Origin of the sequence: Saccharicrinis carchari (assembly GCF_900182605.1) — a bacterium.
Taxonomy (GTDB): domain Bacteria; phylum Bacteroidota; class Bacteroidia; order Bacteroidales; family Marinilabiliaceae; genus Saccharicrinis; species Saccharicrinis carchari.
Window position 1 is genome coordinate 346,029 of sequence record NZ_FXTB01000001.1, and the last position, 57,671, is coordinate 403,699.

General features: G+C 41.9%; 36 protein-coding genes and 1 tRNA gene (1 of these 37 only partly in view). 19 read left to right on the top strand and 18 right to left on the bottom strand.

Annotated features, from left to right (window positions below; genetic code table 11):
• The first annotated feature begins 285 nt into the window (after positions 1-285).
• Positions 286-369: transfer RNA gene (locus FN809_RS01195), tRNA-Leu, on the top strand.
• A 278-nt stretch (positions 370-647) separates the two neighbouring features.
• Here the strand turns inward: FN809_RS01195 and FN809_RS01200 are convergent.
• Positions 648-1,793 carry a hypothetical protein gene (locus FN809_RS01200; protein ID WP_142531652.1) on the bottom strand — a complete coding sequence of 382 codons (1,146 nt, stop codon included), beginning with the start codon at positions 1,791-1,793 and terminating at the stop codon, positions 648-650.
• A gap of 364 nt (positions 1,794-2,157) precedes the next feature.
• Positions 2,158-4,611 carry a phenylalanine--tRNA ligase subunit beta gene (pheT, locus tag FN809_RS01205; RefSeq protein ID WP_142531653.1) on the bottom strand — a complete coding sequence of 818 codons (2,454 nt, stop codon included), beginning with the start codon at positions 4,609-4,611 and terminating at the stop codon, positions 2,158-2,160.
• 245 nt (positions 4,612-4,856) lie between these two features.
• Here pheT and surE point away from each other — a divergent pair, with 245 nt between their 5' ends.
• From surE to gldG, 6 genes are all read left to right on the top strand, one after another.
• Positions 4,857-5,621, top strand: a complete 765-nt coding sequence (surE, locus tag FN809_RS01210) for a 5'/3'-nucleotidase SurE (RefSeq protein WP_142531654.1) — start codon at positions 4,857-4,859, stop codon at positions 5,619-5,621.
• Positions 5,611-5,907 (top strand): hypothetical protein, encoded by a 297-nt coding sequence (locus FN809_RS01215; RefSeq protein ID WP_142531655.1) that lies wholly within the window; start codon positions 5,611-5,613, stop codon positions 5,905-5,907. Before surE ends, FN809_RS01215 begins: the two co-directional genes overlap by 11 nt.
• A gap of 267 nt (positions 5,908-6,174) precedes the next feature.
• Positions 6,175-6,402, top strand: a complete 228-nt coding sequence (locus FN809_RS01220) for a hypothetical protein (protein ID WP_142531656.1) — start codon at positions 6,175-6,177, stop codon at positions 6,400-6,402.
• Between the two features lie 46 nt (positions 6,403-6,448).
• Entirely contained in the window at positions 6,449-7,588 is a 1,140-nt protein-coding gene (lpxB, locus tag FN809_RS01225) for a lipid-A-disaccharide synthase (RefSeq protein WP_142531657.1), read from the top strand.
• Positions 7,589-7,615: 27 nt separating this feature from the next.
• Positions 7,616-8,344: a gliding motility-associated ABC transporter permease subunit GldF gene (gene gldF / locus FN809_RS01230; protein ID WP_142531658.1), complete on the top strand. Its 729-nt coding sequence runs from the start codon at positions 7,616-7,618 to the stop codon at positions 8,342-8,344.
• A 165-nt stretch (positions 8,345-8,509) separates the two neighbouring features.
• On the top strand, positions 8,510-10,207 hold the full coding sequence (gene gldG, locus FN809_RS01235; protein WP_142531659.1) for a gliding motility-associated ABC transporter substrate-binding protein GldG: 1,698 nt from the start codon (positions 8,510-8,512) through the stop codon (positions 10,205-10,207).
• A 333-nt stretch (positions 10,208-10,540) separates the two neighbouring features.
• On the opposite strand, the gene pyk is transcribed toward gldG, so the two are convergent.
• Positions 10,541-11,980, bottom strand: a complete 1,440-nt coding sequence (pyk, locus tag FN809_RS01240) for a pyruvate kinase (protein WP_221929328.1) — start codon at positions 11,978-11,980, stop codon at positions 10,541-10,543.
• A 174-nt stretch (positions 11,981-12,154) separates the two neighbouring features.
• Positions 12,155-13,159 (bottom strand): aldo/keto reductase, encoded by a 1,005-nt coding sequence (locus FN809_RS01245; protein WP_142531660.1) that lies wholly within the window; start codon positions 13,157-13,159, stop codon positions 12,155-12,157.
• Between the two features lie 177 nt (positions 13,160-13,336).
• Here FN809_RS01245 and FN809_RS01250 point away from each other — a divergent pair, with 177 nt between their 5' ends.
• Positions 13,337-14,749: a dicarboxylate/amino acid:cation symporter gene (locus FN809_RS01250; protein ID WP_142531661.1), complete on the top strand. Its 1,413-nt coding sequence runs from the start codon at positions 13,337-13,339 to the stop codon at positions 14,747-14,749.
• Between the two features lie 115 nt (positions 14,750-14,864).
• Here FN809_RS01250 and tpx read toward each other — a convergent pair whose 3' ends face one another.
• The 3 genes from tpx to FN809_RS01265 all read right to left on the bottom strand — a co-directional run bounded on the left by tpx (position 14,865) and on the right by FN809_RS01265 (position 19,336).
• Positions 14,865-15,377, bottom strand: coding sequence for a thiol peroxidase (tpx, locus tag FN809_RS01255; RefSeq protein WP_142531662.1), 513 nt, complete (start codon positions 15,375-15,377; stop codon positions 14,865-14,867).
• Positions 15,378-15,496: 119 nt separating this feature from the next.
• The gene (locus FN809_RS01260; protein WP_185957393.1) at positions 15,497-16,900 is read right to left on the bottom strand and encodes a sensor histidine kinase; all 1,404 of its coding nucleotides are present in this window, start codon (positions 16,898-16,900) and stop codon (positions 15,497-15,499) included.
• Between the two features lie 303 nt (positions 16,901-17,203).
• The gene (locus FN809_RS01265) at positions 17,204-19,336 is read right to left on the bottom strand and encodes an FUSC family membrane protein (RefSeq protein WP_142531664.1); all 2,133 of its coding nucleotides are present in this window, start codon (positions 19,334-19,336) and stop codon (positions 17,204-17,206) included.
• 117 nt (positions 19,337-19,453) lie between these two features.
• On the opposite strand from FN809_RS01265, the gene FN809_RS01270 reads away from it, so the two are divergent.
• On the top strand, positions 19,454-19,663 hold the full coding sequence (locus tag FN809_RS01270) for a hypothetical protein (RefSeq protein ID WP_142531665.1): 210 nt from the start codon (positions 19,454-19,456) through the stop codon (positions 19,661-19,663).
• Between the two features lie 102 nt (positions 19,664-19,765).
• Here the strand turns inward: FN809_RS01270 and FN809_RS01275 are convergent, their stop codons facing one another.
• The gene (locus tag FN809_RS01275; protein WP_142531666.1) at positions 19,766-21,049 is read right to left on the bottom strand and encodes an MFS transporter; all 1,284 of its coding nucleotides are present in this window, start codon (positions 21,047-21,049) and stop codon (positions 19,766-19,768) included.
• Positions 21,050-21,202: 153 nt separating this feature from the next.
• Between FN809_RS01275 and FN809_RS01280 the strand changes: the two genes are divergently transcribed.
• The 3 genes from FN809_RS01280 to FN809_RS01295 all read left to right on the top strand — a co-directional run bounded on the left by FN809_RS01280 (position 21,203) and on the right by FN809_RS01295 (position 25,245).
• Entirely contained in the window at positions 21,203-21,880 is a 678-nt protein-coding gene (locus tag FN809_RS01280; RefSeq protein ID WP_142531667.1) for a rhomboid family intramembrane serine protease, read from the top strand.
• 310 nt (positions 21,881-22,190) lie between these two features.
• On the top strand, positions 22,191-22,994 hold the full coding sequence (locus FN809_RS01285) for a M48 family metallopeptidase (RefSeq protein WP_142531668.1): 804 nt from the start codon (positions 22,191-22,193) through the stop codon (positions 22,992-22,994).
• Positions 22,995-23,829: 835 nt separating this feature from the next.
• A complete protein-coding gene (locus FN809_RS01295) occupies positions 23,830-25,245 on the top strand; it encodes a DNRLRE domain-containing protein (RefSeq protein WP_142531670.1) in 1,416 nt (471 codons plus the stop codon).
• A gap of 372 nt (positions 25,246-25,617) precedes the next feature.
• On the opposite strand, the gene FN809_RS01300 is transcribed toward FN809_RS01295, so the two are convergent.
• From FN809_RS01300 to FN809_RS01330, 7 genes are all read right to left on the bottom strand, one after another.
• Positions 25,618-26,442, bottom strand: coding sequence for a TPM domain-containing protein (locus FN809_RS01300; protein WP_142531671.1), 825 nt, complete (start codon positions 26,440-26,442; stop codon positions 25,618-25,620).
• A 14-nt stretch (positions 26,443-26,456) separates the two neighbouring features.
• Positions 26,457-26,888, bottom strand: a complete 432-nt coding sequence (locus FN809_RS01305; RefSeq protein ID WP_142531672.1) for a TPM domain-containing protein — start codon at positions 26,886-26,888, stop codon at positions 26,457-26,459.
• Positions 26,889-26,900: 12 nt separating this feature from the next.
• A complete protein-coding gene (locus FN809_RS01310; RefSeq protein ID WP_142531673.1) occupies positions 26,901-27,479 on the bottom strand; it encodes a LemA family protein in 579 nt (192 codons plus the stop codon).
• A 178-nt stretch (positions 27,480-27,657) separates the two neighbouring features.
• A complete protein-coding gene (locus FN809_RS01315) occupies positions 27,658-29,757 on the bottom strand; it encodes a fibronectin type III domain-containing protein (protein WP_142531674.1) in 2,100 nt (699 codons plus the stop codon).
• Between the two features lie 203 nt (positions 29,758-29,960).
• A complete protein-coding gene (locus FN809_RS01320; protein WP_142531675.1) occupies positions 29,961-34,730 on the bottom strand; it encodes a hypothetical protein in 4,770 nt (1,589 codons plus the stop codon).
• Positions 34,731-34,818: 88 nt separating this feature from the next.
• Entirely contained in the window at positions 34,819-36,522 is a 1,704-nt protein-coding gene (locus FN809_RS01325; RefSeq protein ID WP_142531676.1) for a hypothetical protein, read from the bottom strand.
• Between the two features lie 523 nt (positions 36,523-37,045).
• Positions 37,046-40,360: a S41 family peptidase gene (locus FN809_RS01330; protein WP_142531677.1), complete on the bottom strand. Its 3,315-nt coding sequence runs from the start codon at positions 40,358-40,360 to the stop codon at positions 37,046-37,048.
• A gap of 971 nt (positions 40,361-41,331) precedes the next feature.
• Between FN809_RS01330 and FN809_RS01335 the strand changes: the two genes are divergently transcribed.
• A complete protein-coding gene (locus FN809_RS01335) occupies positions 41,332-45,474 on the top strand; it encodes a hypothetical protein (RefSeq protein ID WP_142531678.1) in 4,143 nt (1,380 codons plus the stop codon).
• A gap of 378 nt (positions 45,475-45,852) precedes the next feature.
• Here the strand turns inward: FN809_RS01335 and ilvA are convergent, their stop codons facing one another.
• The gene (gene ilvA, locus FN809_RS01340; RefSeq protein WP_142531679.1) at positions 45,853-47,088 is read right to left on the bottom strand and encodes a threonine ammonia-lyase; all 1,236 of its coding nucleotides are present in this window, start codon (positions 47,086-47,088) and stop codon (positions 45,853-45,855) included.
• Between the two features lie 429 nt (positions 47,089-47,517).
• On the opposite strand from ilvA, the gene FN809_RS01345 reads away from it, so the two are divergent.
• Positions 47,518-48,255, top strand: a complete 738-nt coding sequence (locus tag FN809_RS01345) for a hypothetical protein (protein ID WP_142531680.1) — start codon at positions 47,518-47,520, stop codon at positions 48,253-48,255.
• A gap of 37 nt (positions 48,256-48,292) precedes the next feature.
• Here FN809_RS01345 and FN809_RS01350 read toward each other — a convergent pair whose 3' ends face one another.
• Together FN809_RS01350 and FN809_RS01355 are read right to left on the bottom strand one after the other, a co-directional pair.
• Positions 48,293-51,574 carry a UvrD-helicase domain-containing protein gene (locus FN809_RS01350; RefSeq protein ID WP_142531681.1) on the bottom strand — a complete coding sequence of 1,094 codons (3,282 nt, stop codon included), beginning with the start codon at positions 51,572-51,574 and terminating at the stop codon, positions 48,293-48,295.
• A gap of 67 nt (positions 51,575-51,641) precedes the next feature.
• Positions 51,642-52,646, bottom strand: a complete 1,005-nt coding sequence (locus tag FN809_RS01355) for a diacylglycerol/lipid kinase family protein (RefSeq protein WP_142531682.1) — start codon at positions 52,644-52,646, stop codon at positions 51,642-51,644.
• A 116-nt stretch (positions 52,647-52,762) separates the two neighbouring features.
• Here FN809_RS01355 and FN809_RS01360 point away from each other — a divergent pair, with 116 nt between their 5' ends.
• The 5 genes from FN809_RS01360 to FN809_RS01380 form a co-directional block, all read left to right on the top strand.
• Positions 52,763-53,458 carry a phosphatase PAP2 family protein gene (locus FN809_RS01360; protein ID WP_142531683.1) on the top strand — a complete coding sequence of 232 codons (696 nt, stop codon included), beginning with the start codon at positions 52,763-52,765 and terminating at the stop codon, positions 53,456-53,458.
• Positions 53,459-53,569: 111 nt separating this feature from the next.
• Positions 53,570-54,829, top strand: a complete 1,260-nt coding sequence (locus FN809_RS01365; RefSeq protein WP_142531684.1) for a permease — start codon at positions 53,570-53,572, stop codon at positions 54,827-54,829.
• 425 nt (positions 54,830-55,254) lie between these two features.
• Positions 55,255-56,343 carry a CNNM domain-containing protein gene (locus FN809_RS01370; protein ID WP_142531685.1) on the top strand — a complete coding sequence of 363 codons (1,089 nt, stop codon included), beginning with the start codon at positions 55,255-55,257 and terminating at the stop codon, positions 56,341-56,343.
• 204 nt (positions 56,344-56,547) lie between these two features.
• On the top strand, positions 56,548-56,922 hold the full coding sequence (locus FN809_RS01375; protein WP_142531686.1) for an HYC_CC_PP family protein: 375 nt from the start codon (positions 56,548-56,550) through the stop codon (positions 56,920-56,922).
• Between the two features lie 101 nt (positions 56,923-57,023).
• Positions 57,024-57,671: the 5' portion of an efflux RND transporter permease subunit gene (locus tag FN809_RS01380; protein ID WP_142531687.1), read on the top strand. Its footprint extends 3,252 nt past the window's final position; 648 of the gene's 3,900 nt are visible here — the first part of the coding sequence; the start codon lies at positions 57,024-57,026; the stop codon falls past the right edge of the window.

Below are 57,671 nucleotides of genomic sequence, written 5' to 3' on the forward strand. Positions count from 1 at the left end.
TTCGCTCGTAGAGTAAAAAGGGGGCGAGAAGTTTATGCCGTGATTAAAATTTGTTACGAAGGATGAGTTATAAATTTATCCACGGTAAGTCCCGTTTTTCGCTCGTAGAGTAAAAAGGGGGCGAGAAGTTTATGCCGTGATAAAATTTGTTACGAAGGATGAGTTATAAATTTATCCACGGTAAGTCCCGTTTTTCGCTCGTAGAGTAAAAAGGGGCGAGAAGTTTATTTTTGTTCTTTAAAAAAAAATTTAAAGGGTGGTGCAACATATCGCTCTTTTTTTTATGCCCAGGTGCTGAAATTGGTAGACAGGCATGGTTGAGGGCCATGTGTCCGTTAGGGCGTGCGGGTTCAAGTCCCGCTCTGGGCACAAAAAAACTCCCGATTGATTTAGTTCAGTCGGGAGTTTTTAGTTTACTACTTTGTAATTGTTTTAATGCTTTTACCAGCCCATTCTATATTAAAAGGAATCAAAGAATCATCGTTTTTCTGAATCGGGAGTTTTGGTAATTCAAGAATAGCAGGAACCTGTTACATTGATGCTATATTCGTATTGTGCTGGTGTAAAGAAGTAAAACCGATATCCCAATGAAGTGTTGCTGTATACACTATATCAAGTGCAATATTTCACTTTAAGCAAAAGTACTGTTACTCAAAGCCTAATTTTGCAATAAAAAAATTAGGTGTAAATGTTAAACTCAAGCCAAGGGAGTATTCCAGTTGTTCGTGTTCCATATCGTAATAGGTAGCGGCTTGCGCCATAAGCTTTACCTGTTTTAAAATGGTTTTATTAAAAGTAAACTTAGTGGTTACCAAGCTTCTGTTTTTATTGTAAAATTCTTTTTTGTGATCGGATATGGACCAAAAGAGAGGGCTTCCCTTGGGTGCAAAATAGTTTTCCGATCTCCAGTACCCTAACATTATTTCGCCGTGCTTGTAGCTTAACAAACCCGTTGGATATATAGCCCGACCTTTTGTAAAAGGAAGTCCCAGGGATTCGGTAAGCTCGCTAAAGCTTAAAAAATAGGTTTGCAAAGCAATCTTTTTTAAAAAGCCACTGCCCAGGTTTCGCGAAACTTTAAGACCTGCAACAGCATTGAATAAGGAATAGGATTCTGTTTTGTAATCACTAATTTGACCACCCAGATGAAACGCCGTTAGCTGCAACGGTATACTCAAATCCAGTGCAGCATTTTTATTTGTAAGCTTGTAATCCAGGCTAAGCCCTGATGTAAACATTTCGGGGATGCTATCGCCTTTAAATATAAATTGTTCCCAATCTACCCAGGCATCCAACCATACTTTTGGCGAGCTGTGATAAAATTGCACCCCGGATTCGTCTGGTTTTAGGTAGAGCAATTCCGGATTATACATGGGCTCAATCAGCCGGTGTTGTACATTACCGCGTATATTACCCAGTATCATATCCCAACTATCGGCCAGTTTAATGTGGGCTGAAACTACCGGGAATAGTTCAGAAAAATCCTTGTTGCCATTGTATTTTAAAAAATGAGCGCCAATCTTTATACGAACATTTTTACCGGCATAATACATTAAAGATGGCTGAACAGCATAGCCGGGCAGCGTACGTCCCTCTGTATATTCGCCAAAGTACTCGTTGTTTTTAACAAAGTTGTTAATCTCTAACCTGAAATAAAGCTTGCCGGTAGCATTGGTATCAAAATCGGCATAGGCATATTTGTACGACTCGTTGATTTGTGCCCAAGCACTTATGTAAATAAACATAAGTGATGCAGTCAGTATTAAACTCTTGTAAAAAATACGTGCACTCATCGTAATGATTTTTAGCCCTTGCACCAAAAAAGAATTGTTTGGTGCTACAAGTTGAAAAGGTAAAATGAATAGATAATTAACGGCAGGATAGCGATAATTGTTTATCTATGTCATTTGCAATTCATACTTGTTAGAGCACAAAAGGTTACAGATTTTATGCAAAATTTAGAATACATTGTTATCTTTTGTCAGAGACAATATTTACCAGCCAACCTATCCTAAAAGTATCCACGTCTGCTACACCTTTGCAGGATAGCAAAGTATAAGTATCTATGCCCGTGCCCTTACTAAAGAGCAGACGTTTTTTCACAGGGAATCTAATTAAAAAGGTATTGATAGCCTATCGACCAATAAACCTAGCAATCTATCTCAACTGCGCATCCAATTGTTTTTGGAAATTACGGATGAGGTTGTTCATTATTTTGTCGATTTGTTTATCCGTTAGGGTTTTGTTTTCGTCTTGCAAAATAAAGTTAACGGCGTATGATTTTTTATCTGCACCTAATTTTTCGCCCTGGTAAATATCGAATAAAGACACCTTTCGTAAAAGTTTCCTTTCTGTTTTTTCGGCAATTTCTCTAATCTGGCCAAAGGTTATTTTTTTATCTACCAATAAGGCCAGGTCGCGGCTTACTTCGGGGTATTTGGAAATTTCTTTATAAATTAATTTTTGCTTGCCGGCCAGTATTAAAAGCTTATCCCAATTTAGTTCGGCGAAATAAACCGTTTCTTTAAGACCGAAGTTTTTACCTATTGAAGGGTTGACAATACCAAAATCAACAAGTTGGATTTTATTTCGGGAGGCTATGGACAATCCTTCCAGAAAAATATTGTTGTCAACCGGGCTTTCAACAAGCATGCCCTGTGGTATGTTAAGGCGGGTGAGCACCTGCTCCACAACCGCTCTTAGGTCGGCAAAGGAAACCTCACGTTCCGGTGTGTTCCAGTTGGCCGCAATCATATGACCTGTCAGGAATATCCCTAAGCGTTGTTCTTCCGTATATTTATTCAAATCTCCTTTTTGGCCGTTGGGGTTCAGTGCATAGCAATTGCCAAACTCAAAAATTTTCAGGTCGCTGTTTTTGCGATTGATATTATGCACGATGGATTCCAATCCGCCCATGACCAAAGACTGGCGCATACCACCCAAATCGGTACTCAGGGGATTGAATAGTTTAACAACCTTGTCTGTGGGAAACTTCTCCAGGTTATCGTAATACGATGGTTTGGTCAGTGAGTTGCACATTATTTCGTTAAAGCCCTGAGCCACCAGCATGTCGGCAATAATGTTTTTCACCTTGTGGTTGTCCGGTTTGTCAGAATATACCAAGGTGGAGTGCACCTGTGAAGGGATTTCAATATTGTTGTATCCATAAATCCGCAGTATGTCTTCTATCACATCCACCTCGCGCTGTACATCCACCCTGTAAGGAGGCACGGAAAGTAACATCCCGTTTTCGTCCTCTCTTATTATCTTCATTTCCAGGGCAAGTAAAATATCTTTGATGCTTTGCTGCTCCAGTTGCTTGCCAATTAAGCGATGAATATTTTTCCATGTAACGTTAAGCTCAAAGTTTTTAATGGGGGAGGGGTAGATATCCACCACATCGGATGAAATGCTTCCTCCGGCCACTTCCTGAATTAATAGAGCAGCACGTTTCAGCGCAAATACAGTGATGTTGGGATCAACGCCGCGTTCAAAACGGAAGGAAGCATCGGTACTTAAAGTATGTCGTTTGGCTGTTTTGCGTACAAACACAGGATTAAAATAAGCACTCTCCAAAAATATTTTTTTGGTAGATGCTTTTACGCCACTATTAATTCCGCCAAAAACACCGGCAATACACATACCTTCTTCGGCATTGCAAATCATTAAATCCTGGTCGGATAGTTCTCTTTCCACTTCATCCAGGGTGGTGAACTTACTTTTGTTGGGCAGTGTTTTTACAATAACACTGTTTCCTGTAATATCATCACCGTCAAAAGCATGGAGTGGTTGTCCTAATTCGTGCAGCACATAATTGGTGGCATCGACTATATTGTTGATGGGTGACAAGCCTATTGCGCTAAGTTTATTTCTGAGCCAATCGGGAGATTCCTTCACTTCTACACCAGAAATACAAACACCCGCATACCTGGGGCAAGCCTCGGTATTCTCCACTTTTACGTCAACCACAAAATCCCTGTTGTCTACGGCAAAGTTATCTACAGAGGGCGCTGTCAACTTGACCTCTTCGCCATTTGCTTTAAGGTAGGCGGCCAAATCGCGTGCTACGCCATAATGCGAAGCGGCATCGGCACGGTTAGGGGTTAAATCTATTTCAAAAACAATGTCTGTTTCAACTTTAAAATAATCTTTGGCAGGCATTCCAACTTCAGCCTCGGCAGGTAACACCATTATACCCTCGTGGCTGCTTCCCAGGCCAATTTCATCTTCGGCGCATATCATTCCCCACGATTCTTCGCCTCTTATCTTTCCTTTTTTAATGGTAAAGCTTTCGTTGCCATCGTACAAAACAGTACCAACGGTGGCTACAACTACCTTTTGACCCGCAGCTACGTTAGGCGCACCACAAACAATAGATAAAGCATTGGGCTCGCCTATATTAACGGTAGTAAGGCTCAGTTTGTCGGCATTGGGATGCTTTTTGCAGCTCAGCACCTCACCGATTACCAGGCCTTTTAAGCCTCCCTTTACGGATTCAACCTCTTCTATTCCACCTACTTCGAGTCCAATGGCGGTGAGTATCTCCGAAACTTTTTGGGTTTCGATATGTAGATTTAAATATTTTTTTAGCCAGTTATATGAAATTTGCATTTGAAAAGGTTTTTATAAAATGTTTAGGAACGACGTACGTTGTGGCTTTTAGGTACAACTCGGTCTAAAATATTTTTTAAGGCAACAAAAGTAATTATTTTGTGCTCAACTTGCCAATATTGGCATTTAAAACTAGGTACAATTTGCAAGTTTCAATTTTCATTGTAATGAATAATATTTCAATATATGCGTATGTATTGTATCTTTGACAGCTGTATTTTTTTATCGTAAAACAATTTTGCACCGTGATAAACAAACCTTTGATATTAATAACCAACGATGATGGCATCCATGCTAAGGGGATAGCCTGTTTGGTAGAGGCCATGAAGGAATATGGCGACTTGGTGGTGGTGTCGGCCGATGAATCACATTCGGGAATGTCGCATGCCATAACCGTAAAAAAACCGCTTTACCTGAAAGATATGGGCGAAAAAGATGGCGTACGGTATTATATGACCAACGGAACACCGGTAGATTGTGTTAAACTGGCTTTACATACCGTGCTGCACCGTTATCCGGATTATATCGTATCAGGTATCAATCATGGTTCTAACAGTTCCACCAGCGTACATTATTCGGGCACCCTGGGAGCGGCCCGCGAAGGTGCCTTGAACGGCATACCCGCTATTGGTTTTTCCTTGCTTAGCTATGAATCAGATGCCGATTTTACGGAATGCCATAAAATAATTAAGGTAGTGTTTGAAGATGTGTTAAAAAATGGATTGGCGCCCGATGTGTATTTAAATGTTAATATTCCGTATACCGATAAAGTGAAAGGCATTAAATATTGTCGTCAGGGAAAAGGCAAATGGGTGGAAGACTTTATAGAACGCACAGATCCACGGGGGAGGCAGTATTTTTGGTTAACCGGACACTTTGAGAATCTGGAACCGGAGGCCACGGATACCGATGAGTATTATTTGGATAATGATTATGCAAGTGTGGTACCATGCTCCATAGACGCAACAGATAGCGTATCGCTAAAAGAAAATAAAAATTATGAATTGTAAATGTAATAAGCTGTATATTGGTTTATTAATAGGGCTTTTATTGCCCATTATTACCTCGTACACCATATTTTACTTTCGGTTTGGAGATACCTTATCGATAAAGGAATTTGTAAACGGACTGTTACGGCTGCAGGGCTTTACCAAGTTGCTCAGCTTAAGTGTAATACCCAATCTTTTGTTTTTTTTAATGGCCATTAAGCTCGAACGGTTGCTGGCAGCCAGGGGCATTGTTACTGCTACTTTATTGTATGCCATTGTAGTGGTTGTTTTTAAGTTTATCTTGTAATAAGTTAATGTAAGGTATTCACTACTTAGCCATCAGCAACGTAATATTAATTTTAACATAAAACCGACATACTCTGCTCCGACCGAGAGCCGGAGTAAATAGTTAGGTTGCGCAGGAAGTTATTATTAATAGTAGTGATTATCACAGCTTTGTTGAGTTTTAATCAGATTAAACGTGCATATGAATTCCATTTGTTTCGGTTACGCAAAGGCGCATAATTAGTTTTTTTGGGCTTTACATATGGCGGATGGAAGAAAACTTTATCAAATGAAACAAGCCCCCGAATGGTCGGGGCAGGCTCCCGATGAGAGATTGGGACAGGTTATGAGAGTAGCCTCTCACATTACTTGTTCCGCTGTAGCGGAAACCTGTCCCGCACAAGCCGGAGGGAAAACATTATCGGCGAGTTCTCCCGATGCATCGGGACCACATAAATCAATAATTATAATGAGATCGAAACGAGCCATGAGAGTTTTCTCTCACAAAGGGGAATGATTGTAATGGTGAGTTCCATATGGCAAATGAAATCAATTATAAACATATGAAATACTATATCATAGCGGGTGAGCCATCGGGCGATTTGCACGCATCTAATTTAATGAAACAGCTTAAGGTTGAGGATCCTGACTATGAATTCAGGTTTTGGGGAGGTGATTTAATGGAAGAGGTGGGGGGGCATCTGGTACGCCACTACTCCCATACGGCATTTATGGGGCTCAAAGCAGTTTTATTAAACCTGGGTAAGATAAAAGCCAATTTTAAGCTGTGTAAAAGCGATTTGCTGTATTACAAGCCCGACGTTCTTATATTGGTGGATTATCCGGGTTTTAATTTGCGAATGGCCCAATTTGCCAAAAAAAAAGGAATCAAGGTATTTTATTATATCTCGCCAAAAATATGGGCATGGAATACCGGAAGGGTAAAGAAAATTAAAGCCTACGTGGATAAGATGTTTACCATACTTCCCTTCGAAACAAAATTTTATGAGCAATATGGAATTCCGGTTGATTATGTGGGCAATCCGGTACTGGATGCCATAGCAGATAGAAACAATAAAAATAAAGACGTAAATACCTTTAAGGCCGAAAACGGATTGGATACCCGTCCTATTGTGGCACTTTTGGCGGGTTCCAGAAGACAAGAGTTAAATTATGTGCTGCCCGATATGCTGAAGATGACTGATCAGTTTCCCGCTTTCCAGTTTGTTTTGGCAGGTGCTCCTTCGTTTACGCCTGCCGATTATGCGCCTTTTGTGCAAGGAAAAGATGTTAAGGTAGTTTTTAAGCATACCTATGCGCTATTGGAACATGCACAAGGGGCACTGGTCACCTCCGGAACAGCCACGCTGGAAGCTGCGCTGTTAGATTGCCCACAGATTGTTTGTTATAAAATGGGAGGGGGGAAATATTTTTATAAGATTATAAAAAAATTTGTGCTTAAGGTGGAGCATATATCACTTGTAAATTTAATATTAAATAAGGCCGGTGTTAAAGAGTTGATTCAGGACGAGTTTAATTTTACCAACTTAAAGCTGGAGCTGAATAAGTTGCTCAAGAATCAGGATTATAGGATAAACGTGTTTAACAATTACAACAAGCTGCACAAAATAATGGGGCAGCCCGGTACCAGTTCACGTGCGGCAAAATTAATGGTGAAAGCATTAACTAATCCCAGGCATTAGCATGGGGCAATATTAAACCATACATTCATGTGGAGTTTATATCGTAAAGAAATAGCATCCTTTTTTAGTTCGGTTACCGGTTACCTGGTGGCAGGTGTATTTTTGGTGCTTACAGGTTTATTTTTATGGGTAATACCGGGTCAAATGAATATCTTGTTTGGCGGTTATGCCAGTTTGGATTCCTTATTTTATCTGGCACCCTGGCTTTACCTTTTTTTGGTGCCGGCTGTTACCATGCGTTTGTTTGCCGATGAAAAACGTACCGGCACCATGGAATTGTTATACACCCGTCCCTTGAGCGAGTGGCATATCGTAGTGGCCAAGTATGTGGCAGGCGTAACTTTGGTTGTTATCAGCTTGTTGCCCACTTTAATCTATTTTTACACTGTTGTTCAGCTGGGTAACCCTGTGGGTAATATCGACTTTGGCGGAACCTGGGGTTCTTTTATCGGATTGCTTTTTTTGTCGGGGATTTATGTTGCTATCGGGGTTTTTTGTTCCTCGCTCACCGATAACCAAATTGTATCTTTTATCATGGCGGTATTGCTCAGTTTTGTGTTTTATTATGGCTTTGAAGCCCTCTCGCAAATGGTATCGGGCAGCAGCCAATCCTTCATTGTTTTTATGGGAATCGATGAGCATTATCAGTCGATGAGCCGGGGCGTATTGGATTCAAGAGATGTGCTTTATTTTTTAAGTATGATATGGCTGTTTATGTACCTTACGCGCACAGTTTTAAGAAGTAAAAAATGGTGATGATTATAAGTTTTGATATCCTGTTAAGGCAATACAGGTGGTATCTTAATACTTATTTTAACGTATGAAACGTGCATTACAGTTCAATCATTTAATTTACATATAGGGGAATGATGTGATTTTTCGTGGGTGTAACATATGACCGATGAAAGAAAATATAATCGTATGAAAAAAGTCAATAAAATAAAAGATATACGAAACCTGGTTGTTTTGGTTCTTGCCATGGTGCTCCTTAACCTATTGGGGGGCGCGTGGTTCTTCCGTTTGGACTTAACCACTGAGAAGCGCTATTCGCTGTCGGACAATACAAAGGAGCTGTTGGCGGGTTTAGATAATCCTATTGATATAAAGGTTTATTTAAAAGGTGATTTAAATGTTGATTTTTCGAAGTTTGCCCGATCGATTGGCGAATTGATGAACGAATTTAGCATTTATGGCGGACGAAATATCCAATACCAATTTATAAACCCTAACGACGGTACCCAAAAAGAAAAGAAAAAAATGCGCGAAGAGCTGTCGGAGATGGGCTTAAGCCCGCAACCCGTATTTGAGCAGTCGGAAGATGGACGCAATACCACTACCCATGTATATCCTTTTGCCGTGTTAACGCTCGATGATATACGCTTACCCATTAATTTGTTGGATAATATAAAAGGCTTTTCGGGTGCCGAAAACCTAAACAAGTCGATAGAAGGACTGGAGTTTAAGTTTACTGATGCCATACGCAGGATAACACTCGATGATAAGCCCAGGATTGCCTTTTTGGAGGGCCACGGCGAATTGGACGAGCTGGACGTAATGGACATTACGGATCACCTGTCGCAGTATTATCAGGTGGAAAGAGGAGCTATTGCCAACGATCCCACTATCCTGGATCCGTACAAAGCCATTATCATTGCCAAACCCCAAAGCCAATTTTCTGAAAGCGATAAGTTTGCCATCGATCAATATATGATGAATGGAGGCCGCGTGCTGTGGTTGGTAGATGCCGTTAACATCACCCTGGATAGTCTGCGTAGCGCCTCTGAAACAATTGGCATGATGGCCGATTTGAATATAGAGGATCAACTGTTTAAATATGGTGTACGTATCAACCCTGTACTTATTCAGGATATCCAGGCCGCCATGATACCCATAACGGTTAGTGGTGCGGGCGGCGAACCCAAAATTGTACCCGCTCCCTGGCTTTACAGTCCTCTGCTAATTCCTCAGCCCGATCATCCTATTTCGCGTAATATGAATGTGGTGCGGGGCGAGTTTGTGAGTTCCATCGATACAGTAAATAGTCAATTGGATATTACGCGTACTGTATTACTGCGTACCTCGCGCTATACTAAAGTTGATCAGGTTCCTGTTTTTGTAAGTCTGGGCTTTGTGAATGAAAAACCCGACCGCAGGGCTTTCACCCAATCTTTTATGCCCGTTTCTATTATTCAGGAGGGTATTTTTCCATCGGTGTTCGAAAACAGGATGGTGCCTCAAAATATGTCGGCCAATGCCGGGCCGGTTAAAAATAGGAGTGTGCCCACAAAAATGATGGTGGTAGCAGATGGCGACCTGATTAAAAATGAAGTGCGCTTTAAAAATTCAAATCCTAAAATTATGCCTTTGGGTTTCGACCAGCTCAGTGGACAAACCTTTGGCAACAAAGATTTTATTTTAAATGCTGTAAATTACTTGTGCGACGACTCCGGATGGATGGATTTAAGAGCCCGGAGTTACACCTTGCGCCTTTTGGATAAAAATAAAGTAGCCAACGAATCTCTTTATTGGAAGGTAGTTAATATGGTACTGCCTCTTTTGTCCATTCTGATACTGGCGCTTGTGTTTACCTTTTACAGGAGGTATAGGTACAGAAGGTAGTCCCTGCGGCTTAAATAATGAACTGGCATTGATGGATGACGAAGTGGGCCTGATGCGCTTTGCCAAGTGTAGGGGGATGGAACGCGGATTATTAAAAATATCTATCATCAGCGTGCTATAAAAAGAAATCCAATAGCGGGGTAAAACCCAACGGTATATAGCTTGCAACCTGCATGGTGTAATGATTACCGACGATTTTTGGGATGGCAGGCTTTTGTTCCTTTTTCTGCGTTAGCTATCCTATAACAGCGAAGTAACGGCTAAAAAGGAATTAGCCAGAGATTATCCGGAAGTGGATGATTATTGTTGTATTAAACAAATCTGCATCGCTTCTTACACATAGCCTACCTTCAGCATATTTGTACTGCCATGTTGTATCAGCGGAGTGGTACCAACATAAACCACACAATCCCCTTTGGAGAGTAGTTTTTTATCCTTCAAAATATGCACCGATTCAAAAATTGCCCGATCAATATCAATGTAGGTATCTGAAAAAAATGGTTTTATGCCCCAGGCCAGTGAAATTTTACACAAAATATTTTTATTGTTGGTGAAAGCAAAAATTTGTGACTTGGGTCGGTGGCTGGATATTCGGATGGCGGTATATCCTGAATGGGTAAAGACTACTATTGCCTTGGCATCCACCTGCTTAGCCAGTTTAGTTGCATTAAAACAGATGGCATCGGCCAAAAAAGTAGCATTTTCTTTTGATGGCTCGTGAAGTTTGTCAAACGGGTTTCCGTGTGCTTCGGTATAAGTAATAATCTGCTGCATGTTTTGGATGGTTTCAACCGGATATTGGCCTATGGAGGTTTCGCCGCTTAACATTAAGGTGTCCGCGCCATCCAAGACTGCGTTGGCCACATCGTTTGCTTCGGCGCGGGTAGGTCTGAAGTTGGTAATCATGCTTTCCATCATCTGGGTGGCAATAATTACAGGTTTCGACTGTAGTATACATTCTTCAACAATACGCTTTTGAAACAAAGGAACCTGGTCAAAGGGAACTTCTACCCCCAGATCGCCACGAGCAACCATAATACCATCACTTACATCAATAATTTGATTAATTTCGAGCAGGGCTTCCGGCTTTTCAATTTTGGCTATAACTCCGGCATAGCCTTTACAACTGCTGATTAACTCTTTTAATTCGATAAGGTCCGCAGCCTTGCGGACAAACGACAGCGCAATCCAATCAACACCATGTTGCAACGCAAAAACGGCGTTCGAAATATCTTCGGCGGTCATACAGGGTAAGGAAACATTGGTGTTGGGCAGGTTTACTCCTTTGTTTGAGGAAAGTACACCTCCATAAATAACTCTTGCCCTAACGGTATCTTTATTATTGGTTTCAGTTACTTTCAGCTTTATTGTACCATCGTCAATTAAAATCGCTTCTCCCACATTAACATCCATCGGAAATTCCTGATAGCTCATGTAAATATGGTCTTTTTGCCCAATACATTTTTTTGTAACAAAGGTTACTATTTCGCCTTCAATCAGATCCATCCGATTGTTTTCAATTTCGCCTACTCTAAGCTTAGGCCCTTGCAAATCAGCTAAAATAGCTGCATGCGTTCCGAACTCCTTATTCAATTCTTTAATCAAAGTGATTGCACTTAAATAATCTTCTTTTGAGGAGTGTGAAAAGTTGAGCCGGAATACATTAACGCCTGACCTGATTAGTTGTGCAATGATATTTTTAGAGGAAGATACCGGACCTAATGTTGCAATTATTTTGGTTTGTGAATTAATGGGTATCATAGTTATCATCATATTTTTTTAGCGCGAAGGTACTTACTTGAAAAATGCAAGCCTTTTTCACTTTCCGCTATCATAGCCGGAAAGCCGCTTAAGTTGAAGTAAATTTTATTGAGGGTCAGTCCACTATTTTGCCAATGCAAAATAAGCCTTTGGTGCCCTTTTCACCAAATTCATGAAAAGCTTAGGTTAAACTTTTTTATAGTATTCTATTTTCCCGCCTGCTTTTTCATGCACACGGGTCATTAAATTCATCCTGTCCGACTGCGTAAACTTCACGAATCGATTGGCCAGCTCAATTTTCTCCTGCAGCATCAACTTATTTTCGGCACCTGTAATAAGAACGCTTACGGGCAAGGACCATACAAAAAACAATGCTTCTTCCACCGAAATGTGATTAGGTATCAACGGATCGTCGGATGACCATATTAATTTTTCGTTTATTTTTTTCTCGGCAAAAAATCGCCCGTCGGCAAGTGTCTTCATAGCCAATACGCCTAAATTACGTTCCAGGGACAGGGGTAGCACATGTTCGATAAAACTATGAAAATAAGCATCGAGTACATTGATGGGCATTTGCACTGTTTCAAAAATATCTTTGCTTGCCGTTTTTTCCAACATTCGTTGGTGCGCAAATGGATTTTGGTGACCGGTAAACCCTATGTGTTTTGCTTTACCCTGTGATTTGGCCTTTTCAAACACCTCTAGTATTTCGTTGTTAACTCGTTCATCCACATCCTCCGGCGTTGATAAAGAATGCACTTGCCATAAATCAACATAGTCGCAGCCCATTCGTTGTAGGGAACCTTCAAGATGTTCCAGAGCCAGTTGGCCGTTTTTAGCGGTTGACTTGCTCATGATAAACACCTCATCCCGATACTTAGGTACCAGGTATTTTCCATAGCGCCTTTCACTTCCTCCTTTGTCGTACGATTCTGCGGTGTCAAAAAAACGTATTCCTCCGGCCATAGCGGTTTCTATCACCTCCCGGGCATCTTTCTCGCTTGTCCATCCAATGTGATACCCACCCAAACCAAGCATGGTCACCTTCTGATCTGTTTTGCCTAACTTTCGTAATGGAAGTATCTCTCCCCACTTATCGGTTCTAGTTGCTCCAATGCCTGGTGCAGGTACCATAATTGCCCCTGTTGCCAATGCCAGGTGTTTTAAAAATGTACGTCGCGAATTACCCATGATGCTTTTGTTTTAGTAATGAATACCTTAAAGTTAATACTTTTGCCAGCAACCCCAATAAGCTGGTTTGCTATTTAGGGTGAGAAATATTTTATAAACAAGCTACTGGAATGGCAAAGCATACAAGGCTGTAGCTCGGATTTTTATTAACTTTGGCCAAATTCAAAAATCCTGTTTATGAAAAACATTCCCCTATACATAAAAATAATCATAGGAATATTATTGGGTGCGGCGTGGGCTGTAGTGTCGGGTTGGTTGGGCTGGCAAGAGTTTACCCGAGACTGGATTGACCCTTTTGGCAAGATATTTATCAACTTGCTAAAACTTATTGCTATTCCGCTAATTATTTTTTCCGTTATAAGTGGGATTGTGAGCTTGGGGAGTCCCAAGGATTTAGGCAAGATGGGGGCCCGAACGTTGTTGATGTATCTGGTGACTACGGTGTTGTCTGTTTCGGTGGGGCTGATTTTAGTTAACACCATCGAACCCGGGAAAAAACTTTCTGACGAGATAAGGCTCGTTAACCGTATTTCTTACGAGTTATGGGCCATACAGGAGCAGATAGAAATAAAAGACGGCTTGCGCTACGCTCAAAAACCCGAGAATCAGCATATTGTCAGGGAAAAGCGCGCCCAAAAAATGCTGACGGACGAAGCAGAAATTATACAATCACTGAAACCCAAGGTTAAACAAGGCCCATTGCAGGCTTTGGTAGATATGGTACCGGCCAATATATTTCATGCCCTGGCAGGCAATGGCTCCATGCTGCAAATAATTTTTTTCGCCATCTTTTTTGGAATTGCTCTCTTGTATGTGCCCGGCGAAAAAACTAAGGTAATTGTTCTGTTTATGCAGGGTAGCTCTGATATTTTTATTAAGATGGTAGACATTATTATGCGGGCAGCTCCATTTTTTGTATTTGCACTAATGGCCGGCGTGGTGAATGATATCGCCGGTAACGACCCGGGCAAAATAATCGAGATATTTAAAGGTCTTACCTGGTACTCGGTCACGGTGCTGGCAGGGCTTGTGCTTATGGCCTTTGCATTTTATCCCGGTCTGCTCAAATTACTGGTGCCTGCACAAAAGGTACTCGGTTTTTTAAGAGGGATTAGTCCGGCACAGGCTTTGGCTTTTTCTACCAGCAGCAGCGCAGCCACCTTACCTGTTACTTTTGAATGTGTTGAGGAAAACCTGGGTGTAGATAAAAAAACAGCCGGTTTTGTGTTGCCTATTGGCGCCACCATCAATATGGACGGCACCAGCTTATACCAGGCTGTGGCCGTATTGTTCCTGGCGCAAATGCACATGATAGAGCTAAGCTTATGGCAACAGCTTACCGTGGTGCTCACCGCCACTTTAGCCAGCATAGGATCCGCTGCTATACCCAGTGCAGGTATTGTAATGCTGATGGTAGTGCTGAACTCCGTGGGTCTGAACCCCGCCTGGATAGCCATCATTTTGCCGGTGGATCGAGTATTGGACATGGTGAGAACTACTGTAAATGTTACCGGCGATGCGGCAGTATGTCTGGTTATGGATAGATATGTGGAAGGAGGAGAAGATATAGAGAAAGAATTAGATAATTAAGCTTCAATTTTAATGTTTAATGCACTTACTTTCTTAATAAAAAAAGCCAGCTTGTACATCCTGTACGTGCTGGCTTTTTGTTATTCTATAAGTTATATCTGAATTACTGGCCGGTCTATGCCAACCCTTTGGCCACCTCTAGTGCCTTGTCGTAATTGGGTTCATCCGTAATTTCAGGTACGTACTCTACGTACTTTACTGTTCCCTTTTTGTCAATAATAACGGTGCCTCGCGTTAGTAGTCTTAACTCTTCAATCACAAAGCCGTATTTGGCACCAAAGTCAAGGTCTTTGTGATCGGAAAGGGTAAGGATATTATCCAGTCCCTCCGCTCCACAAAAGCGTTTTTGGGCAAAGGGCAGGTCGCAGGAGATGGAGAGTACAACGGTATCTTTTAGATTGCTGGCTTCCTGGTTAAAGAGGCGGTTTTGCTTTGCACACACCCCGGTGTCAATAGATGGATAAACCACTATTATCTTCACTTTGCCCTCAAATTCGGAGAGCTTTACGGGCTTTAAATCGCTGTTTAATGCCGTGAATTCAGGAGCTTTATCACCCTCTTTTATTTTGTTGCCTACTATGGTAACCGGGCCACCCGCAAATGTTACTTTTAAATCTGTCTTTTCCATTTTGTTTAGTTTTATGTGTTGTGGTTAAAACAAAACGATCATCAAAAGGTTTAAAAGCGAACGGTATATTTTGCTGTTTGCGGCGAGTCGCTAATAAAAAGCTTACCGCTTATCAATTTCTAATTAATATCTGCATATACGGCGTTTCGAACGCATGAGTTGCCTTTATGCAGTAGCTTGGCACTTGTACCCATATTTTTGCCGGACTCTTTACCGTTGCTTTTGTGCGAAAATAGTATCACATAAAAAGCACTCCCTGTTTTTCCGTCAGACTCTAATTCAATGGTTCCGTTTATTTTTTGCGCTAATTCGTTACTGATGGATAAACCCAGGCCTACACCCCCCTCTTTATCTTTAATATTAAAGTGGCCTTGATTAAAGCGCTGGAAAATGGCTGCCTGGCTTTTTTGGGAAATCCCTTTTCCCGAGTCGATTACGTAAAACCGAAGCCATTCGGGATGGGTGGTGGCGGAGGCTTCCATACCAAATTTTACGTAACCTTTATCTGTAAATTTGATGGCATTCGTTATCAGGTTGGATAGTATTTGATGCAGCAATAAGGCATCGGTAAAAAAAGTTATATTTTCTAACTGTCTCGGTACCTGACAGATCAACTCCACTTGTTTGTCAGATGGAATTTGTGGGAGGTGGGAGTTGTACAACCTTTCGAGCATAGGTTTTATAGCGGTGTTGCTGTTATTAACCTCAATAAGTCCTGATTCGAGCTTTGAGGCATCCATTATATTGTTTATTATTTGCAACAGTACATTTCCGTTGTCTTTGATAATATTAACGTATTGTTTTTTGGTGTCTTCGTCCAGTTCAGGTTCGCCCAAAAGTTCCGAAAAACCTATGATGGCATTCATGGGTGTTCTAATTTCATGACTCATATTGGCCAGGAATGCACTTTTTACTTTTTCTGAGTTGATTGCCTGCAAACTTTGAGCAATAAACTGTTTTTGTATAAAATAGAGCAGTGGTATTTCTACAATAAAAAATAAAAATGTAATTACCAGCGTATCAAACAATCGTACGCCCGGATTCGGGTAGGCTCTTATTAGCTGAGGAAAAAAATATTCAAGCGCAAATAAGACATGAACGTTTACAAAAAGCAAAAAAACAATCAGCAGCTTTCTTTTTAATTCGGTAAAAAAAATAAACATCGGAATAAATGCCTGAAAAATAAGCAAAGTGGGACCATAGCTGCCGCCGTTAGTTAACCAAAGCACATTCAGAATGAGAAACTGCGAAGCCACAAAAATTTTTACCGAAGTGGGATAATAACCTTTATAATGGGAAAAGAAGTATAAGAGGGAGAAAAAAAGAGTTATGAACAAAGTAGCCATAATCAACGCGTTTCCCAGATTCAGTATAATATTACCCACCGTTGCTGACGCTGCCAGAAATATACAGAGTTTTAATATCTGCTCAAATATTTCCTGCGAATTGAGTTTGCCAATTTTAGAGTCGATCCATCGTTCAATAGAAAATCCGAATATGGCCCTGGTCTTTTTACCTTGCATAGCTAATATATTGAGTATTTGCAGTACTAAAGTAAAATTTTTAATTAACATTTTGCATAAATCAAAATAACAAATGCTCCTTAAACACAATAAGCCCGATGTACGGATTGAAATTACGTATGATTTATGTGGCACCTTTTTTTTCTGCGCCAGGCATATGCTTGAGACCCGTGCGCATGCTACCCATATTTTACTCCTGAAATACAAGTCCAGATCAAAAAAGAGGCATCAGTTTTTTCAATAGGAAATAACTGCTGTACTTTTGTTTTATAAGAGATGCAATGCAAACTTATTCGGGTAAGGTTAACCCGGCTGTGGGGTTCTTATTCCTTTCGATTCCCGTAACAGCTTGTTACTCACAGCTGCAATATTGTAAATCAAGCGCATATGCTGCCTTTTTTGGTTCGGGGGGCTTCGGTCGATCCTGTTTTTAAGTTCTATTAAAACAGGTTTCAAAGTATTTTTAGAAAGTGCGTTGGGGTTTTCACGCAGGTTTAGGGCAGTTTCGTTCAAAGTGTTTTCAATATTATTGTTGATGGTGTGGGTAAGCTTAAAGTAGCTCTGGTCGCGGTGGAGGGCACCAAGGGCGGAGAGGTGCGATAAAAGGGCATGGTTAAGATAGGTGACCGTAAAGGCCTGCTGCATCTGCGGTTTATTTTTTTTAGGTTCTACCTGCATGCTTTGCCAGGCCAGCGTAAGGGCATTGTCCGATTTGTGGGCCATCCGGCGAGCCAAACGGTATTCGTAATCATCGTCCGTATCGCTATTGGCGCCACGCACTATCTGACTAAAATAAGCGGCATTGCTTTGCAAAGCAGCGGCAAGCAGTTGTGGTATCCGTTTATGTTGCCAGTTGGGCCATAAAAAACGGATGGCCAAAAAGGAAAGCAGAGCTCCCACAAGGGTGTCCAGGATGCGTGGTAAAAAAACATTACCATAGGGTATGGATATCAGCTGGTTTCCGGCCAGTACGAATATACTGATAAAAACAACGGCATAGGAATAGTTGGAAACACGCCAATAAAAGAAACTGTAGCCACTTATCAGCAGCAGCGCCAATTGTCCGGCTTGCGTGGGAAGAAGATGTAGCGCTAAAATACCCAGGCTAACTCCGGCAAGGGTTCCTGCGATACGCTGCAGCAATTTCACTCTGGTTTCCCTGTAAGTGGGCTGACTCACAAATAAGGAGGTGAGGAGTATCCATTCGCCATTTTCTAAGTTAAAATATTGTATCAGGAGGTAGCCCACCAAAAAACAAGCACTCAGCCGTATGGCATATCTTAACCTGGGATGACTCCAGTTTAATTGATCCTTAAGGCGTTGCCAGGTACTGCGTTCGTCCTGCTGCAGCCGTGGTATCGAAGTGCTGTTTTCGGGCGCATTAAGATGGTTAAGTGACTGGTGCGAACGTGTAAGGTTGTGCAATAACAGTTCTATTAATTGACGATCGTGATCCGGTATTTTTTCTAATTCAAACTCCAAGGCATTTATTATCCAACCTATGGCAACCGGATGTTGATAAGGTTCGCCGCTGAGCATGTTATCGGCCAGTAATTTAGTGGCGTGCGACAATTGATGAAATAACTCAGCAAAACCGTTTAAAAGTGCCTCGTATTCCTTTTTTTCTCCCAGAGTATCGTACTGTTCGTGCCCGGAGGCTGCCCTTTCGTGTAAACTCTGCAACAACATAAAACGTTGAAGATAGGGGATAAGTTCTTCCTGGGCTTTTACTTCCTGGCCATAAACATTAATCACCTCCTTACATTTTTCTAATGCCGTTACCACTTGTATATTTAATATGCTTTGCTTATTGGATTGCTTTGGACTGCATTGCGAAAAGTCCTTGCCTTTTTCTTCCAGGTATTCCGACAAGGCCATAAAACCCGATGCCAACTGCTCTTCTAACAAACGCCAGGGTTTTCGATACAATAAAAACAGGGATAGAAGGCCATAAAAGAGTGCGCCGGAGCATAAAAAAAGAACCTGGTTATACCAGGCGTAATCTACGCGATAGGTTAACATAGCATAAATACCAATCAATATGGCACCAAAAGTGATACCCCGATAGCGTTCGCTGATTCCACCCAGCAGAACAAAAACTATAGTGGAAGCGATAAAGCCAATACCGAAAATAAGGGGGTAGGGCTTTAGTACAAAAACCGAAGCTGTGGTAATAGAAAAGCTGATTATGGTAATAATTAAAGACTTCATTCGTCCACGAGGGTGGTCATCTGTTTCTGCCAGGGCAGCAGCTACGGTTCCTAATGATAAGGTAACAACCAAATAAGGGTTACCTAAAATGATAAAAGGCAAAGCCTGCAGAGCCATGGCAATAGCTACTTTGGTGGCTGTTAGTCTGTTGGGGTTTTGCCAGAACTTACTAATTAAATAGCGGTACCAAGCTTTGTGTTTTATGTTTATGATGCTTTTTGACATTGCGTTATAACGTTTGTGCAAAGTAATTGTTTATTATCATCATCGCCTTGCGTTTTATATTAAAATAAAACAACTTTGGAAGGATAGAGCTTGCCGCTCACTAATTTTTGTTATTAAATGGGCTATATTAAAATTAACCAAAGCCAATGGGATAAAAAAACAGCTAATCGTTATAAATCTGTGTTTTATGATGTAGTGATGTTTATAAAAGAAAATTCCATATCCTGGAATTATGGACTTTGGGAAGTTCTGCATGCTTTGATAAAGAGTGGTTTAACGCTAACCGACGTGCAGGAATACGATTATTCTCCCTGCAATTATTTTTAAAACGTGGTTGAGGTGGAGTACGGGAAATTTCAGATCAGAGGAGTAGAAGATAAGTTACTCCTGTTGTATTCCATCGTAACTAAAAAATGAAAGCTCTTTGCATCAATCCGTTTTTATTGGATATCTCCTTTCCGAGTATATCATCAGTGCTATAGCAAGTGCCAACAGCCCCATACTAACTCCGTAGGTGATGCCAAAGCCAAACATCTCGTACAGCTTTATACCTATTATGGGAGCAAACAAAGCCCTGACACCCGTTAAAAATAAATGTACAGACTGGTAGTCGGCCGCCTCGTTCGGTTCGCAGAAATAGCTACTGCCAATGCCCCACAAAATAGGCATGCTGCCCATAAAAATACCATTAAACAGTACGCCTATCATCAGCATGTAATACAGCTTTAGCCCCCAAACTTCATGATAATTACCGTAGTGTTCGCTTAATCCGGTAAATGCTATAAACAGCATTAGGGCACCAAAAGTGATGATACCAAACCGGCGCGGGTCGTTGTTGCTTATTAACTTACCAAACAACGGCAGCAGAGCAATAGCCACCAAATTGTAGGCATTGTTGTAAAGCGATACCGATGAGTAGTTGAGGTCTAATACCTCTTTGTAAAAAATGGTAATAACGGCATAAGTGCTCATCCAGGCAAAACCATACAGCATAAAACCCAGTTCCAAATGACGAAAGGGTGTGTTGTTTCTTAAGATAAGGAAAACACGTTTGAACGAATGTCCCAATGCCTGGCTTAGGGGTTGATTACCTGGATCCATGTCCTGCTTAAAATCTATTTTGGTAAGCTGAAATATAGATATTATGCCTAATATTCCCACCATGGGATAGAATATACGATACGAGTTTGGATCGTAATCCAGCAGCAGCCCAACTACCAAAGTCGAAACCATAATAAGCACTTTATTAATGGTGGTTGCGTAACTGAATAAGGTTCCAAAATTTTTATGGCGGTAATTGCCTTTCAAATACTGGTTTATGGAGGGAATTACCGCAATACGTGAAGTGTAAAACAGTAGGAACACCCCTAAAAACATATAATGAAAACGGGGCGGCAAGCCCGAATACGTTACAACCGGAAATGCGGCGAACGCAACCAATGGGAGCTGGGTAATAATGCCAACCGTACGTAGTAAAACTTTTCGGTTGGGATAGCGGCGCATTATTTCGTTGGTGAGCATAGCAAACAAAAAGACCACCATGCTAAACTGAAATAAAAATGCCAATTGTACATTGGAACCTTTGAGCGATTTGATAAAGATAAATTGGTTTAAAATGAGTGCACCCCGGGCTATGCCATCGATACTACTGTAAAAAAGGTGCAGTTTAAAAGCTCTTTTTTCGGTACTGTTTAGTTGTTTTAGTATTAGCATAAATATGAAGTGGAAGGCAAAAGTAAAGATAAAATGAACACTACATGAAGTGCCCGCTTTATTTTATATTTATTTTAGAGGATAATGTTATTTTTGGGGAAATGAAATCTCGATAATCAAATACATTAAACCTAAAATACAAAACTATTAAATTTGAAAGGCTTAGGCTCACATATCCCCATTGAGAGAAGACGTTTTTTGCACAGTCTTATCTTCCCATCTTTTTTTTTGGTGCTTATTTTTACCGTTAAGCTAATTGAAACATTAGAGGGCGTTTCGTTTGCCGGGTATGGTGTAAGGCCATTAACTAAAGAAGGCTTGTGGGGAATATTGTTTTCGCCATTGATACATGGCGACTGGCAGCACTTATATTCTAACTCCATATCAATGTTTGTATTAGGGGTTACCTTATTTTATTTTTATAACAAAATAGCCTACAAGGTGTTTTTTTTAATATACTTGTTAAGTGGGATAGGACTTTGGCTGGCTGCCCGCGATTCGTGGCATATAGGTGCTAGCGGGCTAATTTATGGCCTCACCGGCTTTTTGGCCGTCAGTGGTATTATACGCAGACACATTCGGCTGATAGCGATATCCTTTCTGATTATATTTTTTTATGGAAGCCTGGTGTGGGGTGCCTTCCCCTTGAAAATTAATATGGAATACTCCTGGGAGGGTCACTTTTGGGGAGGACTGTCAGGTATATTATTGGCCGTACTCTTTAAAAATGAAGGTCCACAGCGACCAAAATCACCATTGGAAGATGAAGAGGAGGAAGATGAGGATACGGAAGAAGATCCTTATTGGATGAAAACGACCGTTGAATCTTAAAATTATATTTATAGCATTTTACCAAACGCTTCAAATTACTGATGAACCCACGCTGTGTGATTAAATTTTGTTTTATAAATTACTACTATTTGCAATATTGAATATTCATATTTGTGGCTTACAGGATTCAAACATCATTATATTTTTTATTTTTGTCAGATGGGATTTCAAAAGCACTCCTCAGTTAAAGCTTGTCGGACATGCAAGTGAAGAGTAGTGGTCGGGCGTTCATCTAATTTCCCGGATGGAGCAAGGTGACATTCCATCATCTTAAAAATAATTGGACGATAACTCAAAAACAATAAAGAGGATGAAAAATTATTGGAAACATTTATGCGCGATGGTAATATTGGCTGCTGTAGCCGTAGCATGCTCAACGGTGCCCATTACCGGGCGTTCGCAATTAAACCTGTTCCCCGAATCGCAAATGGCCGAGATGGGACTGACCAATTACAGCCAATTTTTAAAGGAAGCTAAGCTCTCTACCAGTCAGGAACAATCGGCCATGGTTAAAAGAGTGGGGCATAAAATAGCCGCTGCGGTAGAGGATTACATGAACAACAATGGACTGAGCAGTCATGTGGCCAATTTTAACTGGGAGTTTAACCTGGTGGAAGACGACACCCCAAATGCCTGGTGCATGCCCGGGGGAAAGGTGGTTTTTTATACCGGAATATTACCCTTTACCAAAGACGAAAACGGCCTGGCAGTAGTAATGGGACACGAAATAGCCCATGCAGTAGCACGTCACGGTAATGAGCGAATGAGCCAGCAAATGGGTATGCAGGCGGTGGCAACCGGACTGCAAGTAGCCTTACAGGAAAAGCCGGAAGAAACGCAACAAATATACATGGCGGCCTTTGGTTTGGGTGCCCAATTTGGTGTAGCGCTACCCTATTCCAGAAAACATGAAACCGAAGCCGACAAGATGGGTCTGGTATTTATGGCTATGGCAGGCTACGACCCCGCACATGCCGTATCCTTTTGGTCGCGCATGGCCGAGAGCGGTGGACAAAAACCACCAGAGTTTATGAGCACCCACCCGGCCGACGATACGCGTATAAAAGATATCAAAGCCTATTTACCGCAAGCTTATAAATATATGAAAAAGTAGCAATTGGCGGACAGCCCGCTACGTATGGTAATTGGCAGGTAGCATTATGGCTTTTAACAGATAAATAGGGTGGTGAGCAATCGAGTCCCTTAGGAGCTGTTTTTATATAAACAAAGTTGGCTGAATAGGTAGAAAATAGTGGAATTGCTATGTTATTATATCGAGCGATTTGTGTTTCTGTTTGCCAGCTTGCCAATAGTGGAATGGAAAACGGTACAGTTGCATAGCGATCTCCTGTAGTATCTTCCTCATATCATTCAGCGCTGCTTCCATTGCATGCTGAAGCTTCAATTTCAGCGCCGGCTGCTCCGCTCCGGAGAATCCACTATGTTAATTGTTCTCCTTCTTATGATAGATAGTACCATTAAAAGGATCTTCGATACGGTACGTCCCAATACTTAATTCACTATTTTCATTTTGTGCAAATGTATGATGGCTTTTAATAAGTTTCGTGATCGTTTCAGGCGTTTACCGCTCCATCACAAACATTTTTAGCTCATCATCGCCTTCTTTATAAACACCCATAGACCCTTCCCAATAGTTCGCGCCCCATAAATGTATTAGAAATATATTGCTGTGTGTGGGGCACCATTCCTGCTTTTTTTGCAAAGAAAAACAGACATAAAACCTTTTCGTTAAATGCAGAGAAGATTGATAAGCAGACAAAGCGCTCACAGTTAGGTAACGAAGTAGGGGAATGCGCGAGAATTGCCACCGGTACGGTATTTTCGGACTCATCAATCATGATTTTATTTGGGAATACACTCACTTGACATTTCATACACATCTCCATAACTTTAAGGTATGCTTTAATAGTCATTAACATTTAATTGCTATGAAAAAAAAGATAAGATTTACGGCTGGAACATTATTAATGATTGCCATAATAATGTGTGCGTTCTCATCTTGCGAAAAGCAGGAGGAACCCGGAAATGATCTGGGACAACTGGAATTTAATTTTACGGCCGACGACCTTCAGGATAATCTTAAATCGACGTTCAATGATGATGACAGTATTGTCTCCATGCCATACCAACTGCTTATTTCGGTGGAAGACAAAGATGGTACACTGGTTTTGGACAAGGAACCTGTTCCGATTTACAAGTTTTCGAACGGCTTTATCAGTAACAAAGTTGAATTAAGGAAGGGTACTTATTCTTTGACTGAATTATTAGTGGTTAATAGGAAGGGCGAAGTATCATATGCTACCCCGATGGAAGGCTCCCCCTTGGCCTATCTGGTGGAAAAGCCCTTGCCGGTTCAATTTAATATATCGGCCAATGCCGTAACAGGACTTCGGATCCAAGTAATACCGGTGGGCGAACATCCGCCCGAAGATTTCGGGTATGTAAGTTTTGGTATCAGTATCGTTAAGCCCTTAACATTTTACACTGCCGCCTATATCAACAATCCGCGCATAATGGCTCCGAGCAGGTTTGTAAAAGCTAAATTGAAGATATATGATCCCGCAGGAAAAGACTACGAATTTATGTTAGCGGCTAAAGTAAATGAGCTGGTTGTACGGGCACTCAGGGGTAAATATATTTTTGTTGTAAAAACGGATGCTTACGAAAAGAAATTCATGTTTGGTCCGGAAGACTTGAAGATGACATCTCCAGAAAACCCCTTGTTGTTGCCTTTAGGCGACCATCACGGCATTTACGAAATGGAAATAAGGGCTACGCCTGACAAAACAGCCGATGTGCTGATCACGAATTTGGATACGAATGAAAATTTTGGTGAGCATCCCATGTTTGCTGCCTCGTTTAAAACAGAACCGGTACTTACCGTCATGCGCTTAACCCGCAGTTTAATGCACGTGGATATAAACAGTCATCTGCCCAAATCGGCTACCATTGTAAAAGTTGAACTTACCTTAACGGTAACCGGTAATATTTACACGATGCAGGCCAGCTCTGTAAGCGATAGCACCAGGCCAAAGTACATGGGAGTTTTGAGGCAGGTAACTGGGGAATGGAAAGAAGAAGGGGTGACCTGGAACAAGCAACCCGAGACCACCGAAGCCAATCAGGTTTTTATCCATTACAATCCCTGGATCGATTTTAACAAAAGAACCTACGATGTAACCCGTTTATTTGTGCCCATTGATAAAGTCAACCTGCCTAACCATGGTTTTATGTTAATGCACCATCCTGAAGATATGTCTGGCGGTGTTGAATTTGGATCGAGCGATACAAAAATGAAAGACGAGAGGCCTTTGTTTAGGGTGTACTATACACTGCCGCACTGAGCTAATCCAGACCATCATTTATAAACCAGGGCAAATGGGAATTAAGCCATTTGCCCTGTGTAATGATGTATGCTATAGTTGGTTAGTGATATGCGCCCTGTTTATTTTAAAGTGATATTTATTAGCGGCCACCCGGAGTACCTGCTGTATGCCATCCCGGTGATTGGTAGGCAAATTATTCACTTTATATATTATTCACCCGATAAACATGGTATTCGTAAATTAATTGACCCCGGTGGTTTAGCGCGCTTGAAAAAGAACATTATAAAAAGTTTTGACAACTATTCTGCGATATTTAAGGATTATATCATCAATTTGATATTGCCAGGCTTTTTAATTAATAAGGGTATTTTATAAAAAAAAATGCGAGTTTTACCAACTGCCCCCGGCGCCGCCACCGCCAAAGCTGCCACCACCAAAGCCACCAAAACTACCGCCTCCACCGAAGCTTCCTCCACCTGAGTTAAAGTTACCCCATTGGCCAGAATGACGTCGAGAACCGGAACCGAGCATTGATAACAGCATCCAAAAGGGAAGATCCCGACCTATCGATGCGTTATTTGTTTTTTTTGCGCTTCGCCCGATGGTAAACAGGATAATAATGAAAATAAAAACTACAATAAATAAAGAAAGCCGTGCATTTCCCGATGTTTTTTGCACATAATCATCGGCCGTATATTCTCCACGCGTTAATTCCATGATTACATGAACAGCGGCATTCACTCCACCGTAATAATTATTGGCTTTAAAATGTGGTATCATCTCATTTTCTACAATACGACGTGCTATGGCATCGGGTACTGCTCCTTCTAAACCGTATCCGGTAGCAATAAATGCCTGCCCACGAGAATCTTGTGTTTTAGGCTTTATCAGGATGAGAATTCCGTTGTTTTTTCCCTTTTGCCCTACGCCCCACTTTTCTGCCAGTCGAAAACTGTAATCTCCTGCATCGTAACCTTTCAGGTCGGGCAAGGTAACTACGGCCACCTGCGTACTGGTTTCGTTGCTGAACTGAACCAAAGTACGCTCCATCACCTCTGCCTGCCGCGGACCGAATACGCCGGCCATATCATTTACCATGCGCGGTGGTGTGGGGCGATTTAGGATGTTATCGGCATTAGATGAAAAGCTGATCAATAATATGGCGACAGCTAGTCCAATCTTAACGCGATGTGATTTTATTTTTCGTAAATTCATTAACTTCATTTTTTTTACTTTCCAAAAGAAATTTCATCCGACAATTCATTCACATCATCCGATTGATAGGGAAAATGTGATTGTAACTGCTCACCTGCCATCAGTACACCTGTTTCAATGGCGCCAATGGGATCGTCATTTTTAAACAGCGTAGTCATCTCCGCCTTTATATTGTCCCAAAAACCCTCAGGAACTTTACTGTTGATTCCGGCATCGCCCAAAACAGCAAATACCCTATCCTTCATAGCCAAATAGAAGAGTACACCATTCCGTAGTTCGGTTTTATGCATTTTAAGTTTTTCAAACAAAAAAGCTGCCCTGTCCATCAACTCTTCAGGACAGGTATTTTCAATATGTATACGGATTTCTCCCGAAGTGTTCTTTTCGGCTTTCTGGATGGCCGCTACCAAACGCTGGCGATCGCTTTTATCAATGATATCTGACATAGTTTTCTACTTTTAGAATTCGACTTTGGGTACTTCAGCTGCTCCCGCAGCCGCTTCAAAGTATGGTTTCTTATCAAATGAGAACATCTTGGCAATAAGGTTTTTCGGAAACTTGGCAATATAGGTATTGTAACCACGGGTTGTTTCGTTAAACTTCATCCGTTCCACTGTAATACGGTTTTCTGTTCCCTCCAATTGCGATTGAAGCTCCAGAAAATTTTGGTTGGCCTTTAAATCGGGGTAGCGCTCTACTACCACCATAAGTCGCGATAGGGCAGAGGAGAGGCCTTGTTGGGCTTGTTGAAATTGCTTCATGGAAGCCTCGGTCATATTATCGGCATTTATATTTACACCGGTGGCTTTGCTGCGCGCTTCGATAACGCCTTCCAACGTCTCTTGTTCGTGAGAGGCGTATCCCTTAACTGTATTCACCAGGTTGGGGATAAGATCGGCACGACGCTGATAAACGTTTTCTACCTGTGCCCATTGCGCATCTACAGCCTCCCGCTTCTCAACCATGGTATTGTAGCCGCAACTGCTAAAAAAAGGAATAGCCAAAAGAGCTATTAAAATAAATCTTATTGTCTTCATAGTAAAATCGTTGTTAAATAATTGGTGCAAAAGTACAAATTTTAGAGGACAGCCGATATTTAATCAGGTATTAAAGTTTAATAAGAAGAGTGAAATGGATTTTTGATATGATTAAACGATTACGGGCTGCTTCATAAGAGGCAGCCCGTATCATATTGATGATAAATGCCGATAGTTTTTATGGTTCAAAAGAAACCGTTTCGCTCAGCTTCGATTGCCCACCGTCGTTCGTGTGTGTTCTTATGGCGTAGGTAACGGATTCCTCATTACCAATGCGGTCGGAAAAGCTTAGTTCATTTGTTCGTTTATAACCACGCAATCTCCCTTTTTCACCCGCCTTAAACACCACAAAAAAAGTATCGTCGTCAAGATTTGCGTAATCCCAAGTTAATGTAATGTTTCCGTCTTCCTCACTCAGCGTCAGGTTCGTTACCGTATCCCGAACGCCATCGTCATAAGCCTTGCCAAAAACGGGGTGGGCATAATCAGAATAAAGGCCGCTATTGTCTAACGCTCGCAGGGAGTAGTAATAAGTAACCCCTTGTTCAGCTTCTCGATCGATAAAAGTTTTTTGTGTCGTTTCCAGGTTGGCATAAACCACCCATGGCGCATCCATCGACTCTTTTCGGTATAGCTGATGTGCTGCCACATCTTTACTGGCGCTCAAAGCAAAATGCAGTTCTATTTGATTTGTACTATTAACCAATCGTTTAAAAACCGGCGTAGTGGGGGGGATGGTATCCGGACGCTCCACCTTCATAATGTCGGAAAAGTCGGATTGATTATAATTAAAGTCAAGTGCTTTCACCCTGTAAAAAATGGATGGTGTCAATGAATTTAAGGTAACTGTGTCGGTATAAATAAGCTGCACCGGGTTATCCATTGAATCCACTTCCAGAAAACCCTCGCTAATAACAGAGAATTCATGTTCAGGATCGTTGGCCCTGAATAAGCGATAGCCCATTAAATCCTTTTCGGGATTTTGTGTCATGTTTAGTGTTACCACGCCCAGTGAATCAATGAGAGCGGATTCTATGATAGGTTGAATGGGCGGTACCGTATCGATTAAAGTAACGGCTACCGGCAGAGAAGAGCTTACATTAAAGGCGGTATCAACGGCTTGAACCACATAATAATTCCGGGCGCCCACCACAAACGAAGTATCGACAAAGGAACGGGTGGAGGCTGGCAACAGCTCGTTTTGTAGCAGGGTGAAATTTCCTTCGGGCTTATCCGAACGACCTACGGCAAAGCCCATTAGGTCGGGGGCAACATCATTCATCTGCCATTTAACTTCCACCTCGCGGGGAGCAGTGTGTTCAGGTTTCTCCAAAAAAGGCTGTCCCGGCGGGGTTCTGTCGCGCGGCATGGCTTCCACTTCCGCTACCAGTAATTTTTCGCCATACAAGTTGTTTGCATAAAAACGGTACGCGTAAAGCTGATAATTCGTTAAACTATCATCCTGATAACTTCCCCTTACCATGTCGTCGCTCACTTTATCGCTTATATTGTAAAGGGGTGCCTCATTTAAAGGTGTAAAACTATTTTCGCCCGGAGCTTTTCGTTCAACAAAATAGCCGGTTAAATCTTCGGTTTCTTCCCATACAAAATTAAGCTCCGTGTCGCCTTCATATACATACACCTCATTTTTATAAGCTTTATCGTTGGCAATGGCTTTAAGGGTGTAGGGTTCGGGTATTACAGAATAAAGCGGGTGTGAGCCTATTGTTTTAACACGGTAGGTGTACGTTTCGCCTTTGCTTATATCCGAATCTATAAAGCTGAGCGCCAAGGCCTCTGCAACCTTGGCCTCGCGAATGGCAGATAACACAAAAACGGCATATTCAAAATCTTCGTTTGCCCGCTGCGTGCGCATGTCGCTTATTCCTGAGCTAAAATTAAATGAGCCGCCCGAAGGGGTAGTTGCCGACTTTAAGAAATTCCAGGCCAAATCTAGATAGTCCTGTGTTTCAGGATTTCCTTCGGCGGCATCAATGGCATTTTCCCACTGTTCATCTGTGAAAGGTTGCAAACGTGCAATCTCTATGAAATTATTGTTGTTACCGTCCGCTCTTTCTATTATAAACCCGGTTTTTAGTCCTGTGTTAAGTATAGCACGTCTATCCGGGAAAAATCTTAGCTCTATGCCTTTGTCTTCAACGAATCGTCCCCTGGTTTTTATGGTAGAGGTAAACTCATCGTTTTGGGCCATTGCTTGAGGGGAGAAGACGAACAAAGCGACAAGAACGGATGTGAGATATATTATTTTATTTTTCATAAGTTTAAAAATTAGCAAAACCTTGATAACCAGTGCAATTTATAATCATCCTCCTGTGTGGCCTAATTATTTGCTCCGGCCATGCCGGTTTCATAGGTATAAATTTTATTTTTTGTTCCCGACCCATCGGTAGAAATTACTACCCGGATGGGTCGGATATTTCTGGTGTTTCTTTACAAATCTATGTATTTAATACCACGGCATTACATACTGAACATAACGGGAGCTGCACTTACCGCTTCCATTTCACCGGTACGGAAGTTTTTCTGTATAGTTTCCGTTACAGGTGTTAAGTCCCTTTTTAGTGCATTAGTCCAGCTTCCATTTTTATACTCTTTAAGCGTTGCGGTAACAACAAATTTATAATCTTTATCTTCCTCTAAATCATTCAGCGGCGGAGGAGATGTGGGTGGCAGATCGCCATACGACGGGGGTGGGCTAACCACGGGATACGGAAGTTGCATTTGAAAATTTGGAGATAGAGCTTGGCCTGTGTTGGCTCCGGTACTGTTGCCGTTATTTTTACCTGCCCCTGCAATTCCCATATTCATCCCCGGCATGGTCATGCTTTGAAACACCATTCCGTTGCTCGCAGGAGGAGTCCCTCCTGAATTGCTTCCGGATAACGGTGTGTTTGGCGCAAAATTCATTGCCGACTGCGAATGTTCTGTTATGTTATATTTGATGTAGAGGTATTCACCCAAATTGTTTTGAACGTTTGAAACCTGCAAGGTATTCCAATTTCCGTTTTCATCCTTAACTTGCAACGAACGTTCGACTGTCATTTTAAAGGTGCGATTCAAAACAGTCCCATCGGCTTGTTGTTCCGAAACATCAAAAACCTCATCCGGAATGAGTCCGTATTTAACGGCCAAAGGTTCTTCTACGGGATAGTTGTACTGTGCGCCCGGCTTAACATACTGGATAAGCTTTTCCTGCTGGTCGGCAGCTACGTCGCCGGGAACAACCGGTGCGCCGGGTCCTACGGAGGCATTTGAACATTGTGCACCCACCTCAAATTGTTTGTGGAAACTAACATTAATAACCTTAGCAATTTTGGCATGCCCCGATACCGCACCTGCAGCATAATATGGGTTGGGAAATTCGCCATAAATCCATGCACCTGCAGCAAGCGATGCGATGTGCCAGGTTTTGTCCTTCAGTTTTCCGCCTATGCGCTCTACCCTTGCGCCGGCATAACCATAAAAGCCCAGGCCACCACTGGCTCTCCAGCCATTAATTCCGATAGGGTTGTAGCCATCGCAACTGCCGCTGTAGTTCATAAAAGCCAAATGTAATTCGGCTCCGGCGCCTAAGCCATAGCCCAGGTAGTAATTTCCTGTAAGGTGTTTCAAGTCGTTTTTGTTAAACTTAAATCCTATTCCCAGCGCAAAGCCCGACCCGGTTTTTGTTGCTGCACCTACGCCGCCGCTGCCCACGCCACCCGGATAATGCCCTAATGCACCGTGATAATTATTGCGGAACGAGGGGGTAAAACCATTGGGGGTTGGAATGTGATTCCCAAACATCAGGTATTCGTATAGGTTAATACCAAATACTCTTACTGTATTTAAGTTTTGGGGTTCGCCAAACTTAAAGTACCATTGGTTGTTTTTGCCATCTATATCCAACACCATATTTACTGCCGATGGTGTAGTGATGGGCGGTGCATTTACATTTACATTGGTAGAGAAGTTGAAATGCCTGTCGGGGAAATTGTACGAAGCGGACAGGTTACCGTCCACCTTGGCCTTATTGCGCGAAGCAGAAGTTAGGTTGGCACCTACCCAAAAGTCGCCCGTGAAACCAATATAGGTTAATCCGCCGCTGGTAGAAAACTCGCCCAGCAAACCTACGTCGGTGTTAAATCCATCTTCCTTGGGCGTGGTAGCCAAAGTGGCCATGGCTCTAAAGCCCAGTGCCGACTTTTTCGGTGTAAAGCTATAGGTAGTTCCGGATAAGGATGCCGTCATATTATAGAAAGCACCACCGCCGAATCCTCTGAATGCCATTCCGGGCATAAACACAACTCCGGGTGCAGGAAGGCCCACTTCGGCTTCTACACGCCAATATCTGTAGAGCTGGTTGTTATTTAGATAGGCGGTGTTGCCAAATTCGGCCAATGCGCCCACTTTAATGCCTATGGCTTTGAACTCTGCATTTAGGGTGCCTATAAATCCATTGCCGAACACCGGGTCGTCATTCCGAAAGCCCACTGCCCCCTTTATATCAACTGCTGCAAGATTGGCATTTACAGCGATGGAGTCAATGGATGCGCGCAGATATTCGGGATAGAATTTTTGTCCCGAAGTATTGTCCTTAATAGCAAATTCCACGCCCAGGCCAGACATTCCGCCTATATCGGAAGTGAGATTAAATACCACATCTAAACCAACCCTTCCTTTTAGGAGCTGTCCGGGGCCGGGAGTGAGCATTTTAAAGTCTATCTCGTCAATGGTTACGGGAAAGTTGGCCAATCTTTTTTGTGGGCTGGCAAATCCCCATGTTCCGATGTTAAATCCAAATGGCGTACCATTGGTCGAGTCGTAGGTCATGCCTAAGCCTTGAAAATCTAAACCGAAATCCACTTCTTTAATGGGACCCAGTTTGACACTGTTCCAGGCAAAATTTCCATCCAGATTAATATCGAATGTTTTTTGGGTATTATCGACATAGGCGACGATGTTGGATGTTTCTTCCAGCTCCATTTCTCCTTTTAGGATATGTGCATTTATAGGTCCCGTTGGGGTTACCGTAAACTGGAAATTGGTGGGTTGGCCGGGTGTTTGCGGGTTGTTGAAAAGCGCCACATATTCCAGGGGGTTTTGAATGGAGTCTTTTTTGGTGAGTGGCAGCCCCACTTGTCCTTTGGCACCGGCTTCCACAAGCGAGTTGGCAATAATATCCACATGCACCGTGTCTATGCTGGCAACCAGGTCGGCGACATTGGCGTTGGGGAATTGCACTATACTGGTGGCTTCTGCCTTTAAGGTAACCCCCATGTTGTCGATAATCATATCGTATACACCCATCTTGGGTTTTCCGCCTGCATGTGTCTGCCATGCATCCGGCATCTCAACTTCAAGTGCTTTCATAAAAAAGCCCCTGAACGTCTCGGTCATATCGCCTGGATAGTTTGCCGGAAAAGTCATTGCCGGCGCATTCATCACATCCGAAAAGTCGTAATATATGCTGTCGGCCAAAATGGTTAAACCTCCTGAGCCCACAATCTCCGCTTTCTGCAAGGTACCGCCCAAAATCAAATCGTCCCAATCGGTTCCGTTGGCCGAGACACTGGCTGCTACTTTTTTTGTCGGGTCATCATCCGGCGACGGAATCAACCAATCGCGGGTAAATAGTGTTTCGAGCTCTATCCCATATTCCGAGAATCCGTCCTCGTCCCATTCGATAAAACAGCCCAGATGATTGGTGTCCGGCTTTTTAAAAACAAATACCATATCGTTGTTGCTATTTCCGATGGCAATATCTTCCACCAGTTCAATACGGCCCGGCGGCATTTCAATTTGCGTGGGATGAAACCTTATGTTTTTTGCTCTAAAACCTAATCGGGTAGTGCCCCAGGAAGGAGGGATCGTTTTGGCGGCTATCATGTTGAATTCTGATTTTGCAGGCAGAAATATCATTTCATTGATGGCAAATTCGTTTCCGTTCGGAAGTACAACACCCAATGGTATTTTAACCGGGGTAGTATATTCCGTTAAATTATTGAAAGGAATAGTTTGATTTGTTGTGTTTTCTACCCAACTTATCACATCTCCGGCTATCTGATTGGTGAAATTTAAATTTGCTGCAGCCTCTAAAGCCCATTCCTGCGGATATTCAGGTGCCTGGTCATGTATGGCAGCTATTATTTTCCCTTGGGTGAGAACTCTGTTTACATCCACAACTATGGTGTCAAAAGCCACTTCGACCCGGGCGTTGAGCCACTGCACAAACACGTTGCCCTTACCCGTATGCTTGTTATTATTATTGGTGGTAACTTCGGTTACGGCGACTTCGAATTCGCCATTTTCTCCGGCAAAAAACACATCGTTTACAGCAAGAGGGCCTGGTGTTGGTGCAGGGGTTCCATCATCACCCCCTTCTCCTCCTGCTTCTCCGAGGGCAGGCGGATTTTGCGGTTTAACAATAAAAGCAGATGCGGATGAAAAGCCTGCGTTTTCGGCATGATAGGCATCGTCGTCCATGGTAAGCGCTTTTACCGACCATACATATTTTGTGCTGTCATCGGGTAGGTCTATATCTACAGGCCATGTCATTCTGGTCATGCCGGTCACTTCTTCCTCCACCAATGGATGGTTTACCAACAATGCTTGTGATGGTGTTTGGTGTGGCAAAACTTCCGAAATGGCAACTATATATTTTACACCCATATCCGCCGGGGGATTCGGGGTAAGGGGGGTCCATACAAATTGCGTTCCTTGCAGTAGGGCTGAGTTTAGCTCAGCGTTGTTTTGTGGAAAAATCAATTCCGGCATTTGATAGGCAGTGATAATCATCGGACGACAAACCTCCTCTGGGGTGGATATTATTTTATTGTTCATATCGACCAATGACACACAAAATGAATAAACACCGGCAGGGAGCATTCCTGTTTTGGTAACTGTGGTAGAAGTGTTGCCATACATGCTTACGGCATCAAATGGTACTACCTCTTCCGCCATAAAAATATCAGAACCTATGGAGAGTTCTCTGGGGCTTACTTTATTTGTATTGGTTTCTGCCACAAGATTATTGTCGGCAAAAATTTTAACTTTTATCTTATATTCCAATCCTTCCAGTTTTTGCTCTCCATTGGTAACGGTCAGGATTGCCAATTCAGAACGATCCATCCATTCCGATATTTTTGGGTTTGGGTTAGCATCAACATTTAGCGTGATTTGTACTTGTGCGTTAGCCATGCCAAACATGCTTGCCATTGTAATAAACAGTAGGGTTTGTAAAACTTTCATAAAACTAAGTTTATATTAATGTTATTATCTATTGCTGTGGGGAGGTAAAAGTGAGTTTTTTTCATTTTCAATGTGCTGCTCTGTAATATTAAAATCTTTGCGCTACTGAAAATTGCAACCTGTGTTCATTGGTCTTTGCATCAGGGCGCGCAGAACCGTATTTGTAATGGCTCCATCTGTACGACAAGCGAAAATTGAGTTTTTTTGTGAGCTTATAATTTGTTTTTAACGTAAGGCGTGTCCGCTTGTCCGGGGTTTCGTCGTTTCTTTTAATGCCGGAGTAGGCAAGCATAATGGAGGGGCTTAGCTTTTTATCCAAGAGCCTATAACGGGCATTCATGCCAATGTTATACAGGTTTAACTGACTTTGGGGTGTTTCGTTGTCGAGCAATAAGCCCATGACACCTGTGGAAAGCGGAAAATCTTTAAATATCAGATTGTATCCCATGTTCAAGGTCTTGGAAACCGTGGATACTGTTTTTCCATCGAACATATTATACTCGTCAAAAAACTGGAACGAACCACTGGTGGTGACAATATGATTGACACTTTTTCTGTCGAACTGAAGGGAAGGTGCTATGGAGAACATATTTTGTATCATCTCCACTTTTAAAGTATCAAAAATTACGTTGTTTTTAAATCCGAAGTTGGAATAACTGGTGTTAACAGAAACGACTTTTGATAGTTGGGTGTAGAGGTTAATATTGGCAATAAACCGGTTGGTTGATTCCAATGTGGTATTCTCCAAATTATTGGTTCGTACTCCCGTGGAGCCGGTAAAAATTACCTTGTTTTTAAATAATTTGAAATTTGTTTTTAGATTGTAGTCAATCAAATCCCGCTCTGTTGTGCGATAGCCGACGGACTGAAAACCTGCTCCCACATAACGAACTTCGCCGGTAATGGAAGCAGCATCTGTTTTCCACTCCAATGCGCTAATGTTAGAAATGTCGGCATGTGAAGTGCCGTTAATGGTAATTAAGTTTTCTGCCAACGAAATAATTTCGTTATCCGACGCGTTGCCCGGCCCTAAAACATCTTCGGTGTAAACCGATGTAGCCAATTCGGTGGAGAAAAGCCATTGTTTTGAAAGGCGTATTTGTAACAGCGGTGCTATGGTGATAGCTTCCTGAGCTTGCAGTTGGTTGGGATTGGCACTAATAGAATTTACCTCGTCTGTCAACTTTACGAACTGCATCACAAATTTAGTCCCGTCCTCTTTACCCACACCAATACGCGATGCCAACAGCCATTGCTCGTATGCGCCGGCAATATTTTCAAAGGGCGAAGGCGTAATGCCGATTTGAGATTTTCCGTAATTTAGGGAAAACAGGAAAGAACCCGGGGTTAACTCTATGCCCAAGCCGAAAACTGGGATATCGCCGGTAGTCAATGGTGAGTACGATGGGGTTTGTGTGCCCAAAAATGCTTTGGCCCACTTATAGGTAGGGTTAAGGCTAATGTTATTTCTTGGATTTTGAATATAATCGATAAAACGTTCTTCGGGCAGTGTTGGTAAATAGTAACTGCTTTTTTGATTGGTAATATCAATACCCAAAGGCATACTGAAATACTTACCCGCGCTAAGGGTAGCATGTGCCGAGAAACGCAACAGATTGTCAGGGTATCTGGGTCTGAAACCGGGATAATTCTCTTCGGAATAACCGTAAGCATCATAAGACAAACCTATCTGGCCCGTGAAATCTACAAGAGGCGGCGACTGTGATTTTACGATAAAAGTATTTAAGCTAAGTACTAAGGAGCTGTACAATGTGATTTTTAACCTGGTCATAAAGTTCTCGTGTGTGATGAGATTTTTAAAAACGTATTTTAAGATATTAATATCCTAAACATACATTTTTTAACATTAGTACCATGTTTTTCTTGAGTAAAGATTAAATTCTTTTGATGAGACTACTGTTCTGTCTTGGGAGTTAAAATGACAGATATTTTAAAAAAAATAAGGGCATGACGTTTCAAAATGTAAATACCGATATGGATTCAGAATGCAATTATTATATTTTCCGGCTTTTGAAAACTGCGTATGAACATTAAAGGCATGTTGTTTTTCGTTAAGATCGTACGCTAATAATCGTTTTGAATCATCATCGGTATGATTTTGTATTTTTAATTTGCCAAAGGTAAAATTATAGTCATGCCCTGAGGAGAAATTATTCAGCGTCACCAGCCATCCGGGGCGAAGCGCCCCCGAAGTGATATAAATAAAAGGCATCGGGATCACGCTTCGCACGCCATCCCGTTGCCTAAAGTTTAATCAGGCGGGAAGCCATCCGCCAATTGCCACCCGATAACTCCTATTTCTGTAGCCCCTTTGAAGTCCTGTCTTCCAAAGGTGGGGCGGGGGTAATCAAGTGCTTGTTCTCTTTAACTTCTTTCATGACTTCCTCCACCACTTTTTCCATTTGCGGGTCGCGGCCTTGCATCAGGATGTTGGGATCGTCCCACACTTTAAAGTCGGGTCGCACGCCTTCGCCTTCCCAAAACCAATGGCCGGCATTATCGTAGAGCCTTGCTCCGGGAACGGTTATGGAACCCCCGTCAATGAGACGGTGACCTGTAGCCGGACCTACCAATATGCCTAAGGTGCGCTCACCTACGATAGGACCGGCCTTTAATGTCTTAAAAGCCCAGGGCAGTCCGTCGCCGCCTGATCCGGCCCAGCCGTTGATGAGCATGCCCATGGGGCCTGTGTTGGTTTTAACGGGACTGCGGTGGTCTTTGCCATGGCGCCAGTGCAGATGACAGTTTACCGGACGCTGTAACAGCTCCATAAAACGGTCGGCCAACTGTCCGCCGCCATTAAAACGCTCGTCGATAATAAACCCCTTTTTGTCCAGTTGTCCGTAATACATGCGCACCAGTTCCATCTGTCCCTGGCTTGATGTGTTCGACATGTACACATAGCCCAGTTGACCGTCGGATAGTTTGTCCACCATCATGCGGTTGTTTTCTATCCATTCCAGGTAACGCAGGTTTCGCTCTTCGCCACCGGTAAGGCATTTTACGATTATATCCCTGGCATCCTTGGCTTTGCCCGTAGAGGATATCTTGAGCAGCACTGTTTTTCCGGCCAGCCCTTCAAAAGATGCGGCGGGGTCTATAGCTGCCTTTAAACTAATCCCATTAACAGAATGAATATAATCGCCCACCTTGGCTTTGACGCCCGGTTTATCAAAGGGAGAACGGGTTTGGGTATCCCAGGCAGCCGGTTTCACGATGCGTTTTATTTTAAATAAATTACCTTCCTGTTCCCAGTCGATGCCCAGAAAGCCGCCACCCAGGGAGGGTGCTCTTTCCATGTCGCCGCCACCGGCATAGGTGTGTCCGGCGCTAAGTTCGGCCACTAAGCTGGCCTGCAGACTGTTGATGTCGGAGCGTGTGCGGGCATCTTCAACCAAACGGCCATAGCGGATACGCAGCGCATCCCAATCTACACCATGCATATTAGGATCGTAAAAAAAGTCGCGATGGCGGCGCCAAGTGTCGGTAAAAATCTGTTTCCATTCTTCTTTGGGCACCCAGTTCATGGTCATATCGGAGGTGGGGATGGGCTTGTCTATCTTTTGCCCGGGTTCGGGTTTTACGATACCATACTTGCCTTTGGCTCTTACCAGCAAGGCTTTGCCATCGGCGGTGATACTAACTCCACTTACATTATCGATAATCTTTTTCTCTTCCTTTTTTTTAAGGTCGAAAAGGTACAAGGTATTTTCCTTGTCGTTGGAGCCGGTATTGGGGCGCCGCAAATAAACCACTTTACCGTCAAAAGCCGCTATGCCGCCAATGTTACCCGCTTTAGGGGGGAGTATTTCAAGTCGTGCTTCGGTGTTGATCAAATCTATTTCCACTTTAATGCCCTTATCCTTTTTATCTCCATTGTCCTCGTCTTTTTCTTTTATTCCTTTCTTCTTTTTTTTGCTGGTATCCTCATTCTTTTTATCGTCGCCCTTTTTATCTGCCTTAATTTCTACCGTATCGTTTTTGGCGGCCAATAGGGCAGGGGTATCCTGTTTTAAAGCGATGGCGGCTATTTGTGTAGAGTTGGGATATATCCAGGTGCCGTCGCCCAGCGAGGAATAGGCTGCATTCATATTTCTGTTGGTCAGGTAAAATAGATATTTACCATCAGTGGCGAAAACGGGATCCGAGTCGTCGTAAAAACCACTCGTAATTTGGTGTTCCTGCTTGTTTTCGATATCAAATACGGTGATGGCTCCGTTCGCGTTTTCCTGCCCTAAGCTGTAGGCCAACCACTTGGAATCGGGCGACCACGATAAGGAAAATCCGTATCTGTTCCAGTGCCCGATGTTCCATTCGCTTTTACCGGCCATGGTTAGTTGGCCATTGGCCACATCGATAATAGCAATGGTGTTGGTTTCGTCCATAAAGGCTATTTTTTTGCTGTCGGGTGACCAGTGAATTGTATATCCGAAGCCTTTGCCCCGATTGGTCAGTTGTGTGGGTGGGCTTTGTTTTTGGCTGTCCTGCAACCATATTTCGTACTCGCCGGAGCGGTCGCTCCAGTAGGCAATTTTTTTACCATCGGGTGACCAGGCTGGGTTTTGATCGAAGGCATCGCTCGATTGGGTTATATTCAAAGTAAACCCTTCTTTAACCGGCACGTTAAAAAGTTCGCCCCGTGCCTCAAAGGCGATGCGCTTGCCACCGGGCGAAGCCGATGCGTTGCGGATTTCTTTACCTACATTTTTTAGCCGGGGTATTTCGGCAGACAAGTCGCTCACTACATTTACATTTATTTGTGTGGCAACCTGCGATGGGGTGCTCATCACAAATAGCTCGCCTCCTTTTTCAAAAACGAGTTCATCATCATGCCCCGACAGGAACGAAATGTCGAAATCATCAAAATCCGTTACCTGCGTTATGGCTTCGGTTTGGGTGTCATATTCCCAAATGTTTAAGCGCATGTTGGTGTCGCGATCCGACAGAAAAAAAACTTTGTCGCCCACCCATGCCGGTTTGCCGTCGTTGGCCTCATGGGTGGTTACACGTTGTGTTTCATTGGTATTAAAATCGTAAATAATAATGTCGGAGGTCAATCCGCCACGGTATCTTTTAAATGGATAGTTTTCGGTGATCTTGGTGATATAAGTCAGCTTGCTGCCATCGGGCGAGAAAGAAGCCAACTCGCCATAGGGGATATTGAGTTCCAGTGGTAATCCGCCGTTTTTATCTACCATAAAGAATTTTTTGAGGCGACCGATACCGCTATTACGCCCCGAAGCAAAAAGCAATCGTTGGCCATCCGGATGCCAGTCTATCATTCGGTCCGAATAGGTATTATAGGTAACACGTACCGGAACGCCACCCGTAACAGGTATCACATACACATCGGCATTGCCGTTATAGTTGGCCGTGTAAGCAATCTCCTTGCCGTCGGGCGAAAATCTGGGCCATGATTCTTCGCCGGGGGAGTGGGTTATTTGCATGGCTGTGCCACCATCTTTGGCAACCAGCCAAATATCCCCACCGTACACAAAGGTTATCTGTGTGTCCGAAACATCCATATAACGCATCAGCTTGGCGCTAATTTGACTTGAAGCACCCAGCGAACCTGTGAGTACTATGCATAATAAAATGAGTTTTTTCATACCAGGAAAGAGTTTTTAGAAGTAATAATAGGATGATAAAAAGTTGTATTTATGAAAGGTGCTTCAAGTTAAAAAAATATTTTGGAAAATAATTGTGAAAGGATGCCGAATGTTATTAAAAGTGGGGGGTAAATAAATTAAGGTTCTTAAAACAGAACTATGGCCACTGCCTTGAGAGTTATGCACAACGCATCTCATAAGCCTATGAAGTGGGTCTTTAGTTTTATGGTAAGGGGTAATTTACTTTTCTTATTTTATAATTTTGGATGGATACCAGGTGCTATTCAAACCGACGTTTTTTTTAAATACAACAAAGCTAAAAACATTAGCCATGAACGGCAAGCCCGGTATTTGTGCAAGGTGCACCGGGGTACCTTTAACTAATGTGAAAAAATAGTTGATGTTTTTCGGATAACACAGCGTACCTCCGGACTAAAAAATCCTCTTCGACGACAGCAGCGGTAGTATCATTTATGTCATTGTCTGGTTCGTGATTCTTTGGAGCAGGTTTTCCGGGGTGAGAGGAATATAGTATTTTCAATAAGTAGAACCGTGGTGTTTCTGCGAGCGTTATGTGCCATCCGTCCGGAGGCAACTTTGCAAGCGTTAAAACCAGAAGTGGGCGCGTGGAAGCACTGGCATAAGAGTTGCGCCTATGCGGTTTTTTTTGTCGTGTTCCTACCTTGTAGCCATCAGGTATACAGTAAGGCACCTCTTGGGGGATGTGTAGGCATTAGCATAAAGCTTTTTTTTACTGCAGGAAACCAGGGTGCTTAGTGTTTAAACTTTATCCTATGCTATCAAGCTATATGATTGATGGCGAATGTATTTCCCGAGCCCACTTGACAATAGATATAATAAATAAGATATTTGTATCTGATACTGGTGTTAGGTCAATGTAAGATTGTTTTCGTAACATCCTATCATTGCCACTACCATAAGGCTTTAATGCGATCAGTAAAAATAGATTTATGGCTAAGTCACCAAGTAAGCGATTCGGTATATTGTTAACTACGTCATTGTTTATAATATTGGCTATGGGCTTGTATTATATATATACTCAAAATGTTAAGGAAAATAAGGTGAAACGTCGCGCTTTTAAAGTGCTATACAGGCAAGCGAGCGATTTGGCCGAAAAAGAAAAGGATATTCGTGCCCAATACATCGAGCCACTGATTATTGAGCTTACCGGTATTAACAATGCTATCAAGGAAAAAAAGGATCGGATAGATAGTATTCAGGATATACTCATAGTACCGACTCCTCCGCTTACTTATAATCCCGACTTACAAGAGCTTAGCGAGCATTTGCGTTCTAAAAACTCAGAAAAGCTGGCGAACGAACAGCTAAGCATACAAATAAACGAACTAAACAAACTAGAAAAAAAGAAGGAGGAATTGCACGCGGCTTTCAGAACAAGTTTAGATGCGAAGAGTACGGAGGAAGACTGGTATCTGCTGCGCGGTATATCGTATAATGTGGCTCATGAGGATCCTTCAGACAGTATATTTATACGTAAGGAGCAATTGTTTGGGGATGTGTTTGGGGCAGAATTATTTAAAAGTTATGCGGTGTTTCGCAATGATACCATCATTTATAAAACCGCAGCCGATCTGAGCGATTTAAAACTTGTACAGATACAAAAGAAAAATGAGGGAGGCAATTCCTCCAATCCGGGTAGCGATAAAAGTTTTTTACTACCTAAAACCAAAGATAAGGCCGGCTATAGCTTGATAAACCCATCTGAAAACCAATTGTTGATTAAAATAGGCGGGCAGGACTATCAGGCATTTATTATCCCCGTGCAATCCGTTGGGATGACGCACTTGGTGGGGCTTATGTCTAACAACAAGTACCTGAGTATGAAGCGCGGTTTCGATAGGGGATTGATCTCTGCCATAACTATTTTTATTGTCCTTTTATTGCTGGGTATCCCGGTTGTTAAACTTATGGTAGTTACACCCGGCGAAGCTTTTACCATAAAAAGCATGATTACCCTGTTGTTAAGTGGGGCGGGTTTGTTTTTTATGGTGTTTTTTTTCAGCCTTTATGTAAGCAATAAAACATATATCAAAAATCACATCATTGGCCATGGCGAGCATTTGGAGCAACTGTCCGGAGACATAGAGTTAGCTTTTAACAACGAGATAGATTCAATGTTGTTGCAGTTGGATGTGCTGGCCGATGTAGTTACAGATCCTACCGTTGTAGCAGACCTTACGATACCTGCCGGATCAACACTGCTTTCATTGGGTAAGGGTTTCAACAGCCTTAATATCCAGCTTCAGCGCAAAATAAAGAAAAAGGCAATGGCTAAAATGGATAGCGGTACATATATTAATTGGCTGGAGGCTTTTACCGCATCGTTAAAGGACACGATGGAAACTGTTTTTGTGTTGGAGAATGGTAAAGAATATAAACAGAGTCCTACCGGCATTAACATCAGTAAGAGAGATTACGTGCAAAATACCGATCGCTTTAATAAGAATGGCAAGTATTTTGGGTTTGAGTCTATTTTTTCCTTGAACACCGCCAAACCACAGGTAGTGATTTCTAAAAAACAGCCAAACAGTGATTATGCCATTTGTGTTACTGCCGAGATGCACAGCCTCAATAATGTGGTGTTGCCCTATGGATATTCATTTTGTATAATCGATAAAAATGGCAAGGAATGGTTTCATCAAAACCCCAGAAATAACCTTAGGGAAAACCTGTTTGAGGAAACCGATCATTTTCCGCTGCTCAAAGCTGCCGTAAAAAGCCGCCGCAGCAATACCCTTTCTTGCGATTATAAAATGAAGCGTAACCTGATGCGCATTGCCCCTTTGGATAGTGATATGGGGCTGTTTTTGGTTACCATGTGCGACGTAAACGACTACTATCAAATTTTTCATCAAAGTGCGTATATGATATTGGGCAGCGCTTTGCTCATTTTTTTATTTTGGTTGGTGGTTTCGTTCTTGTACAGGTGGTATAACAAAATGAACAATCCTTCCAGATATCAGGCACATAGTCTGTTGTATTTTTTTCCGCACAAGGAATTTATAAACAAGTACACGCGATTGATAATTTTAAACAGCGCTTTTTTGATCCTTTTTGTGTTGGCCACCTTAATGTTGTACGATTTAGTTTATGTGAACCATTGGGTGAGGCTCATTGGATTGGCCGGTGCCGGATTGTTTTTGTGGAATGTTAAAGAGATGCAGGCAAGCGACAGTAATTTTACATTCGCCCATTTGTCTATCACGTTTTTAAGCCAGATAGCTTTGTTGTTTTCGATTGAATACCTTTTAGGGGGCAGCTTTAAATCGTGGTCCATCGTGCTTGCCATAGGTCTGTTACTACTTATAAATCTGGTGCTGTTTTATATTCTAAAAAGTAAATGGTTAAAGCAATGGAACCCGAAGTGGAGTTTTAAAGTATACTTTGCCTATATTTTTTCTTTTGCCATGGCGGCCATATTTGTGCCACTATTTACCATTTATACGGTAGTTTTTAACCAGGAAATAACTTTGCACTTTATGCATCAGCAGCGATATGTGGCCGATAAACTGATTGAACGCCAAAATCGTTTCGAAAAGGAGAATAAGCAACTGGTGGTGGATGAACTGAACAAGCGGGGAAAATACTATAACCATATACACGGATTACGTACAACGGATACAAGACACAACGGTAGTGGTAAGTTAAGGATATTGTCCACCGAAAACTATGTACAACTTTTTGGCGATGTAAGGTCGGTTCTTTATTTTATCAATAATAAAATAGAGGACAGGGGCAACCTGGTTAAACCAAATTACATCAGTTCGGCCGATAGCTTGTATGTTTATTCTATCGCCAATGATAAGCTGAAACTCCGGGTTAAACCGGGCGGATATCCATATTTTAGTTCAGATTCAGCCTTAGAGATGGATGCCGTGAGTGCATGGGATTTAATAAAAAGGTTTAGGGGTTTTGTGGTAGGCTGGATATTGGTTATTATTTTATATATATCCTTTTTTCCTAAAATAGCCCTTTATCTTTTCCCCCAATATAAATATAGGAGGGATAGGCTTGCTGGCAACAAAAGCATAGCCAGGCCGGTAAAAGGTGCTAAACGTTATCTAGTTGCGATGCCCGATGAACAGCTTTTTGAATCGGTGCTGAAAACTGATAGGGCAAAAATGTTTGCCCTCCACGACCGCCATCAGCGCGGGGAGTTTATTAAATTTGACGCTACGGGCAAGGATTTGTATTTGTTTTGGCAACATGGTATGTTCAAAAAAGTGGAGGAGCTAAAAGAATTTTTGCTGCGCATGAAACAATTACTCAGTAAAAAACTGTACCGAAGCATTAGTATTGTGTGTTTCGACAATCCGGTGGTGAGTGTGGCAGAACTGCAAGGGTGGATGGAAAAAATAAACGACAACAAGCCTGAAATAGCTGCGCTTAGGCATCAGCTTACAAATTTGTTAGCGGGTTTCTCCCTGACTTACATACCCTTATTAGATCAACTCGACGAGAGCAGTGCCAGCCAACATGTTTTTAAAGGGAAATTGGCATGGCTCAACCGCGAGGTCCGAAAGAATGCCTTTTTACTTTCCTGTTATCATGATTTAAAGGAAAAAGAAGATTCGTTTGAAGATAACAAAACGGATGGTGTTATTAATGACTACAATGTATATGTTACCCACCTTGTTTTTTTAAGTTACTACCAAAAAATTTGGAACAGTTGCAGCAATAATGAAAAGTCTGTGTTGTACGATATATCCGAAGACCACGTGATAAACATGCACAAAGAAGGCGTAGTAAGCGAACTGATTAACAAAGGGCTGGTATGCAACGGTAGATATTTATCTTTGTTTAATCTCAGCTTCACCCACTTTGTAGCCCATCAACAAATGGAAGTGAAGCGGATCAATGCCATTTTGTGTGCCAGCCATGCCAGCGGTTGGAGCCAATATAGCTTGCCCATAAAATTACTGGCCGTAGCCATACTCATCTTCCTGTTTGTAACCCAACAGGAATTTCTGAGCGGCCTGCAGTCCATTATCGTATCCGTAGGAGCCATTGTTACTTTTGGTGCACGTTTTTTCAATAATCCTTTTAAATCGGAGGCCAGTCCTGCCAAATAAACGGGGTTACTAAACCGGTGACTTGCAAGTTGTAGTTACGGATTTTGAAGCGCGTTAGTATCCGATAGGGCAATACGAGCAGGAAAGGAGGACAGATAACTATAACTAAGGTACTCGTTGTAGAATTTGAAAACTCTTTTTTACTTTTTTTGAAATCGAAGTGCTTGCATGATAAATTAGTTTTTTTAATAATTTACAACGGATCAATACAAGCATCGTATATATCATAATCGTTCCCTAAATACATGCTCTTCGCCCTGTGTTATTATTTGTAATTGCACAGGATTATCCAGTCCCTTTTAAATGTGTCCTGCAGTTATACGAGAGATTAAGGCTAAAACTCCGGGCGCGACCTGGATTCGCAGCCGGAGTTTTTGTTTATGTAAGCACTTGATATTGCATCCCCTGCAGGTCAAGCTCGCTAAGTATGTTAGTCAGTTGTGCCGAATCTTGCAGATTAAAGGTAATGGTTACTTGTACGTGCCCCACGGGAACGCTGGTAGTAGAGCGCTCATGTTCTATCTCATGGATATTGGCTTTCATCCTCTCTAAAATTGCGACAATTAATTTTAATTTCCCGGCTAAATCGGGTATCAGCACTTGTATGCGTGCGCGCATGCCATCGTCCATCACCCCTTTGTCTAATATTTGCTCCAATATGGACATGTTTATGTTTCCTCCACTTACCAAAGGCACAACTTTTCGTCCTTTGGTGTTGGTTTTATGAAACAATACGGCTGCCATTGCGGCCACGCCCGAGGGCTCGGTGAGTATTTTGGCGCGTTGGAGTAGCAGATATGCCGTGCGTGCCATTTCGGCATCGTTCACCACCACCAATTCGTCCACTAATTCGCGCACCACTTCCAGGGTCAGGTTTCCCGGCGATTTAACAGCAATGCCATCCGCTATGGTATTGGCCGAGTTAAGGGTAATAGCTTTCCCTTTTTCAACTGACAGCTTCATCGACTGTGCCCCGTCGGCTTCCACACCGATTATGCGTATGCGAGGGTTGAGTTGCTTTAAAGCAATGGCCATGCCGGCAATAAGACCGCCACCCCCTATAGGCACCAGCACATCGTCCACATCTCTTATCTGTTCAAATATCTCCAGTCCAATAGTGCCCTGACCGGCAATAATGTATGGATCGTTAAAAGGATGCACAAAGGTGGCGCCCGATTCCTTTCCGAAGGCTACTGCTGCTTTAAAAGCATCGTCGAAGCTGTCGCCGCTCAAAATAACCTCTGCACCATAGGCGCGCGTTGCGATAACTTTTAGCGGTGGGGCAAACTGAGGCATAAACACAGTGCTCTTAACGCCCAGACTCGAAGCCGCAAAGGCCACTCCCTGTGCATGATTACCTGCCGATGCACATAGCACGCCGTTGGCCTTTTCCTGCTCACTAAGATTTTTGATTTTGTAATAGGCACCCCTTACTTTAAAGGATCCCGTAGTTTGAAAATTTTCCAGCTTAAGATAAACATCCGAACCCGATAGGTTAGAGAAAGATTTGCTCCGCTCTAAGGGGGTGTGTTTTACAATGTTTTGTAATACGGATTGTGCATTGATTATGTCACTAAAACGGGGTAGGGAGTTCTTATTTTCGGAATATGGCATAGTTATATTTTTAAAGCTTGCATAAAGATACTAAGCCTTTTCGATTAATAAAGGGATTAATTCAAAATGCATGTTTTTTTCAGGCTAAGCGTATCGTATTTCTGTTGTCGCTCATTAAAAACAGAAGGGAGGCATACAAAATAATCGGTTTGGATACTTTTGAATAGTAACCGAAAAACTATCATCGCGCAACCTTTAAGGTATTTGTACGTCTTTATTATTGGGTTCTTAAATGCTAACCCTAATATAGCTCGTGCCAATTTTCATCGGTAATAATGATGATTTGTTATGTATATATTGAACTCCGGACAGATGCATATAACTTGCGAACGGCCTCCTGAAAAGTATTATTTGTCGCAAAGTACTGCGGAATTGGAGAAGCTCTTTCTTGTCAGGGAAACCTGTTATCTTACCCAAAAAACCAAAAATATGTACCTATCTAAAAAAATACTTAGCTGTTTATTTGTGTTGGTTATGCCATTTACCGCATGTCAGCACAGTGTTAGCCTTAGCACGAACGTAAGCGTAAATTTTGACTATTTGAAGGGTACCTGGTTACAAAAAGAAAGTGAAATCTTAACTTTTGTTGATTTTTATTCGCCCCATGAAGCACGTTTTGTGCATGCTGCTAATATGGAAGTGGTATACGATACTTTTTATTACGCAATAGAAGGTAATCAAATGTCTATCAAATGGAAACAATCAGAAGCACAAGAAACTCTGCATCAATTGACTAAAGTGGATGAACGTACTTTTAAGCTGTCCAACTTTACCGTTATCCCTGAAAATCCGGATATTTTCTATCTGAAAAAAGAAATCGTTACAGATACATTCAACGATACTATTGAAATAGCTACAGATAAAATATACTGTGATAAGGTGAACGGATTTTGTTTGCAGATGCTATCTGTACCTGCCGATTCCAGATGTCCCGAGGGTGCTGAATGTGTATGGGCCGGTGATGCACATGTTGTGTTTGATATGGTATTTGATAATAAGGGCGGTAGACAGCATTTCACCTTACATACCAATGCTGCATTCGCCACGGACACGCTTATAAACAATATCAGGCTTACACTCATTGAGTTACTTCCATACCCCGTTCTCAATCAAACGATCAAGCCAAAAGATTACATTGTTAAAGTAGTTGTGGAAAAGATAGAATAAGCACTATTTAACCTGAAATATTTACAAATTATCCGGGCTAAAATAAACTTCCTTGAACAAAACCCGTTGAAACGGGAACAATCTTATTTAGGGTAACATACCAAATGTAGCCTTTTACCTTGCTGTGCCCCATATCTTTAACCTGACGTACATATTGTGCTACCTGTTTTTCGTATTTGGGTTCCTGCTTGTCGCCAAACTTATAATCGATAACATGCACTTCCTTGTCCAGAAATACTACACGGTCGGGTCTGTAGGTGCCGCTTTTTGTTAAGATGGCATTTTCGGATTTTACCCGGTTAGCCGGATCGAACCAGGCTTTGGTTTCGGGTTTGCTGATGAGTGAGGCAATTTGTGTATTTAATATTTGCTTTTCATTTTCCGATAGTTTCCCTTCAAAAAGCATTTTTGTTAAAGCGCTATCGATATCTTTGGCAGTACGGATATATTCAAATGCTTCGTGCATTACCTTACCGTAGTTTATTTTGCTCTGCTTGCCATCTGTAGTAAAATAATCGTCGCTATCGGTTTTTATGGCTATTTGCACATCGTCCAGTAACTTATTAGTGAAAGGTTTTAGCACTTCGCTTACCATTTCACTTTTGTTGTTATTTCTCCCGGGTTTTGGTATTTCGCCGTAACACAACAGGCCGTTTTCTTTGTCCCAGTATTTTGCCAGGTCGATAAAGCCGGGTTGCTTGTTATACACCTGTTTGTCTATGGTCAGATACATTAAATCAGAAACACTTTTGAGTTGTTTTTTGTACGTTTTTGAAGGACCATCGCCGTAGGTGAGCAACACTTCGCAGCTGCGTGTGGTAGCAACATACAACAGGTTCAGACTGTCCACATATTGGTAAAGGCGTTCCTTAAAATAGTCCTCTTTAAATTGGGTGTTTTGCAGGCGCGATGTATAGGTTACGGGTAATAATGGTATTTGGTTAAAGGGCGTTTTATTGGGTCGGCACCATATAATGTTATTGTTTATTTCCGTGTCGAGTTTCCAGTTGCAGTAGGGGATCAGTACCACCTTAAACTCTAATCCCTTTGATTTGTGGATAGTCATAATTTTAATGGCTTCCTGATTGTCGGGAACGGCTACTGCTTCTGTTTTACCTTTGTCGTCCCACCACTCAATAAAGGCACTCAAATCGGGGAAGTAATCTTTAATAAACTGGTTGGTGCAGTTGATAAATGCTTGTATGTAGATACCTTGCTTTTCTTTAATATCAGGGGGTAGATTATAAGCCAGCATTTCAACCAGTTCCAACAGGGGTTTTTGCCGCTGTGTGAGCAGTTGATTTATCCACTCGTACGCCTGTTGCGCAAAACCTTTTTCTGTATCTAAATCAAATAACTTTCCCACCTCAATGGGCATTGTGTGCTCCGGTGCATGAAGCAGTTGATGGTTTAAAACCATTTCGGCCTTAAGAATAAGGTTGTTTGGGTTATGAAGATATTTAATTTGTGCCATCATAAAGTTAACGGCCGAGGAACCCGATAAAAATAAAGATTCGTTGGAAATGACCGGTATGCCGTTGCCGGATTCCGAATAGGTGCCTGAAAGTAGTGCGTTGGCAACGGTTTCCCCTTCGTCTTTTTTTCGTACTAAAACACAAAAATCGCTGTACCTGTATCCCTGAGCCACGAGTTTTTCAATATGCTGCACCATATCACTAAGCATGCGTTCATCGTAAGTCAGTGCTTTATCCGGGGCATAAAATCTTGCTCGTATATGTCCTTGGTTCGCAGCAAGGTTGGAGGGGGTGTGCTGATGCACATCGGCATAGGCTTGCGAAATTTTGTTGCCAAATTCAGCAATAAAGGCCTGGTCTTGTATGTGGTCGGCAAAAAGTGCATTAAAGTCGTTTTGGATGGCATGTGCACCCGAAACAAACAGGGTGTTATTAAAGGCTACGATATTGGAAAGGCTACGCCAGTTTTTGTCTAAGGATAGTGTTTGGCTACCGTATTGCGCAAAGTCGTGCTCCACGGCGTTGGCCAGCAGGTTCCAGTCGGAATTGCGCCAACGGTAAATCGATTGTTTTACATCGCCTACAATAAGGCTGGTTTGGTCCGTAGCCAATGAGTTTTCTATCAGCGGCTTAAAATTAAGCCATTGCAGCTTCGAGGTGTCCTGAAACTCGTCTATCATAAAATTCTGAAAGCGCGTACCCATCTTCTCATATATAAAAGGGGTGTCGTTTTGGTCAATTATTTTGTGCAGAAAATGTGATGAGTCGGCAATCAAAAAAATATTTTCGTCGCGACAGATGGCTTGTACTTCGCGGGCTATGTCGGCGATAATGCCAAGTGCAAAATAGTTTTGCGCGATAACCTTTGCCGTGTTATAGATTTCGAATTCACGCTCCAATAAATCAAGGGCTTTTTTAATTAAATTGTTGAGCGATGGATAGATATCGGCGATCTGCTGATTTATAGCTAGCGAATTTTCCTTGCGTCCCCATTTTTCGGGTTCGTCTATAATTTTAAGTAGGGTAGCGGTGGGTTCAAAATCGCGCAGTTCCTTCAGTTTTTCAAAATATTTAAGTGGTGTGCGGCTTTTGCCTGTAAAAGCATCATATGGTAATCCGCTTTTGCTTATCACACTGCTGCCTTGTTGTCCGATGTTCTGCATCTTTGCCTCAAAATCCTTTACTATCACTAGTATCTGATTAAGGTAATCCTGTAAGTGGGTTTTGTTGCCGATGCTGTTGAAAATATCACGACTCTCCAACTGAAAAAGCTCGTTAAATATTTCGGTTCCCAGGCTGTTTAGGTCGTTGCTCAGGTTCCAGCTTTTTCCCTGGCTGAGCTTTTGTTGTGCAAACCTTACCAGCCAATCTTTGAGGTGAGCATGCTCGGGTAAATCTATTTTCATCAACAGATGGTCTACGGCTTTTTGGAGGATACCTGAGGTGTTCAGTTCAATTTTAAAGCCACTCTCCAATCCCGCTTCACGAGCAAAGGAGCGTATGATACGTTGAAAAAAACTGTCGATGGTGCTTACGGAAAAATTGGAAAAATCGTGAAGTAAATAGCTCAGTAACACCTGTGCCTTCTTCCTTACTTCTCCTTCGTTCAGCTTAAATGCTGCCATTAAATCCGCTACGTAATCGTCTGTTTTATTTGTGGAAATCTCAAATAGTTTTTCCAGGATACGGCTTTTCATCTCGCCGGTAGCCTTATTGGTAAAGGTAACGGCTAATGTGTTGAGGTAACTATTGGGATTGGCGAATAGCAAAAAGAGATACTCTTTAGTAAGTGTAAATGTTTTGCCCGAACCGGCCGAAGCCCGGTATATTTTAAGTTGTGACATAAAGTGTCGAAGTTTTTATTTGGGTGTTAAGGTGTTATTCACCTGAAAATCTATCTTAACCCAATTACTAAGGATTATATAGTCCGCTGAAATATTCACTCAGTTTTGTTTTCCACTTCGCATCAAAGCCCAGGGATTCAGCCATATTAGGGATGATTTCTTTTAAGGGATCTAATATAGAGTTTTCGATCAGTGTTTTTGGTGGTACTATTATTTTAAGCGATAAAGGTTGAATTTGGATGGTGGCCTTGTTACCCAGCGATACGGGCTCGCCGTCGATATGGGCTTTGAGTTCTGTAGGATGTTCAATTTCAATCAGTTTGGCACGTACAACCTCATCTTTATCGTTTTTATTAAGTGATTTATCCAACAGACTCAATACCATGGCAGGTGCATTAATCTTGGCAAAATCGGGAATAATGCACACATCGATAAAGCCATCGTTAATTAGGGCATTGGGTGCTATGTGAATATTGTTACCATACTGTGAGGAGTTGGCAAAACTCACCAAAAAAGCCTTGCGGTTATATGTTTTGCCATCTATTTTTAGCTGATAACTTTCGGATTTATAACTCGCAAATTCGGAGGTTATCAGTTGTAAGTAACCCAGTGGGCCACGTAACCTCTTCCCTTCAAAATTATGGCTTATATGGGCATCAAAACCAATGCCTGCCACATTTACCGAGCAGTATTGGTTCACCTTCATGGTATCTATTCTTTTCTCCAAAAAACTATTTAGGCATTGAACGGCCTTGTTCATCCGCATGGGTATCTCCATGTAACGAGCCAATCCGTTGCCTGATCCGGCTGGCACAATGGCCAGGGCTGTATCGCTGCCCACCAGTTTAGACGCCACCTCGTTTACCGTTCCGTCGCCACCAACGGCCACCACGGCATGGTAACGTCCCACCGCTTGTCCGGCTAGCTCACGCGCATGCCCCTTGTACCGAGTGTAACTGATGTCAACCGATAAATTATCGTGGTCCAGATCGGTTTCAATAGAGCGCTCCACCGTTTTTTGTTTCCCTATGCCGGATACCGGGTTGATCAGAAAAAGAACTTTCTTTGTCATTCTTATGTATGGTTTACCAATTACAAATCTACAAAACAATGTTGAATAAGCGGATTGTTTTTATATTAGCGGTCAATATTATTTATATTTAAAATAAACCCCAAATTATTTGCACGATGGACGCTCTATTACAACTCGATGCACAATTGCTTTTATGGCTAAATTATTTTCATACTGCCTTTTTCGATAAGGCTTTTTGGCTCACCTCGGATACTTTGGTGTGGGTTCCCATGTATCTTGTGTTATTGTATGCCATCGTAAAAGGACAAAAATGGCAGAGCTGGATAACGGTGTTGGCACTGATTGTAATGGTGGTTTTGTGCGATCGTATTTCTACCGATATTTTTAAATATGGCTTTGAACGCTTGCGACCAACGCATGATGAGGAATTAAAAGATATTGTTAAAACGGTGTTCGGGTACCGGGGTGGTAAATTTGGTTTTGTGTCGTCGCATGCTACCAACACTATTGGCTTGGCTGTGTTTAGCTCTTTGTTGTTCCGCAATACATATTACACCGCATTTATGTTAATATGGTCTGTGCTTGTAAGTTATTCGCGCATTTATCTTGGCGTTCATTTTCCGGGTGATGTGATTGGTGGACTTTTACTGGGAGCATTGTTGGGTTACCTGGTTTATAAAGTATATCAGATAGTAATGACCCGATATGCCCAAGCGGGTCATTTAAAAAAGAAGGAAATAAAAAAACATATAGCAGCTACATTTAACCAACGCCAGATACATCAGATCATATTTACCGGTCTATTAACTTTTGTGCTGATATTGATATTTTCGAAGGTTATGCCCGTATAGTTTCTGTTGGCCCGATTATAAAAAGCCAAAAATGATATAATTCTTTTCAAAAATGATGTAACGCTCATTAAACGATTTCTTGCGTTATTTGTATCCTAAAATAATACAACTATGGAAGTAATGAGCTACCTACAACAATTCTTAACGGATTTTGCAATTATTATGAGCGAAATGTCGCCCTATTTATTATTGGGCTTTTTCTTTGCCGGCTTGTTGTATGCGTTTATGCCACGTCAAAAAATTGAGCAATACTTTAGTGGCAATGCGTTAAAGTCATCCGTTAGAGCCTCTATTTTCGGCATCCCGCTGCCCCTTTGCTCTTGCGGTGTTATCCCCACGGGCGCGGCGCTGTATAAAAACGGCGCATCCAAGGGAGGAACAGTATCCTTTCTGATTTCCACACCACAAACGGGTGTAGATTCTATTCTGGCTACTTTTTCGCTGCTTGGCCTGCCTTTTGCCATCATTAGGCCCGTAGCGGCTTTAATTACCGGGGTAAGTGGTGGCTTAATAACCAGTAAATTTACAACCAACGAAACTGTCAAAGCACCCATCGAGGAAAACACGGAAACGCATAAACCCCTTGGCCAGCGCATAAAAGATATGTTCAGATACGGCTTTGTGGATTTTATACAGGATATATCCAAATGGCTGGTGATAGGTCTGGTGCTGGCAGCTATTATTTCGGTGCTGATACCCAACGATTTTTTTAACGTAATCAATCTGCCGCCAATATTCCAAATGCTCCTGATTTTGGTGATATCCATACCTTTGTATATCTGTGCCACCGGAACCATCCCCCTGGCAGCGGTATTATTACTTAAAGGAATTAGCCCGGGTGCGGCCTTTGTGCTTCTGATGGCAGGCCCTGCATCCAACGCGGCAACCATAACCATGATTGGAAAAGTGCTGGGTAAAAAAAGTCTTTTCACGTATTTAGCCACCATCATTGTTGGTGCCTTAGGCTTTGGACTACTTATCGATTATGCGCTACCCACAGAATGGTTTACAGAAATTGCCCAGCAACACCTGGGACATCAACATGGCGAACACCTGAGTTGGTGGCAAATACTATCTGCCATCCTACTTTCAGGTTTAATTATCAACGGATACATACAGCAAAAACTAAGCGCAAAGCGTAATTTAATTCAACCAAAAAACAACATCATGGAAATTAAAACCATAAAAGTAGATGGGATGACTTGTAACCATTGCAAATCGAATGTAGAAAGCAATCTTGAAAAATTGAATTTTATAAATAAGGCGGAAGTCAATTTGGCGACAAAAACGGTAGAATTGCAAGGCAATAACATTGATATGGATAGCGCCAAACAAACCATTGAATCGCTGGGTTATACGCCTTTAGCTTAGTTTTGACTATTTTGTAAAAAGTGAGGTGAATGACATGAGACACATATGTTAGACCGGGTGCTTCTGCACCTTTTTCCTGCCAATCAAAACTGATTAATCGCAAGTTATTCACAATCTATCCCGCAGGATTACGCCGGTAAGCAACACTATTGATAATAAAACAAGTGATGATCCTCATCCCCGCACCTTAGGCTCGGAAATTGATCCCGAATACATGTTCGGGACAGGCTCTGTTTATCCTAAAAAAGAAGAGTTGTGGCCAGAGTAAAACCATAGTCGAATAAAGCCTCATGTATCTGTCGGATTTACAAAAAATACGATACGGTTCTGATTTGTAGCGAGCAGATTAAGAACCGTTAGGTGGTATTTTAACGAAGGTGTGCGCATAAATGATTTCATAATATTGTAAATTTGAATAAAAAAACATGCTATTACTTTTATTCTATTTATTTCTTGCTATAGTTGTATCATTTCTCTGTTCGATAATGGAAGCGGTGCTTCTTTCAACACCACAATCCTTCTTGATTGTTAAGTATGAAAATGGAAATGCCTGGGCAAAATCATTTATTGATCTAAAAACGAATATTGATAAGCCATTATCTGCAATACTATCATTAAATACAGTAGCACATACCGTGGGTGCAGCGGGAGTTGGAGCACAGGCAGTTAAAGTGTTTGGTGAAGCGTCATTTGGAATTATATCCGCTATCTTAACAATTTTAATATTAGTAATCACAGAAATAATTCCAAAAACCATTGGTGCCAGTTATTGGAGAAATCTGTCCATGATTTCTTCTCGGATTATACAAGTAATGATAATCATAACTTATCCATTAGTCGTTATGTCCGCGGTTATCACAAAACTAATCTCAAAAAAACAACAAGAGCACACAACGAGTAGAGAGGAAATTGCAGTATTAACAAATATAGGTGCAGATGAAGGTATTTTTTCAAATAAGGAACATAAAATAATTCAAAATTTACTGCGGCTCAAGAATGTGAAAGCAAAGGGAATAATGACACCAAGAGTTGTTGTTGCTATCGCCGATGAGAATTTATCCTTAAAAGAATTTTTTAAAAATAAAGATTATCTAAAATTTTCGCGCATCCCAATATATACTGAAAATGATGAAAACATAACCGGGTATGTATTCCGCCAGGAAGTTTTTGAAAAAATGGCAGAAGATCAACATGATTTAAAACTGAAAGATGTTAAACGAGATATAGTGGTAGTTCCAAATAGCATAGGGTTGTTTGCATTATGGGAAAAGCTATTGGAAAAAAAGGAACATATTGCAATAATTGTAGATGAGTATGGAGGTTTAGACGGAATTATAACAATGGAAGATATTATTGAAACTATGCTTGGCCTTGAAATAATTGATGAAACCGATACCATAGTTGATATGCAAAAATATGCAAGAGACAGGTGGAAGGAAAGGCAGACGAAATATAATATTATTGACAAAATAAATAAGCAAAATGAAGAAAAAACACCACCTGAGATTTTATAAAGATAATAGTTCAGATGGTATGGACTGCAAGGGTTTTATTGGCTTCAGTAGACTTGAAAATTGACAGGAAAGTACTGCCAATTTAATTACTGTTTTTGCACTTAATCCTTGCGCACTTTCGGTAAGTTAATAGTTTGTTAACACCGAAGCCTAACTTTGTATTTGACTATTAAAATCGTAGTTTTGTAAATCACAATTGAATAGATGTTTAAAACCACCGTACATATCGTAATAGCAATGTTTCTGCTGTTAGCTACCGCAGGAGTAACTATTTCTATGCACTATTGTGGCGGCAGTCTGGTTTATACATCTATTAATCAACAAGCCGAATCGTGCTGTGACGATGACGGATGCTGCGAAAACAAGACTTTACATTATGAGCTCGAAGATGATTATCTAAGCCCTATCGTTGTTGATAACAACAATCTGATAGAAATGGAAATTTTGTTTCCGATTTTATTTGTGATGAATTTCGATTTGTCCGCAGCACAAGCAAAGCCTTCCTTTGCTTTTATTGATTCGTACCCTCCTCCCAAAATACAAACCCGACTTTCTTTATTGCAGGTTTACTTGATTTGATTTAAATAGAAACGAATTGACACAGGCATTCTTATGGACGCTTGGGTCGATTTGCCAATTGTACTCACAATAAATTTCTATCTAATTCAAATCTTTGAACTATGCTTAATAGTACCATTAAATTTTTCTTGGAGAATAGACTGGTCACCTTTTTGGTTCTCCTTATTTTCGTCAGTTGGGGAATCGTAACATCACCTTTTGGTTGGGATACCGGTATTTTGCCCTCCGACCCCGTTCCGGTAGATGCCATACCGGATATTGGCGAAAACCAGCAAATTGTATTTACCGAGTGGATGGGTCGTTCGCCTCAGGATATCGAAGACCAAATTTCCTACCCCCTCACTACTTATATGTTGGGAATACCGGGAGTGAAATCAATCCGCAGTTCATCCATATTTGGTTTTTCCAGTATTTTTATCATCTTTTCTGATGATGTTGAATTCTACTGGTCGCGTTCGCGGATTCTCGAAAAGCTAAGCTCACTGCCATCGGGTTTGCTGCCCGAGGGTGTGCAGCCTGCACTTGGCCCAGATGCCACTGCTTTGGGGCAGGTGTACTGGTACACCATCGAAGGCCGCGACAAAAACGGAAACCCCACCGGAGGCTGGGATTTGCACGAAATTCGTACCGTCCAGGATTTTTACGTAAAATATGGGCTCAACGGTACCGAAGGTGTTTCCGAAGTGGCATCCATTGGTGGCTTTGTGCAGGAATACCAAATCGATGTTAATCCCGATGCACTGAAAGCG

Excerpts from the sequence above, each read along its gene's own strand:
- FN809_RS01300 (WP_142531671.1), bottom strand. The coding sequence starts at position 26,442 with ATGAATTTACGAAAAATAAAATCACATCGCGTTAAGATTGGACTAGCT.
- tpx (WP_142531662.1), bottom strand. The coding sequence starts at position 15,377 with ATGGAAAAGACAGATTTAAAAGTAACATTTGCGGGTGGCCCGGTTACC.
- FN809_RS01245 (WP_142531660.1), bottom strand. The coding sequence starts at position 13,159 with ATGGGTAATTCGCGACGTACATTTTTAAAACACCTGGCATTGGCAACA.
- FN809_RS01360 (WP_142531683.1), top strand. The coding sequence starts at position 52,763 with ATGGACGCTCTATTACAACTCGATGCACAATTGCTTTTATGGCTAAAT.
- FN809_RS01335 (WP_142531678.1), top strand. The coding sequence starts at position 41,332 with ATGGCTAAGTCACCAAGTAAGCGATTCGGTATATTGTTAACTACGTCA.
- FN809_RS01320 (WP_142531675.1), bottom strand. The coding sequence starts at position 34,730 with ATGAAAGTTTTACAAACCCTACTGTTTATTACAATGGCAAGCATGTTT.
- FN809_RS01310 (WP_142531673.1), bottom strand. The coding sequence starts at position 27,479 with ATGAAGACAATAAGATTTATTTTAATAGCTCTTTTGGCTATTCCTTTT.
- FN809_RS01265 (WP_142531664.1), bottom strand. The coding sequence starts at position 19,336 with ATGTCAAAAAGCATCATAAACATAAAACACAAAGCTTGGTACCGCTAT.
- FN809_RS01375 (WP_142531686.1), top strand. The coding sequence starts at position 56,548 with ATGTTTAAAACCACCGTACATATCGTAATAGCAATGTTTCTGCTGTTA.
- FN809_RS01200 (WP_142531652.1), bottom strand. The coding sequence starts at position 1,793 with ATGAGTGCACGTATTTTTTACAAGAGTTTAATACTGACTGCATCACTT.
- ilvA (WP_142531679.1), bottom strand. The coding sequence starts at position 47,088 with ATGCCATATTCCGAAAATAAGAACTCCCTACCCCGTTTTAGTGACATA.
- pheT (WP_142531653.1), bottom strand. The coding sequence starts at position 4,611 with ATGCAAATTTCATATAACTGGCTAAAAAAATATTTAAATCTACATATC.
- lpxB (WP_142531657.1), top strand. The coding sequence starts at position 6,449 with ATGAAATACTATATCATAGCGGGTGAGCCATCGGGCGATTTGCACGCA.
- pyk (WP_221929328.1), bottom strand. The coding sequence starts at position 11,980 with ATGATGATAACTATGATACCCATTAATTCACAAACCAAAATAATTGCA.
- FN809_RS01305 (WP_142531672.1), bottom strand. The coding sequence starts at position 26,888 with ATGTCAGATATCATTGATAAAAGCGATCGCCAGCGTTTGGTAGCGGCC.
- FN809_RS01220 (WP_142531656.1), top strand. The coding sequence starts at position 6,175 with ATGAAACAAGCCCCCGAATGGTCGGGGCAGGCTCCCGATGAGAGATTG.
- FN809_RS01365 (WP_142531684.1), top strand. The coding sequence starts at position 53,570 with ATGGAAGTAATGAGCTACCTACAACAATTCTTAACGGATTTTGCAATT.
- gldF (WP_142531658.1), top strand. The coding sequence starts at position 7,616 with ATGTGGAGTTTATATCGTAAAGAAATAGCATCCTTTTTTAGTTCGGTT.
- FN809_RS01350 (WP_142531681.1), bottom strand. The coding sequence starts at position 51,574 with ATGTCACAACTTAAAATATACCGGGCTTCGGCCGGTTCGGGCAAAACA.
- FN809_RS01270 (WP_142531665.1), top strand. The coding sequence starts at position 19,454 with ATGGGCTATATTAAAATTAACCAAAGCCAATGGGATAAAAAAACAGCT.
- FN809_RS01330 (WP_142531677.1), bottom strand. The coding sequence starts at position 40,360 with ATGAAAAAACTCATTTTATTATGCATAGTACTCACAGGTTCGCTGGGT.
- FN809_RS01295 (WP_142531670.1), top strand. The coding sequence starts at position 23,830 with ATGAAAAAAAAGATAAGATTTACGGCTGGAACATTATTAATGATTGCC.
- FN809_RS01355 (WP_142531682.1), bottom strand. The coding sequence starts at position 52,646 with ATGACAAAGAAAGTTCTTTTTCTGATCAACCCGGTATCCGGCATAGGG.
- FN809_RS01275 (WP_142531666.1), bottom strand. The coding sequence starts at position 21,049 with ATGCTAATACTAAAACAACTAAACAGTACCGAAAAAAGAGCTTTTAAA.
- FN809_RS01260 (WP_185957393.1), bottom strand. The coding sequence starts at position 16,900 with ATGCAAGGTAAAAAGACCAGGGCCATATTCGGATTTTCTATTGAACGA.
- FN809_RS01315 (WP_142531674.1), bottom strand. The coding sequence starts at position 29,757 with ATGAAAAATAAAATAATATATCTCACATCCGTTCTTGTCGCTTTGTTC.
- FN809_RS01215 (WP_142531655.1), top strand. The coding sequence starts at position 5,611 with ATGAATTGTAAATGTAATAAGCTGTATATTGGTTTATTAATAGGGCTT.
- FN809_RS01325 (WP_142531676.1), bottom strand. The coding sequence starts at position 36,522 with ATGACCAGGTTAAAAATCACATTGTACAGCTCCTTAGTACTTAGCTTA.
- FN809_RS01285 (WP_142531668.1), top strand. The coding sequence starts at position 22,191 with ATGAAAAATTATTGGAAACATTTATGCGCGATGGTAATATTGGCTGCT.
- FN809_RS01345 (WP_142531680.1), top strand. The coding sequence starts at position 47,518 with ATGTACCTATCTAAAAAAATACTTAGCTGTTTATTTGTGTTGGTTATG.
- FN809_RS01370 (WP_142531685.1), top strand. The coding sequence starts at position 55,255 with ATGCTATTACTTTTATTCTATTTATTTCTTGCTATAGTTGTATCATTT.
- FN809_RS01250 (WP_142531661.1), top strand. The coding sequence starts at position 13,337 with ATGAAAAACATTCCCCTATACATAAAAATAATCATAGGAATATTATTG.
- gldG (WP_142531659.1), top strand. The coding sequence starts at position 8,510 with ATGAAAAAAGTCAATAAAATAAAAGATATACGAAACCTGGTTGTTTTG.